Consider the following 57671-nt stretch of genomic DNA (forward strand, 5'->3'; position numbering starts at 1 on the left):
CGTCGATCACGGTCGGCCAGCTCAGCAGGTTGCCGGTGCGGATGTCTTCCGGTGATTTGAAACTGGTCAACAGCATCACCACCAGCGGGATCAGGTAGATCGCCGCGGCCAGCAGCAAGGTGGCGTAAATCGCGATGCGGCTGAAGCTGATCGCCGGTTTGCCGAGTTGATTACTCATGGCGCTTGCCTCGCAATTCGGAGTACAGGTACGGCACCAGAATCGCCAGGATCGCGCCGAGCATCATCATGGCGCTCGCCGAACCAATGCCCATCTGGCCACGGCTGAAGGTGAAGGAATACATGAACATCGCCGGCAGGTCGGACGAGTAGCCGGGGCCGCCCGCGGTCATCGCCGCGACCAGGTCGAAGCTCTTGATCGCGATGTGCGCGAGGATCATGAAGGCGCTGAAGAACACCGGGCGCAGGCTCGGCAGGACGATCTTCAGGTAGATGGTCGGCAGGCTCGCCCCATCGACTTGCGCGGCACGGATGATCGACTGATCGACACCGCGCAGGCCGGCGAGGAACATCGCCATCACAAACCCGGAGGCTTGCCACACGGCGGCGATCACCAGGCAGTAAACGACGCGATCCTGATCCACCAGCCAGTCGAGACGGAAGCCCTCCCAGCCCCAGTCCCGCAGCATCTTGTCCAGGCCCAGGCCCGGGTTGAGCAGCCATTTCCACGCGGTACCTGTGACGATCATCGACAGTGCCATCGGGTACAGGTAGACGGTGCGGATGAAGCCTTCCTTGCGAATGCGCTGGTCCAGCAACACTGCCAGGAACACCCCCAGCACCAGGCTGATGCCGATGAACATGCCACCGAAGAGCGCGAGGTTCTTGCTCGCGACCCACCAGCGATCATTGTCCATCAAGCGGATGTATTGTTGCAGGCCGACCCATTTGTAGCTGGGCATGAAGCTGGAATTGGTGAAGGACAGGACGAATGTCCAGATGATGTAACCGTAGAAGCCAACCAACACGATCAGCATGCTCGGCGCGAGTACCAACTTGGGTAACCAGCGTTGCAGCGCATCGAAGGGTGAGGCTTTGCTGAAAACCGCCACAGAGCTCATCGGCATAATCCAGGTGAAGAGAAATTGAACCGCACGCCGATCCCTTGTGGGAGCGGCGGTGCGACGATTCGACTTGCTCGCGAAGGCGGTGTGTCAGGCGACATCAATGGTGAATGTCAGTCCGCATTCGCGAGCAAGCCCGCTCCCACATTGGGACGAGGTGTGTCAGGGATTACTGGGCGGCTTTGACAGCCGAAGCCAGTTGCGCGCTGGCCTTGGCCGGGTCAGCGTTCTTGTCGTTCATGAAGTTGGTGACCACGTCGAAAATCGCGCCCTGCACGGCCAGGGAAGTGGCCATGTTGTGCGCCATGCTCGGTTGCAGGCCGCCGGTCTTCTCGTCAGCCAGGAAGTCCTTGGCCGCCGCTTGAGCGCAGGAATCGAAGCCCAGGGCGCTCATGTCGTTGAGCATGTCGGTCCGCACCGGGATCGAGCCTTTGTTGATGCTGAAGATCTTCTGGAAGTCTTTGCCCAACGCAACCTTGGCCAGGTCTTGCTGAGCGGCGATATCGCCTTTGCGATCCGCTTTCAACTTGAACACCGCCATGGAGTCGATGTTGTAGGTGAAGGCTTTTTCAGTGCCCGGGAACGGTACGCACTGGTAGTCCTTGCCGGCGACTTTCCCGGCCGCGGTCCATTCGCTCTTGGCCCAGTCGCCCATCATCTGCATGCCGGCCTTGCCGTTGATGACGTCGGCGGCCGCGATGTTCCAGTCACGACCGGCGCGGTTCGGGTCCATGTAGCCGGTGAGTTTTTTCAGCTCGGTGAACGACTGGGTCATCTCAGCCCCCGAGAGGGTTTTCTGATCCAGGTCGACCAGGGCTTTCTTGTAACCGTCGGCGCCCATGACCGAGAGCACCACGTCTTCAAACACGGTGCTGTCCTGCCAAGGCTGACCACCGTGGGCGAGCGCGATGAAGCCGGCGGCTTTCAACTTGTCGCCGGCGGCATAAAATTCTTCGAGGGTGGTCGGCGCTTTGTCGATCCCGGCTTTCTTGAACACTTGCGGGTTGATCCACAGCCAGTTGACGCGGTGGATGTTCACCGGCACGGCGACGTAATCGCCTTTGTATTTCACGGTGTCGGAGACTTTCCTGATCAGCAGGCTGTCCCAGTTCTCCGCTTTGGAAACGTCTTTCAGCGCATCGGTGCTGAGCAGGCCAGTGCTGCCCCACTCCTGGATGTCCGGCCCCTTGATCTGGGCGACGCCCGGCGGGTTACCGGCAACGGCGCGGCTTTTCAGAACGGTCATGGCCGTGGATCCGCCACCACCGGCGACTGCGCCGTCCTTCCAGGTGAAGCCGTCTTTTTCGACTTGAGCCTTCAGAACATCGACCGCTGCCTTTTCACCACCAGAGGTCCACCAGTGAACGACTTCCACAGAACCTTTGGCATCAGCGGCCAGGGCACTCAGCGGGAATGCAGAAAGGGGAAGCAGCGAGGCGAGAGAAACGACAGTAGCGAGGCGAGAAATCGCATTCATCTGGAGGTACCTTTCTTGTTGTTATGCATGCAAGTCTGGTGCTTGCGCTGCATGGATTCTAAACAGGAGTCATGCCTTCGCAGGTAACGAAGGGACGCTCGAATGTCACCACATGGTTACACAGGAACGCTCCGGGACAACTGCGCCAGGGCGGTGGCCATGCTGGGCGCCAGCGGCAGGCGCGGGATTAATACGGCTTGCCAGGCGTGATACAGGTCGGGTTTGCCGGGCCAGATATCGGCACTCGGGCGATTTTGCGGATCGAGTTCGTGATACCAGCTGCCGTCACAGCGGTCGATGAAATGACTGTCACAAAATTCCCAGAACACTCGGTACCAGTGTTCGTACTGTTCATCGCCCGTACGCTTGAGCAAGGCACTGGCAGCAGCGCTGGCCTCGCAATGGGTCCAGTGCAGACGATGACGAACCACGGCGCGATTATCCCAGTCGAGGGTGTAGACGATGCCCGGCGCACCGTCGACGTCCCAGCCGTGCCGGCAATTGTGTTCGAACAGTTTTTGCGCATCGGTGGCAAGCCAGCCCGGTGTCGGCATCCCGGCCTTTACTCGCGCCGCTTCGAGGTGCAGCAACAGCCGTGCCCACTCGAAACCGTGGCCGGGCGTGGTGCCGTAAGGGCGGAAACCGTCGGCCGGATGGTCGTGGTTGTACTCGCGCAGCGGTTGCCAGTCGCAATCGAAATGCTCGACCACCAGGTAGTCGTTGGCAGCGGCGTGACCGTGAATCACCCGTTCGACGATGCGCTGGGCGCGGCCCAACCAGCGATTGTCCTGGGTGACATCAGCCAAGGCTAGGAAGGCCTCGGTGGCGTGCATGTTGCTGTTGGCACCGCGGTAGCGTTCCTCGCAGCTGAAGTCGCGATTGAAGGATTCGCGCATGGCGCCCTCCTCCTCACTCCAGAAATGCGTGTCGATGATGTCGATCGCATTAATGAGCAATGCTCGGGCGCCGGGGCGTTGGGCGACTACCGCAGAACTCGCGGCCAGTGCGACGAAAGCATGCAGGTAGGCGGCTTTGCCGGTGTTGCCGTCGCGGTGTTCCGGGGTAGCGAACCAGCCACCGTGTTCAGCATCGCGTAACGGGCCGCAGAGGGCTCTTACGCCGTGATCCACCAGCTCGGCAAATCCCGGCAGGCCCTGGATGTGGGCCATGGCGAAACTGTGGGTCATGCGCGCGGTGTTCATGGTTTCGGCTTGGGCGTTGGCCGCCAGGCGGCCCTTTTCATCGAGGTTGCCGAAGCCTTCGGGGAGCTTTGAGGCCTTGGCAAATGCGAGCAGGCGCAGGCCTTCGGCGGCGAGCCATTGCTGATGGGCAGGTGCGTTGAGCCAACTGCTGAAGGCGGGTTGGAAGGTGTCCATGGAGGTGCCTTTTTTGTTGTTATGACTGGGGGCAGTCTAAACAACGGGCGGTGGCGGGCTTGTAACGAAGGAGGTGGGGTATGTCACCGTTTTGTGACATTTCTCCTGAGAATGAGTTGATTGATCTGACGCCTTCGCGAGCAAGCCCGCTCCCACATTTGACCCCATTCAATCTGGATGAACGCGGTCAAATGTGGGAGCGGGCTTGCTCGCGAAGAACGATAACGCGGTGTTGCTAATCAACACTGCGAGGCAATTGAAGGGTCACGCGCAACCCACCCTCACGCAGATTCTGCAGGCTGACCTCACCCCCATGGCTATGGGCAATATTGCGCGCAATCCCCAACCCCAACCCATAACCCTGCTGCTGCCCGGCCAGGCGGAAGTGCGGTTCGAACACCTGTTCCATCCGCTGCTCCGGCACCCCGGGTCCTTCATCATCGACATGCAGGACGAACGCGCTCTGGTCGTCATCAATGTGCAAATGCGCGTTCTGCCCATACTTCAAGGCATTGTCGATCAGGTTGCCGATGCAACGCTTGAGCGCCAGCGGCTTACCCGGATAAGGCGCCAGCGCCCGTCCTTGCTGGGTCACCCGGCCATTGCCGCTGGGTGCCAGGTAGGGTTCCACCAGGCAATCGAGCACATGGTTGAGGTCCACCGGTTCGATATTTTCGTGGATGTCGGTGTCTTTCACGCATTGCAGCGCCCCTTTGACCAGCAGCTCCAACTCATCCAGATCGCGACCGAACTTGGCTTGCAGCTGTTCGTCCTCAAGCAGTTCGACCCGCAGCCGCAAGCGGGTAATCGGTGTGCGCAGGTCATGGGAGATCGCGCTGAACAACTGGCTGCGTTCGGTCAGGTAACGGCTGATTCGTTCGCGCATGGCGTTGAAGGCCCGGCCCACTTCGACCACTTCAGTGCCGCCGCCCTCGGCCACCGGTTCGACTTCGGCGCCCAACGACATATCGCGAGCCGCCCGTGCCAGACGCTTGAGCGGCCGGCTCTGCCAGTGCACCAGCAAGCCGATGAACAACAACAGGAAACCACTGGTCAGGACGATGAACCAGACTTGTTGCGCCGGCAGCCCCTGTTCTTCAAGGCTGGTATAGGGCTCGGGCAACAGCGACGCGATGTACAGCCATTCCCCCGGCGCCATCTGGATTTGTGTGACCAGCACCGGCGGATTGACCGGTTCCAGGGTCAGCGCGTAATGCGCCCAGGAGCGAGGCAACTCGTCGAGTTTCAGGCCACCGTTGAAAATCCGCAGGTCTTCGGGGCTGACAAAGGTCACCGAGATATCAGTGTCCTGGCCCAGGGACTGGCGCAGTACTTCATCAACCGCCTTGAGCACTGCCGCTTTGCGCGCAGTGATCGGCAGTACTTCCATACCCAAGGGTTTGTCGTTGAGGGTCACCACGAACCGGGTGCCGCCCATGCTGCGCAACTGATCGAGCACCAGCGGCCGGAACGCCACCGGCAACGAACGCAAGTAACTGACGCTGGCGGTCATCGAATGCGCGAGGCTGCGGGCGCTGGTGACCAGCCCCTCGAGCTGAGTGGCGCGCAGCTGCGAGACCCAGATCACGCTCGACAGCGCCTGGGCGAACAGCACCGCGAGCAAGGTCAGCAGTAACATCCGCCCGAGCAGCGAATGCGGCACGGGCACCTTGGCGGCGAGTGTGCGCAAAAACTCAGTGGCCATTACTGGCAACCACATTGGCGGCCAGTTGGTAGCCGCTGCCGCGCACCGTACGGATCAGCCGCGGCGGTTTTTCGGTGTCGCGCAGACGCTGGCGCAGGCGGCTGACAGCCATGTCGACGATGCGATCCAGTGGCATCAGATCGCGGCCACGGGTGGCATTGCCGATGGTGTCACGGTCGAGAATTTCCTGAGGATGATCGAGGAACAGCTTCAGCAGGGCGAAATCGGCGCCGGACAGAATCACTTCTTCGCCGTCGATGTGGAACAGCCGATGGCTGACCATGTCCAGGCGCCAGTCATCGAAAGCCAGCACTTCACTGCCGGACCGCTCCTGACCGAACTGCGCGCGGCGCAGCAGCGCTTTGATGCGCGCTTGCAATTCACGGGGACTGAAGGGTTTGCCCAGATAGTCGTCGGCGCCCAGCTCCAGGCCGATGACGCGGTCCGCCTCGTCGGAACTGGCAGTGAGCATGATGATGGGCACCTGGGCCTGACGCGGGTGCTGGCGAATCCACCGGCACAGGCTGAAGCCGTCTTCGTCGGGCAGCATCACGTCAAGAATCACCAGATCGCTCGGCGCGTCGTTCATGGCCTGGCGAAAGCCGGCACCGTCGGGGGTGGTTCGGACGTGGAAACCGGCGCGGGTCAGGTAAGTGTCCAGCAACTCGCGTATCTCTTGATCGTCATCGACCAACAAAATCGACTTGTTGACTGAGCTCACAGGAAGGCGTCCTTGTTATTTGAGTTGGGACGGATTATGCCTGATGCACCATTTTTACAAACACCGCGGAAACAATTGTGGGAGCGGGCTTGCTCGCGAATGCGGTTTCACATTCAACGCATTCGTTGATTGACACTCCGCTTTCGCGAGCAAGCCCGCTCCCACATTTTTGATCGTGTTTCAGGCCCGGATGGATTGCTCCAGTGCCACCCCCGCACCCATCAAACCCGAATACGGCGCCGTCACCAGCCACACCGGAATGCCCTTGAAGTAACCGCTCATGCAACCCTTGTCGGCAAAGCACCGGGCGAAACCGCTTTCGATGAAGAAGTCGGCAAACCGCGGAATCACCCCGCCCACGATGTACACGCCACCGCGTGCACCGGTGGTCAGCACGTTGTTGCCGGCCACGCGACCGAGCCAGCAGCAGAACTGCTCAAGCACTTCCAGGGCAATCGGATCACCCGCCAGACCGGCTGCCGTAATCGATTCCGGGGTATCGAGCACCGCCTCGTGGCCGTCTACCGCACAGATCGCCCGATAAACCCGCGGCAAGCCACTGCCACTCAATGCCGTTTCAGCGCTGACATGGCCGATCTCGTTGAAGATGTGTTCCCATAGCTGGGTTTCGCGCAGGCTGCTCAGGGGCAAATCGACGTGACCGCCCTCCCCCGGCAACGCGGCGAATCGGCCTTGACCCAAGTCGAGCAACGTACCGACGCCAAGGCCAGTGCCGGGGCCGATCACCACCGCGGGCCGCAACGGTTCCGGGGCACCTTCGCAGACCACCCGGAATTCGCCCGGCTGCAACCGGGTCATGCCCAACGCCATCGCCGAGAAATCGTTGACCAACAGCAGTTGGTCAACCTGCAAAATCCTGCAGAATTCTTTGCGACTGAGCCGCCAGTGATTGTTGGTGAACTTGAATTCATCGCCGCTCACCGGGCCGGCCACCGACAGGCACACCGAGCCGATCGAACCCGGCGCCAGGCCGAGTCCGCTCAGATAGAGCCCGATCGCATCGATCGGGCTGGCATGGTCTGCCGTCGCCAGCACCTGGATCGATTCCAGCTGCTGGTTTTTCCACAACGCGAAACGTGCGTTGGTCCCACCGATGTCACCGACCAAAGCCAGTTTCAATTAAGCGTCTCCAGGGCAGAAGTAAAGGCGCTGGCGCCCTGCTCCGCCGAGCTGAAGGCCATGCGCATGAAACCGAACAGTTCGCGACCGCTGCCGATGTTATTGCCCAGCAGGCCCTTGGCAGGTTCGCGCGCTGCGAATTCTTCGGCGTCCACCTTAAGCTCCAGAGTGCCTGTGACGCCATCGACCCGGATGATATCGCCATCTTGCACCCGCGCCAAAGCACCGCCCACATACGCTTCGGGGCTGACGTGAATCGCTGCCGGGATTTTCCCCGACGCGCCGGACATACGCCCGTCTGTCACCAGTGCGACTTTGAAGCCGCGATCCTGCAGCACACCGAGGAACGGCGTCATCTTGTGCAGTTCCGGCATGCCGTTGGAACGCGGGCCCTGGAAGCGCATGACGGCGACGAAGTCCTTCTCCAGCAAACCGGCCTTGAACGCATCGGCCAAATCCTGCTGATCCTGGAACACCATGGCCGGTGCTTCGACTACCTGGTTTTCCAAGGCCACCGCCGAGACTTTCATCACACCGCGACCCAGGTTGCCTTCCATCACCCGCAAACCGCCCTCTGGCGAAAACGCGCGAGCGACCGGGCGCAGGATGGTTTCGTCGAGACTGTCGGTCACGCCTTCGCGCCAGACCAGTTCACCGTTATCAAGGAACGGTTCCTGGGTGTAGCGACTCAGGCCATGGCCCATGACGGTGTTGACGTTTTCGTGGAGCAGCCCGGCTTCCAGCAGTTCGCGAATCAGGAACGACATGCCGCCCGCGGCCTGGAAGTGGTTGATGTCGGCTTTGCCGTTCGGGTAGACGTGGCTCAGGGTCGGCACGACCTCGGAGAGATCGGCCATGTCCTGCCAGGTCAACTGGATGCCCGCCGCCATGGCGATGGCCGGCATGTGCAGGGTGTGGTTGGTCGAGCCGCCAGTGGCATTGAGCGCCACGATCGAGTTGACCAGCGAGCGCTCGTCGACGATTTCGCCGATCGGTATGAAGTTGCCGTTCTGCTTGGTCAGACGGGTGACCTGATGCGCCGCTTCACGGGTCAGGGCATCACGCAGCGGGGTGTTCGGGTTGACGAAAGACGAGCCCGGCAAGTGCAGGCCCATGACTTCCATCAACAACTGGTTGGTGTTGGCGGTGCCGTAGAAGGTGCAGGTGCCGGGGCTGTGGTAGGAATTCATTTCCGATTCGAGCAGCTCTTCGCGACTGGCCTTGCCCTCGGCATAACGCTGGCGCACATCGGCTTTCTGCTTGTTGGAAATGCCCGAGACCATCGGCCCGCCTGGCACGAAGATCATCGGCAGGTGACCGAAACGCAACGCGCCCATCATCAGGCCCGGCACGATCTTGTCGCAGATACCCAGCATCAGCGCGCCGTCGAACATGTTGTGGGACAGGGCCACGGCGGTGGACAGCGCTATCACTTCACGGCTGGCCAGGCTCAGCTCCATCCCCGGCTCGCCCTGGGTCACGCCATCGCACATGGCCGGGGTGCCACCGGCGAACTGGCCGACAGAACCGATTTCACGCAAGGCCCTTTTGATCTGCTCAGGGAACACTTCGTACGGCTGATGCGCCGAGAGCATGTCGTTATATGACGAAACAATTGCGATGTTGGCGGCATTCATCATCCGCAGGCTGTGCTTGTCATCGCTGCCGCAGCCGGCGACGCCGTGGGCGAAGTTGGCGCATTGCAGCTTGCCGCGCATCGGCCCGTCGCTGGCGGCACCACGAATCAGTGCTAGGTAGGCTGCACGCGTGGCGCGGCTGCGGGCGATAAGCCGTTCGGTGACCTCAAGGACGCGGGGATGCATGTGTAGAACTCCAGGCTAACGGATGTGGCGACCTGATTGTCTATGCTGAACAAGGGCCGTTGTATTTGGGATGACAGACGGTTTTCTTGATCGGTCGGACCAGTTGATTCAGGTCACTCGTTGTAGATCAAACAAAATATTGCCATTAAAATGGCTTGTTTTCTATTTTTATGCGAATAATCTTGTAATTCCAACAACAAAACGACGGCGGCCCTGTTAAATGACTCTTCGAATCGCAATCAATGGTTTTGGCCGTATTGGCCGTAACGTGCTTCGCGCACTGTATACCCAAGGCTATCGCCAGGACCTGCAGATCGTTGCCATCAATGATTTGGGCGACAGCGAGATGAACGCTCATCTGCTCAAGTACGACACTGTTCATGGCACGTTCGACGCCGATGTCCGGCACGATCGGGAAAGCCTGACCGTCAACGGCGATCGCATTTCGGTCAGCGCCATTCGCAACCCGGCCGAGCTGCCCTGGGCGGCGGAAAAGATTGATGTGGTATTCGAATGCACCGGTCTGTTCACCGACCGGGCCAAGGCCGCCGCGCATATTACGGCCGGCGCGCGCAAAGTGATCATCTCGGCCCCGGCCAAAGGCGCCGACGCGACGGTAGTGTATGGGGTCAACCACGATATCCTGCGTCAGTCGCACCAGATCATTTCCAATGCTTCATGCACCACCAACTGCCTGGCGCCGGTAGCCCAGGTGTTGCATCGCGAGTTCGGTATCGAAAGCGGGCTGATGACCACGATCCACGCCTACACCAACGACCAGAACCTGACCGACGTTTACCACAGCGACCCGTACCGCGCCCGTTCCGCCACCCAGAACATGATCCCGAGCAAGACCGGCGCTGCCGAAGCGGTCGGCCTGGTACTGCCGGAACTGGCGGGCAAACTGACCGGGATGGCCGTGCGTGTACCGGTGATCAACGTATCGCTGGTGGACCTGACCGTGCAGCTCAAGCGCGAAGCGTCGGCGGCTGAAGTGAACGCATTGCTCAAAGAGGCCAGCCGGCACTCGAAGATTCTCGGCTACAACACCCTGCCGCTGGTTTCCAGCGACTTCAATCACAACCCGCTGTCGTCGATTTTCGATGCCAACCACACCAAATCCAGCGGCAGGCTGCTCAAGGTCCTGGCCTGGTACGACAACGAATGGGGCTTCTCCAACCGCATGCTCGATAACTGCCTGGCGCTGTGCAACGCGGAATAACCCATGATCGGTATCAGCTTTACGCAAAAGACCCTGGCGGCGCGCAAGCGAATCGCCCTGGTCGCCCATGACCACTGCAAGGTATTTCTGCTGGACTGGGCCGAGCGCCAGAAAGACAAGCTGGCGCAACACGAACTGGTTGCCACCGGCACCACCGGATTGTTGTTGCAACAGCGCCTGGATTTGCCGGTAGAGAGCATGATCAGCGGCCCCCTGGGCGGCGACCAGCAGCTCGGCGCGCGAATCGCCGAACAACGGGTCGACATGCTGGTGTTCTTCTGGGACCCGTTCGAACCACAGCCCCACGACCCGGACATCAAGGCACTGCTGCGGGTCGCGGCGGTCTGGAACATTCCCGTCGCGTGCAACGAATGCAGCGCCGACTACCTGCTGAGCAGCCCGTTGATGGATCAGGCGCACCCGCACCGGATCCCGGATTACGCCACCTATCTGCTGGGCCGCGCATAAACCTTCACAAATCAGTGCTTGACCTGTCTAGCGGATGATAAGCATTATCATTCGCTCGACATGGATCAGGTCCTCCCGTGAGTCAATCGCGCTTCAATCACGTCTTCATCGCCCAGCGAGTCTCTCTGCTGCGCACCCTGGAGCGGATGGTCAACAATCACAGCACCGCCGAAGACCTCTTGCAGGAGACCTACCTGCGCGTGACGCGGGCGCTCAGCGAACGGGCCATCGATCACCTTGAACCCTTCGTGTTCCAGACCGCCCGCAACCTGGCGCTGGACCATTTGCGTGCGCGTCGCATCCAGTCGCGCACCCTGCTCGACGACGTGCCGCTGGACGTAGTGCAGGCCGTTGCCTGCCCCGTGAGTAGCGCCGAGGACGCCGCCCATGCCGAACAATTGCTGGAGCGTTTGAACGTGAGCCTCAACCGACTCAGCGCCCGCCAGCAGCAGATTTTCATTCTCAGCCGCCTGCACGGTCACAGTTATCTGGAGATTGCCGAGAAGCTCGGCGTGTCGTTGAGCACCGTGCAGAAGGAACTGAAGCTGATCATGGCGATCTGCATCGGTGTCGCGCAAAGGCATGACAGCAGCGGCAAGCTTTAAGCGACAAGCTGCAAGCTAAACGCCGAACCGAACTTGCAGCTTGTGGCTTGAAACTTGAAACTTGAAACTGCCCCTTAACGACCCTGCCGAGGAAACACCGTGACGGACACCCACCGCTCCCCTGCACGGGACCCCGCCAGCGCGATGGACCAGGCGTTGGACTGGCTGATCGTGCTGGGCAGTCCGAGCGAGGAACAGACCCGACAATTCCATGCATGGCTCGCTGCCGATCCCCTGCATGCCGAAGCGTTTGCCAAGGCCCAGGCGATCTGGGACGGCCCGCACGTGCTGCAATGCGCACAAAACCTGGCCGCCCGACCGCCGAAGGTGACGGCCCTGTCGCGCCTGCGGCCACACTGGAAACCCCTGGCCACCGCCGCCGTGCTGATCCTCGGCTTGTTCAGCTTCAGCAACCTGCCAATGCGCCTGCAGGCCGATCACTTGACCGTGGTCGGTGAGCGCCAGCGCCTGCAACTGGAGGACGGTTCGAAAGTCCTGCTCAATACCAATTCGGCGTTCTCCAGCACCATCGACGATCAGCAGCGCGTAGCCCGCCTGTATCAGGGCGAAGCGTTTTTCGAAGTACCGGCCAATCGCGGCCAGCCGCTGCTGATCGACGCCGGCCCGGTCAAGGCCAGCGTGCGCGATACCGCGTTTGCCGTGCGCTACCTCGATGGCGTGGCACAGGTTCGGGTGCAGCGGGGGGACGTCGACCTGCAGGCAACCCGCAGCGATGCGCGGGTTCGTTTGTCTGCCGGAGAAAGCATCCGCATCGGCCCCAACGGTTTCGATCGCCCGGCCAGACTCGATGCCGCCACCGACCTGGCCTGGGTCCAGGGCCGGCTGGTGTTCGAAAACTGCCCGCTGAACCAGGTGCTGGCGGAGTTGAGTCGCTACTATCCCGGCTGGATCATCAACACCAACGAGCAGTTGGCCGACGTCGCGGTGACCGGCAACTACCGGCTCGATCAGCCACTGGATGTAGTGCGTTCACTGGCCCACATTACGTCGGCCCGGCTCCAGGAATTCCCGGCGCTGGTGATCCTCAACTAAATGAGAATTATTTTTACTCGATAGCTGAAGCTCGTACGTCTCGTTATAGCCAATGCAATTGATTCGCATCTCTACATGCCAATCAGCACCTATAAAGATTCGTGCGACCCGGAGCGCTATCGATGTCCTCTCGCCTTACCCGCCAGTCCTCTTCACCGTCCGGCATGCTGTCACTGCTGACCGCCGCCATCCTGATGGCCGGCAGCGCACCGTTCATAGCGGCTGCCGCCGACGGGCAGCCGACCCGCAACATGGCCGATTACTCGTTCGCGATCCCGCAGCAATCCCTGGTCTCGGCCCTCAATGCCTTTACCGCGGTAACCGGATGGCAAGTCGGCTTGCCGGCCGAACTGGGACAAGGCGTGGCATCGCCGGGTGTGCGGGGTTCGCTGCCGCCGGAGAAAGCCCTGGATCGCCTGTTGGTGGGGACCAACCTGAGCTATCGCAAACTGGGCAACACCAACATCGTCCTGGAAAAGCGCAGCGCCAGCGGTGCCATCAACCTGCAACAGATGACCATCAGCGCCACGCGCCAGGAACAGAGCGTGGAAAGCGTGCCGGGCACCGTCACCGTTCATACCCGTGAAGAACTGGACCGCAACAACGTCAACACCATCAAGGATCTGGTGCGCTACGAACCGGGTGTTTCGGTGGGGGGTGCCGGTCAGCGCGGCGGGATCAGCGGCTACAACATTCGTGGCATCGACGGCAATCGAATCCTGACCCAGGTCGACGGCGTCGAAATTCCCAACGGATTCTTCAACGGCCCTTACGCCAAGACTCAACGCAACTACGTCGACCCGGAAATCATCAAGCGCGTGGAAATCCTCCGCGGCCCGGCCTCGGTGCTCTATGGCAGTAACGCCATCGGTGGCGCGGTCAGTTACTTCACCCTCGACCCGGACGACATCATCAAGCCGGGCCAGGACGTCGGGGCACGCCTCAAGACCGGTTACAGTTCCGCCGATGAGAGCTGGCTCAAGTCTGCCACCGTCGCCGGTCGTGCCGATCGGTTCGACGGCTTGCTGCATTACAGCCAGCGCGACGGTCACGAAACCGAATCCTACGGCAGCAACAATGGCACCGGCCTGGCACGCACCGCGGCCAACCCGGAAGACGTGCGCGCCACCAACGTGCTGGCCAAAATCGGCTGGAACTACAACGACGACTCGCGCCTGGGCCTGACCTACGAGAAGTACAAGGACGACCGCGACAGCGATCTGAAAAGCGCTTACGGCGGTCCGTTCTTCAATGGCCAGCCGACCATTCCCGACCGCATCCTGCCGGGCGGGATGTACCAGTGGCGCACCGGTAACGACACGGTTACCCGTGAGCGTTTCGGCCTGGAACACCGCCTCGCCCTCGACAGCCTGCTGGCGGACAACGTCAAGTGGAGCCTGAATCATCAGGTCGCCAAAACCGATCAGAACACCACCGAGTTTTACTACCCGGTCTCCCACCAAGTGCTGCGAACCCGCGAAACGCTCTACAAAGAAAAGCAGTGGATACTGGATGCGCAACTGGATAAGGGCTTCAGCCTCGGCGACACCGAGCACCTGTTGACCTACGGCACCACGATCAAGCAGCAGAAAGTCACCGGCTCGCGCAGCGGCAACGGCACCTGCCTTGCGGTGTCCGGCAGTTGCCAGGTCATCGGTGCGGTCAGCCCGGGCGATGTGCTGAAAAAATCCAGTGACTTCCCGGACCCGACCATCAACACCTACAGCCTGTTTGCCCAGGATCAGATCAGCTGGGACAAATGGACCTTCCTGCCCGGTTTGCGCTACGACTACACGCAACTCAAGCCGCACATCACCCAGGAATTCCTCAACACCGTGGCCGCCGACGGTCGCGGCACCGTGAGCGATGAGAATAAAACCTGGCACAAGGTCTCACCCAAGTTCGGCCTGACCTATGCGCTGACCGATCAATACACCTGGTATGGCCAGTACGCCGAAGGTTTCCGTACGCCGACCGCCAAGGCGTTGTACGGGCGCTTCGAAAACACCACCACCGGCTACAGCGTGGCGCCCAACCCGAACCTGGAACCGGAAAAAAGCAAAAGCTACGAAACCGGCCTGCGCGGCAACTTCGAATCCGGTTCGTTCGATGTGGCGGTGTTCTATAACAAGTACCGTGACTTCATCAACGAAGATGCCATCACACCCGGCGACGACGAGCTGACCTTCCAGAGCCACAACATCAAGCACGCCACCATCAAGGGCGCGGAGATCAAGGGTCGCTTGAACCTCGATGCCTTCGGTGCGCCACAAGGCCTGTACACCCAGGGTTCGCTGGCCTACGCCTACGGTCGCAACAACGACACCGGCGAGCCGATCAACAGCGTCAACCCGATGACCGGGGTGTTCGGTCTCGGTTACGACCAGGACACCTATGGCGGCCTGCTCAGTTGGACCTTGGTGAAGAAGAAGGATCGCGTCGACGACAGCAACTTCAAATCGCCGGATGGCGTCAGCAGCCAATTCAAGTCGCCTGGTTTCGGCGTACTGGACCTGACCGGTTTCTACAAAGTCACCGACGACGTGACCATCAGCGCCGGCCTCTACAACCTGACCGACAAGCAGTACTGGCTGTGGGATGACGTACGCGGTTATGACGGCGTCGGCGAGGCAGCCGTGATCAACCCGGCCAACCTTGATCGCCTGACCCAGCCGGGTCGCAATTTCGCGGTCAATCTGATCTGGGATATCTGACCCTCTGTACCTCGCTGCGCGGTTGTTCAACGTCGCACAGTGAGGATTTTTTTACTCTGCCGCGACTGCTGATTCGTCTAGTTCATTAACGCAAATAATCCAGCACCAACTTTCAAAGGAAAGAACAGCATGGTCTCCCAAACTCCCGCTTCCGATGTCAGTGAGCCAACGGTCCTGCGCTCCCAGCGCATCAGAGAGCTGACTCACGATCTGCACAAACGTCTTGAAGATACCGTCAGCGAATGGGCGCCTACCGAAACGCATGCCGGCTTCACACGGTTCGTCCAAATGCAGTATTTGTTTCAATCGGAGATCCAGGCGCTGTACCACGATGCGCAGCTGATCAAGCTCTTTCCGGACCTGCCAGAGCGCTGTCGGGTGAAAGCGGCCGAAGCCGACCTGGCGGATCTGGGGTCGGCTATCCCTGAAGCCGTTCCGGGCGCAATACAGTCCCCGACCCAGGCTCAGGCACTGGCCTGGATTCGGGTTTCGGAAGGCTCGAAACTGGGCGCTGCCATCCTCTTCAAACACGCTGTCGGCCTCGGCTACAGCCAGACCAGAGGCGCACGTCACCTGGCAGAGCCAGAAGGCGGTCGCGCAAGAGGCTGGAAAGCATTCAATGCCATCTTCGACAATCTGCAGCTGAGCGCCGAAGAAGAAGCCCAGGTGGATCAGGCTTCCAGAGACGCCTTCGCACGCCTTGAACTGCTGCTCAGGACAGTCGGAACACGCGCGACCAATGCTCAGCCGGCTTAAGTAAAAGCCGCCGTAACTGCGGAAAAACCGGTCGTTGAACACGACCGGACACCCCCACGTATTGTTGGTCATGACTCAACTTCCAATCTCTACTTCAAAACTCGCCCGCTTGCTCTTCGGTCTCCTGGCCTACATCAGCCTGGGCATTGGCCTGATCGCGATCGTCGTACCCGGCTTGCCGACCACCGAGTTCATCCTGCTCGCCGCCTGGGCCGCCACCAGGAGTTCGCCGCGCCTGAGCGCCTGGCTGGAAAACCATCGGTTGTTCGGGCCGATCCTGTGCAACTGGCGCAACGGCAAAATCATTGCCCGTCGGGCCAAGGTCAGTGCCACTGTCAGCATGCTGCTGTGCGCAGGCTTGATGCTGGTCATGCTGGAGCATGGCTGGCCGATTTACCTGGCGATCGCGGGCATGAGCCTGGGTAATGTGTGGATCTGGTCGCGGCCGGAAACCCTGCCCCAGCCTTCCTGACAGACCGAGTCGCCAGCCTTCGCGAGCAAGCCCACACATCAGGTCACACAGGAGATTACCTGTAGGAGCGAATCGTCGCACCGCTCGCTCCTACAGAGGGGATTTCATCAGGACGGTCGGTGTTTTGATCTATGATCGGGCTCTCGCTCCGGAGGGCCTTCGATGACTGATCTACTCACGTCCATTCAAGCCGCACTCGGCTTGCCTCACACCCCGATCCCGTTCACCTCGAGTGGCGCCCTGCCCTCGGCGTTTGCCGTGACTGACCTGGCTTGCGCCAGCATTGCCGCCGCCGGCCAGGCCATCAGCGAATTACTCAGCCAGCAAACAGCTCGCCTGCCCAACCTTGAGGTCGACCGGCGCCTGGCCTCCTTCTGGTTTGCCACCTCGATCCGCCCGGTGGGCTGGAGCGTGCCACCGCCATGGGACCCGGTCGCGGGTGACTACGCGACCAGGGACGGCTGGATTCGCTTGCACACCAACGCTCCCCATCACCGAGTCGCCGCCGAAAAAGTCCTCGGCGCCTGTGCCAACCGCGCAGCGATGGCGAGCAAGGTTGCCCAGTGGGCCAAAACCGATCTGGAACAGGCGGTGGTCGACGCCGGGGGCTGCGCCGCCGAGATGCGATCCTGGGCACAGTGGCAGGCACATCCTCAGGGTCAGGCCGTGAACGCCGAACCGCTGATTCAGTTCACCGCCAACAGCAGTCGAAACGCAAAACCCTGGCAAGGTTCGGTGGCGCAACCCCTGGCCGGGATCAAGGTGCTGGATTTGACTCGCGTACTCGCGGGACCTGTCGCCAGCCGTTTTCTCGCAGGGCTCGGCGCCGACGTATTGCGTATCGATCCACCGACCTGGAACGAACCGGGCGTGGTGCCTGAAGTCACTCTGGGCAAACGCTGCGCGCGTCTGGACCTGCATGACAAGGCCGATCGCGAACTGTTCGAAGGCCTGCTCAAAGACGCCGACCTGCTGCTCCACGGCTACCGCGCCGATGCATTGGAACGCCTGGGTTACGGCCTCGCCGAACGCCAGCAATTGGCTCCCGGACTGATCGACGTCGGCCTGAACGCCTATGGCTGGAGCGGCCCGTGGCAGAACCGCCGCGGCTTCGACAGCCTGGTGCAGATGAGTAGCGGTATTGCCGAAGCCGGCATGCAATGCAAGCACGCGGACAAACCGATGCCATTGCCCTTGCAAGCACTCGATCACGCCACCGGGTATTTGATGGCGGCCAGTGCGATCAAGTTGCTGGCGCAACGGTTGAACAGCGCACGGGGTGGCTCGGCGCGGTTGTCGCTGGCGCGGACGGCGAAGTTGTTGATCGAGGGTGGCGCCGGAACGAAGCAGCCGTTGCGGGCGGAGGAGGTAAGCGATCAAGGGTTGTTGGTTGAGCAAACACCCTGGGGGCCGGCGCACCGGTTGCAGGTGCCGCTGAAAATTACCGGGACCCCGTTGCAATGGGCGATTCCGGCTTCTGAATTGGGTTCCCACCGCGCGCAGTGGTGGTGACTGTCCGACCGCTTTCGCGAGCAAGTCCGCTCCCACAGGAGATCGAGTTTACCTGGACGAACGCGGATAAATGTGGGAGCGGGCTTGCTCGCGAAAGCGGCCGAACAGTCAACACAACTATCGGATCAGCTCAATCCACCCGACACAGCAATGTCCACAAAAGCTGCGCGCATAGCCTCGCCAGGGCCGCCAGACCTCGGCTCGCGGCAACAACTGCCGAGCCACTTTCGCCTCACCCTTCAGGCGCTCGCGTCTTTCCGATTTCACCTCGCCCCTGCGCCAAGGCATACTTGCCACCCTCCGCACTCCAGAAGCAAAAACCGCCCCATGCGTATCCACGTCAGCTTTATCGACCGCGTCGGCATTACCCAGGAAGTCCTGGCCTTGCTCGGTGGGCGCAATCTCAACCTGGATGCGGTGGAAATGGTGCCGCCCAACGTCTACATCGACGCCCCGACCCTGAGCCCGGAAGTCCTCGAGGAACTGCGCGATGCCTTGTTCAGTGTCCGTGGCGTGCAAGCGGTGACGGTGGTCGATATCCTTCCCGGGCAGCGTCGGCATTTGCAGCTCGATGCATTGCTCGCGGCCATGACCGACCCGGTGCTGGCGCTGGACAGCGCCGGCAAGGTGCTGCTGGCCAACCCGGCGCTGATCGCCCTTTACGGTCGAGAACCGGCCGGTGAAAGCGTCGCCGACCTGTTCGCCGACGCGGCACTGCTCGATGCCTTGCTGGAAAACGGCTTTCGCTTGCCGCTGCGTGAGATCACCGTCGACGGCCAGACCCTGTTGCTGGACGCCACACCCATCACCGACGCCGGCGCCCTTCTCACCCTGTATCAACCGAACCGCATCGGCGAACGCCTCTCGGCGCTGCACCACGACCATGCCGAGGGTTTCGATGCGTTGCTGGGCGAGTCCACGACGATTCGTACGCTCAAGGCCCGCGCTCAACGGGTCGCGGCGCTCGATGCGCCCTTGTTGATCCAGGGTGAAACCGGCACCGGCAAAGAACTGGTGGCCCGTGCCTGTCACGCCATCAGTGCCCGGCACAGCTCACCGTTTCTGGCGCTGAACTGCGCGGCATTGCCGGAGAACCTCGCCGAAAGCGAGCTGTTCGGCTACGCCCCCGGCGCGTTCACCGGCGCGCAACGGGGCGGGAAACCGGGGCTGATGGAGCTGGCCAACCAGGGCACGGTATTTCTCGATGAGATCGGCGAGATGTCGCCTTACTTGCAGGCGAAATTGTTGCGCTTCCTCAATGACGGCAGCTTCCGCCGTGTGGGGGGGGATCGTGAGGTCAAGGTCAACGTGCGGATCCTCAGCGCGACCCACCGCGACCTGGAAAAAATGGTCAGCGAAGGTTCATTCCGCGAAGACCTGTTCTATCGTCTCAACGTCCTGAATGTCGAAGTCCCGCCACTACGCGAACGCGGCCAGGACATCTTGCTGCTGGCTCGCTATTTCATGCAGCAGGCCTGCGCGCAGATCCAGCGTCCGGTCTGTCGCCTGGCGCCGGGCACCTATCCGGCATTGCTGGGTAACCGCTGGCCGGGCAACGTGCGGCAACTGCAGAATGTGATCTTCCGCGCTGCAGCGATTTGTGAAAGCAGCCTGGTGGACATTGGCGATCTGGACATCGCCGGCACCTCCGTGGCGCGTGAGAGCGACAGCGAAGTCGACAGCCTGGAACAGGCGATGGAAACGTTCGAAAAAACCCTGCTGGAAAAACTCTACGCCAGCTACCCCTCGACCCGTCAGCTGGCCAGCCGCCTGCAAACGTCTCACACCGCCATCGCCCATCGGTTGCGCAAGTACGGGATTCCAAACAAGCCGTAACCTATCGGCTGAAACACAACCCCTCCAACACCACAGATCCCTGTGGGAGCGGGCTTGCTCGCGAAAGCGGTGTGTCAGGCGACATCAATATTGACTGGGCCGCCGCCTTCGCCAGCAAGCCCGCTCCCACAAGGTACTGCACTGCCTTACAGACCGGATTCAAAAGCGACCTCCACCTGTACGGAAAGCGCTACAGTGGAATGATATCGCTACACCCTCCGCTGATCCCCGCTGTGCAAGGCTTTGATCCTCCTAGGCTTTTTTCTTCGTCTCACGCTGTAGCGATTTCGCTACAGCCTGAGGATTTCCTCGCTCTAAGAAATCTCATAACTCATTGATTTATAAGCAATAAACAACATTGGCCGCAAATTTGCTTAGTCATCACTCATAAACCAGGGCATTGCCCCCAGCATTCCCCATCGCGTCCACCAGACGAGTCTGGCCCCCTTAGGAGTTTCCATGAGCGAATTGCGTTTTACTGAAGATCACGAATGGCTGCGCACCGAAGCTGACGGTAGCGTCACAGTCGGCATCACCGCTTTCGCGCAGAATGCCCTGGGCGACGTGGTTTTCGTACAACTGCCTGAGCTGCAGTCCTACGACAAAGGCGCTGAAACCGCCACCGTGGAATCGGTAAAAGCGGCCAGCGGCGTGTACATGCCGCTGGACGGCGAAGTGCTGGAAGTGAACCCGGCGCTGGACAGCAGCCCGGAACTGGTCAACGAAGATCCGCTGGGCGAAGGCTGGTTCTTCCGTTTCCAGCCAACCGACGCCTCGGCGGTCGCCCAACTGCTGGATCAGGACGCCTACGACCGCCTGATCAAAGCCAACGCCGAAGCCTGAGGAGCGCTGACATGACTCAAGTAAGCCTGACCACCGCCAACGAATTCATCGCCCGCCACATCGGCCCGCGCGCCGGCGACGAGCAAGCCATGCTCAACAGCCTCGGCTTCGATTCCCTGGAAGCCTTGAGCGCCAGCGTCATTCCGGACAGCATCAAAGGCACCAGCGTCCTCGGTCTCGAAGACGGCCTGAGCGAAGCCGATGCCCTGGCGTTGATCAAATCCATCGCCGCCAAGAACCAACTGTTCAAGACCTACATCGGCCAGGGTTACTACGGCACCCACACGCCGTCGCCGATCCTGCGCAACCTGCTGGAAAACCCGGCCTGGTACACCGCCTACACCCCGTACCAGCCGGAGATTTCCCAGGGCCGTCTCGAAGCGCTGCTGAACTTCCAGACCCTGATCAGCGACCTCACCGGCCTGCCGATCGCCAACGCCTCGCTGCTGGATGAAGCCACCGCCGCCGCCGAAGCGATGACCTTCTGCAAACGCCTGAGCAAGAACAAAGGCAGCCACGCCTTCTTCGCCTCCGTGCATTGCCACCCGCAAACCCTCGACGTGCTGCGCACCCGGGCCGAGCCGCTGGGCATCGACGTAGTGGTCGGCGACGAGCGCGAACTGACTGACGTCAGCACCTTCTTCGGCGCCCTGCTGCAATACCCGGCCAGCAATGGTGATGTGTTCGATTACCGCGAACTGACCGAACGCTTCCACGCCGCCCACGCATTGGTGGCGGTCGCCGCCGACCTGCTGGCCCTGACCCTGCTGACCCCGCCGGGCGAGTTCGGTGCCGACGTAGCCATCGGCAGCGCGCAACGTTTCGGCGTGCCGCTGGGCTTCGGTGGCCCGCACGCGGCGTACTTCTCCACCAAGGATGCGTTCAAGCGCGACATGCCGGGCCGTCTGGTCGGCGTATCCGTCGACCGTTTCGGCAAGCCGGCCCTGCGCCTGGCGATGCAGACCCGCGAGCAACACATCCGTCGCGAGAAGGCCACCAGCAACATCTGCACCGCGCAGGTGCTGTTGGCCAACATCGCCAGCATGTACGCCGTGTACCACGGCCCGAAAGGCCTTGCCCAGATCGCCCGGCGCGTACATCACCTGACCGCGATCCTGGCCCAAGGCTTGAGCGCACTGGGCCTGAGTGTCGAGCAGGAAAGCTTCTTCGACACGTTGACGATCAAGACCGGCGTCAACACCGCCAAACTGCACGACCAGGCACGTGCGCAACAGATCAACCTGCGCGTGGTCGATGGCGAGCGTCTGGGCCTGTCCCTCGACGAAACCACCAGTCAGGCCGACGTGGAAGCCCTGTGGGCCCTGCTGGCCGACGGCAAAACCCTGCCGGACTTCGCCGCCCTCGCCGCAAGCGTCGAAAGCACGATCCCGGCCGCGCTGGTGCGCCAGTCGCCGATCCTCAGTCACCCGGTGTTCAACCGCTACCACTCGGAAACCGAGCTGATGCGCTACCTGCGCAAGCTCGCCGACAAGGACCTGGCGCTGGATCGCACCATGATCCCGCTGGGCTCCTGCACCATGAAACTCAACGCCGCCAGCGAAATGATCCCGGTGACCTGGGCTGAATTCGGTGCCCTGCACCCGTTCGCCCCGGCCGAGCAAAGCGCTGGCTACCAGCAATTGACTGACGAACTGGAAGCGATGCTCTGCGCCACCACCGGTTACGACGCGATCTCGCTGCAACCGAACGCCGGTTCCCAGGGCGAGTACGCCGGCCTGCTGGCGATTCGTGCTTACCACCAGAGCCGTGGCGAAGACCGTCGCGACATCTGCCTGATCCCCTCGTCCGCCCACGGCACCAACCCGGCCACCGCCAACATGGCTGGCATGCGCGTGGTCGTGACTGCGTGCGACGCACGTGGCAACGTCGACATCGAAGACCTGCGGGCCAAGGCCATCGAGCACCGCGAGCATCTCGCGGCATTGATGATCACCTACCCCTCGACCCACGGCGTGTTCGAAGAAGGCATCCGCGAAATCTGCGGCATCATTCATGACAACGGCGGCCAGGTGTACATCGACGGCGCCAACATGAACGCCATGGTCGGCCTCTGCGCCCCGGGCAAGTTCGGTGGCGACGTGTCCCACCTGAACCTGCACAAGACCTTCTGCATTCCCCACGGCGGTGGCGGCCCGGGCGTCGGCCCGATTGGCGTTAAATCACACCTGACCCCGTTCCTGCCGGGCCACGCCCAGATGGAGCGCAAGCAAGGCGCGGTCTGCGCGGCACCGTTCGGCAGCGCGAGCATTCTGCCGATCACCTGGATGTACATTCGGATGATGGGTGGCGCGGGCCTCAAGCGTGCTTCGCAACTGGCGATCCTCAATGCCAACTACATTTCCCGTCGCCTCGAAGAGCACTACCCGGTGCTGTACACCGGCAGCAATGGTCTGGTGGCGCACGAATGCATCCTCGACCTGCGCCCGCTCAAAGACAGCAGCGGCATCAGCGTCGATGACGTCGCCAAGCGCCTGATCGACTTCGGCTTCCACGCCCCGACCATGTCCTTCCCGGTGGCCGGCACGCTGATGATCGAGCCGACCGAAAGCGAGTCCAAGGAAGAACTGGACCGCTTCTGCGACGCCATGATCCGCATCCGCGAAGAAATTCGCGCGGTGGAAAACGGCACCCTGGACAAGGACGACAACCCGCTGAAAAACGCCCCGCACACCGCTGCGGAGCTGGTGGGTGAATGGACGCATCCGTACAGCCGCGAGCAAGCGGTATACCCGGTCGCGTCGTTGATCGAAGGCAAGTACTGGCCACCGGTCGGCCGGGTCGACAATGTGTTTGGCGATCGCAACCTGGTTTGCGCTTGCCCGTCGATCGAAAGCTACGCTTAAACCTGTGTGGGGCGGTTAATCCGCCCCACACAAGAACACCGCATATCCCCTTGTGGGAGCGGGCTTGCTCGCGAAGGCGGTGAGTCAGACAACATTGATGGTGACTGACCCACCGCTTTCGCGAGCAAGCCCGCTCCCACAGGAATCTGTATCAAGTCCCAGATTCCGCCAATTCCCATAACAAGAAACCGGAGAACAACCATGGCTTTAAGCGTGTTCGACCTGTTCAAGATTGGCATCGGCCCTTCCAGTTCCCACACCGTCGGCCCGATGCGTGCCGCTGCACGTTTCGTCGAAGGTTTGCGCCGTGAAGGGCTGCTGGTCGCGACCACCTGCGTCAAAGTCGAACTCTACGGATCGCTCGGCGCCACGGGCAAAGGCCACGGCAGCGACAAGGCGGTGTTGCTCGGCCTGGAAGGCGAACACCCGGACACGGTAGACACCGAAACCGTCGCTGCTCGTCTACAAGAGATTCGCGGCAACGGGCGCTTGAATCTGCTCGGCGAGCACAGCATTGCATTCAACGAAAAAGAACACCTGGCGATGATCCGCAAACCACTGCCGTATCATCCCAACGGCATGATTTTTCGCGCGTTCGACGCCGCTGGCCTGCAGGTCCGCAGCCGCGAGTACTACTCCGTCGGTGGCGGTTTCGTCGTCGATGAAGACGCCGCCGGCGCCGACCGGATCGTCGAAGATGCAACAAAACTGACCTTCCCGTTCAAAAGTGCCAAGGACCTGCTCGGTCACTGCAGCACGTACGGGTTGTCGATCAGCCAGGTGATGCTGACCAACGAAAGTGCCTGGCGCCCGGAAGCGGAAACCCGCGCCGGTCTGCTGAAAATCTGGCAAGTGATGCAGGACTGCGTCGCTGCCGGTTGCCGCAACGAAGGCATCCTGCCCGGCGGCCTGAAAGTCAAACGCCGGGCGGCGGCGCTGCATCGGCAGTTGTGCAAGAACCCGGAATCGTCCTTGCGCGACCCGCTCTCGGTGCTGGACTGGGTCAACCTGTACGCCCTGGCGGTCAACGAAGAAAACGCCAACGGCGGGCGTGTGGTCACGGCGCCTACCAACGGTGCAGCGGGAATCGTCCCGGCCGTTCTCCATTACTACATGCGCTTTATCCCCGGCGCCACCGAAGACGGCGTCGTACGCTTCCTGCTGACGGCCGCAGCCATCGGCATCCTCTATAAAGAAAACGCCTCGATCTCCGGAGCCGAAGTCGGTTGTCAGGGTGAGGTCGGTGTGGCGTGCTCGATGGCGGCCGGCGCCTTGTGCGAAGTCCTCGGCGGCACCGTGCAGCAAGTGGAGAACGCCGCCGAAATCGGCATGGAACACAACCTCGGCCTGACCTGCGACCCGATCGGCGGCCTGGTCCAGGTGCCCTGCATCGAGCGCAATGCCATGGGCTCGGTCAAGGCTATCAATGCCGTACGCATGGCCCTGCGCGGCGACGGCCAGCACTTTGTGTCCCTCGACAAGGTCATCCGCACCATGCGCCAGACCGGCGCCGACATGAAAAGCAAATACAAGGAAACCGCCCGTGGCGGTTTGGCGGTCAACATTATCGAGTGCTGATGCCCACGCGCATCCGCACACTTTTTCAGGAGCTGAATATGTCCACCGAACCATTGCTGAAAACCCCGCTGCACGCACTGCACATCGAACTCGGCGCGCGCATGGTGCCGTTCGCCGGCTATGACATGCCGGTGCAATATCCGCTGGGCGTGATGAAAGAACACCAGCACACCCGTGAGCAGGCCGGGCTGTTCGATGTCTCGCACATGGGCCAGATCCGACTGACCGGCGCCAATGCCGCCAAGGCTTTGGAAACCCTGGTACCGGTGGACATCATCGACCTGCCAGTGGGCATGCAGCGTTACGCAATGTTCACCAACGAGACCGGGGGCATTCTCGACGACCTGATGGTCGCCAACCTGGGTAACGACGAACTGTTCCTGGTGGTCAACGCGGCCTGCAAGGATCAGGACCTGGCGCATCTGCAAAAGCACATCGGCGACCAGTGCACGATCGAGCCTCTGTTCGAAGAGCGTGCCCTGCTCGCTCTGCAAGGTCCGGCTGCCGTCACCGTGCTCGCACGTCTGGCGCCGGAAGTTGCGAAGATGACCTTCATGCAGTTTGCCCCCGTGCAACTGCTGGGCACGGACTGCTTTGTCAGCCGTTCGGGCTACACCGGTGAAGACGGGTTCGAAATCTCCGTCCCGGCCGCCAGCGCCGAAGCCCTGGCTCGCGCCCTGCTGGCCGAACCCGAAGTGGCGGCCATCGGCCTTGGCGCCCGCGACTCCCTGCGCCTGGAAGCCGGCCTGTGCCTCTACGGCCACGACATGAACACCGAGACTTCCCCGATCGAGGCGAGCCTGCTGTGGGCGATCTCCAAACCTCGGCGTGCCGATGGCGCGCGGGCCGGTGGTTTCCCCGGCGCTGAAAGCGTACTCGCTCAACAGCAAGCCGGTGTCAGCCGTAAGCGCGTCGGTCTGTTGCCCCATGAACGCACCCCGGTGCGTGAAGGTGCAGAGATCGTCAACGAAGCCGGTGACATCATCGGTAGCGTGTGCAGCGGTGGTTTTGGTCCAACCCTGGGTGGCCCACTGGCCATGGGTTACCTTGACAGCGCTTACATCGCCATCGACACCCCGGTTTGGGCGATCGTACGTGGGAAAAAGGTGCCTTTGCTTGTAAGCAAAATGCCATTTGTTCCACAACGCTACTACCGTGGCTGATTGACTGTTCCTATAAGTAACGCGGTTGCGTTAACAGTGCACTAATGTGTAACGCAACCGCCACAAAACAGTGCCTGCCGGCGACTCCAAGCTTCGTTTATGAACCTTGCTTATAACGATTGAAAACAACTGAACACTTGCAACGCATAAGCCGGTACTAGTTGCGGCGTATGCGCGCCACGCCAGCAAATCCGGGCCCTTCGCAGGGCTTGTTTTTTCTCCCATAGTTGGCGTAGAGTTTGTTCACTGTGTTTGCATGGGTCGCTTGGAATCGTGACCTGGGCAGTAGCCTACAAGTTAGCTACATCCCGTTCGACGTCTTCTTACTCTCCTGCAACCAGCCCCAGTACTCTTTCATGAGAAAGAGACTGTCATTAATTTTTTGCGTCAAAGGAAACAAGAAATGTCCCAACGTCAGAGCGGTACCGTCAAGTGGTTTAACGACGAGAAAGGTTTTGGTTTTATCACTCCTGAAAGCGGTCCGGATCTGTTCGTGCATTTCCGCGCCATCCAGGGCAACGGCTTCAAGAGCCTGAAAGAAGGCCAGAAAGTGACTTTCGTCGCTGTGCAAGGCCAGAAAGGCATGCAGGCTGACGAGGTACAGGCAGAAGCCTAACCTTCTGTAACGAAAAAGCCTCTGATGGTGACATCAGGGGCTTTTTTGTGCGCATAAATCCGTAAAATGGCTTCTTTTTTCCGCCGAGAGCCCTGCCATGTCGAAACACCTGCTGAAACCCCAGGGCGAGTTTCCCGCCGCAGGCCTGGGGCGTCGCCTGGCAGCGATATTCTATGATTTCTTGCTGTGTACCGCCCTGCTCATCGTCACCAGCGGCACTTACAAGATCATTCAGATGGCGATCATCGGCGAAGATAAAATGCGCGCCCTGACCGAAGCCGGCGCACTGGACGGTGACCCGTTGCTTTCGACAGTGCTGCTGTTCGTGCTGTTCGGCTTCTTCGCCAAGTTCTGGACCTGGTCCGGCCAGACCCTGGGCATGCAGGTGTGGGGCATCCGCGTGCAGAACGCCGATGGCTCATCCATCAGCCTGTGGCAGGCGCTGTTGCGCTTTGTGGTGTCGATCGCGTCCTGGCTATGCCTTGGGCTGGGATTCTTCTGGTCGCTGTTCGACAAGCGCAAGCGCAGCTGGCATGACATGTACTCCAATACCCAGCTGGTGCGCATTCCAAAGAAGACCAAGTAATTCCGCCATCCGAAAATCACTGTGGGAGCGGGCTTGCTCGCGAAGGCGGTGTATCAGGCAACATCATTGTCGACTGATACTCCGCCTTCGCGAGCAAGCCCGCTCCCACATTTTTTGCGACCTGTCTTATAGATTTCAGGCGTTACCGGCCAACTTCATCCGCGCAGCCTGGGTAAAGTCCAGCATCCGCTTCAACGGCCGAATCGCCTGGGGAATCAATGCCGGATCGACAAAGATCTCATTCGTTCCCTCCTTCAAGCTCTTCAGCGTGCGCTCAAGGGTATTCATCGCCATCCACGGGCAATGTGCGCAACTGCGGCACGCTGCGCCGTTACCGGCCGTTGGCGCTTCGATGAAGACCTTGTCCGGACACAGCTGCTGCATCTTGTAGAAGATGCCGCGGTCGGTGGCGACGATGAGGGTCTTGTTCGGCAAGCGCTGCGCCGCCGCGATCAGCTGACTGGTGGAGCCGACGGCATCCGCCAGTTCGATCACCGCCGTCGGCGATTCCGGATGCACCAGGATCGCGGCATCCGGGTACAGCGCCTTCATGTCTTCGAGCTGCTTGGACTTGAACTCTTCGTGAACGATGCAGGCACCGTCCCATAGCAACATATCCGCACCGGTCTGGCGCTGGATGTAGGTGCCCAAATGCTTGTCCGGCCCCCAGATGATGGTTTCGCCGTTATCCATCAGGCTTTCGACGATCTCCAGCGCGCAGCTGGACGTCACCACCCAGTCCGCCCGCGCCTTGACCGCCGCCGAGGTGTTGGCATACACCACCACCGTGCGTTCCGGGTGCTGATCGCAGAACGCCGAGAACTCGTCCACCGGGCAACCCAGGTCCAGCGAGCAGGTGGCTTCCAGGGTCGGCATCAGCACGCGTTTTTCAGGATTGAGGATTTTGGCCGTCTCGCCCATGAACTTCACACCGGCGACCACCACGGTCTTGGCCGGATGAGCATTGCCGAAGCGGGCCATCTCCAGCGAGTCGGAGACACAGCCACCGGTTTCTTCGGCCAGGGCCTGAATAACCGGATCGCAATAGAAATGCGCAACCAGCACCGCATCCTGAGCCTTGAGCTCAGCAGCAATGGCGGTGCGGTAGTAGTCCTCTTCCTCGGCTGTCAGCGGCTTGGGCTGCTTGGCGTCGAGGTGGGCTTGTACCAGAAGGCGTTCGGAAATCTGCGTCATGTTCGCAAGACCTGCAGGCGCTTTCGCGCGAAAGTCGAGTATACACCCGGCTCCGGACCCTTCAGGGTACCGCCGGGAGAGTGAGTGTCATCAGGCATGGACAACGTTGAAGCTGCGCAAGGCTACAGAATATCCGGTGGATGCAAAAGATGATTCTGACCTGCATCACGGGTTGCAGCCCCGGAACTGGGCGAACTCAAATCGCGGGCAAAAAAAAATCCGGAAATCCTCACTTTCGTGGGCCTTCCAGACTTTTAAAACTGCTACAAAAATGGTGGGTCGTGTGGGATTCGAACCTACGACCAATTGGTTAAAAGCCAACTGCTCTACCAACTGAGCTAACGACCCGCTGTGTGGTGCGCGTATAATACTGATTTTTAAGGACTATTCAACACCCAATTTGAAATAAATCAAAAATAAGCTGTTGGGTCGCTGATTCCGGCCGCCGCGAAGCCTTCTGCACGCAGGCGGCAGCTGTCGCATTTGCCGCATGCACGGCCGTTATCGTCGGCCTGATAGCAGGAAACGGTCAGGCCGTAATCGACGCCTAGCTTCACGCCGGCCTGGACGATCTGTGCCTTGCTCAGGTTCTGCAGGGGCGCCTGGATACGGAAACCGTTCCCTTCCACACCGGCCTTGGTCGCCAGGTTGGCCATGCGCTCGAAGGACTCGATGAACTCGGGACGGCAGTCCGGGTAGCCGGAGTAATCCACGGCGTTCACACCAATAAAGATGTCACGCGCGCCGAGCACTTCAGCCCAACCCAGTGCAAGGGACAGAAACACCGTGTTGCGCGCCGGCACGTACGTTACCGGGATGCCCTCGCCCGCCACTTCCGGCACATCGATGCTGCTATCGGTCAGCGCCGAACCGCCGATACCATTCAGGTTCAGGCCGATCACCTTGTGTTCGACCACACCCAGGTCGCGAGCGACACGTTCGGCGGCATGCAATTCGGCGTGAGACCGCTGACCATAGTCGAAGCTCATGGTGTAGCAGCTGTAGCCTTCGGCACGGGCCATGGCCACGACCGTCGCCGAGTCCAGGCCGCCGGACAGCAGGATGACCGCACGTTTTTCAGCAGTATTAAGATGTTCAGTCATTTCAGCGCCCCGGCTCGTCATTCCAAAGATATTTATGCAACTGCAATTGCAGGCGCACTGGCAGGTTGTCCGCCACCACCCAGTCCGCCAGGTCCCGAGCATTCAGGTCATGATGACTGGGCGAGAACAGGACTTCGCCGGCACGCCGGTCAAGACCGTACTGGATCAGCTTGGACACGGCCCAGTCATAGTCTTCCCGCGAGCAGATGACAAACTTCACCTGATCGTTGGGCGTCAGCAGCTCGATGTTTTCGTAGCGGTTGCGGTGTGCTTCTTTCGAGCCCGGGGTTTTCAGGTCGACGACGCGACTGACCCGAGAATCTACCGCCGAGATGTCGAGGGCACCACTGGTTTCCAGTGACACTTCGTAACCGGCGTCACACAACTGCTTGAGCAATGGGATGGCATTGGGTTGGGCCAACGGTTCGCCACCGGTGACACACACATAACGCGGACGAAAACCGGCCACTTGCTCGAGGATGTCGTCGAGGGTGCGAACGGTGCCGCCACTGAACGCGTAGGCGCTGTCGCAGTATTGGCAACGCAATGGGCAACCGGTCAGCCGCACAAAAACAGTGGGCAGCCCGGCCGTCCGCGTTTCACCCTGCAACGAGTAAAAAACTTCGGTGATTCTCAATGTGTCTTGCATAGTCGCCACGGGCATGACAGCTAAACAGGCTGTCCGCCTCCGTCAGGCACTTCCAGGAACCCCGCCAACGCGCAGATCCCAAAAAGCGTGTTTCATAAAAAGGGCGTGAATTCTAACGAAAAAACCCGCGACAAGCGCGGGTTTCTTCGAAACAGGTCAGCAGCCTTACATTTTCTGCAGATCGCGCTGGGCCAGCTGAGCGGCGGAAGTGCCCGGATATTGGGACACCACCTGTTGCAGAATGCCTTTGACCTTGTCGGGATGACCCAGGCGACGTTCTACATCAGCGAGCTTGTACAGCGAATCAGGCACTTTGTTGTGCTTTGGATACAACTGCGAAACCCTGGCAAATGCCTGGCCTGCGCCTTGCAGATCACCTTTGGCCAGGTTCACTTCGCCCAACCAGTATTGGGCGTTACCCGCGTACTGGCTGTTCGGGTACTTGCGCAGGAATGCGGCAAAAGCCTGGCTGGCCTTGTCGAAATCCTTGGCCTTGATCAGGTCGAAGGCTGCATCGTAGTACAGTTTTTCCTTCGCCGGATCAGCCGGTTCGCTACCCGCGGCGGGTGCTTGAGCGGCTGCAGCCCCTGCTCCTGCACCCGCTGCTGCACCGGGGGCGTTCAAATCGCCACCGGGGGAAGAATTATCAGGAGTCGCGGCTGGTGCAACGCCGGATCCTATGCGCCGATCAAGATCCTGATATCGCTCCAGGCTCTCTTGCTTCATGCGCGCTACATCATTTTGCAGAACTTCGATGACGCCCTGTTGGCGCGAGATCTGCTCCTGCATCGATTGCAGTTGGTTGAACAGCTCGCCCTGTGCCGAGACAGGGGCCGAAACCCCTCCCCCGGCATAGGCGCCGTTCGTACCGTAACCCGCAGGCGGATAACTGCTCCCGCTATTGTTATAGCCGGAGTTGTCCTCGACCACAGGAACCGCAGCCCACACCGCAAATGGTGCGAGGCTGAGAGCCAATACAGTTACAGCACGACGGCACGTTCGCATGACGAATTACTTACGCAGTTCGACGCGACGGTTTTGAGCCCAGGACTGCTCGTCGTTGCCGGTAGCAACTGGACGCTCTTCGCCGTAGGAAACCAGTTCCAGCTGAGCTGGGGAAACACCTTGCAGTACCAGGTAACGCTGAACGGCTTTCGCACGACGCTCGCCCAGTGCCATGTTGTACTCACGAGTACCACGTTCGTCGGTGTTGCCTTCCAGAACAACGCGAGCGCCGTTTGCTTTCAGGTCTTTGGCGTGAACGTCCAGAGCGCGCATGGCTTCTGGCTTCAGGTCCGAACTGTCGTATTCGAAGTAGAAAGTGGTGATGGCGCGCAGAGCAGCTTCTTCGCTCAGGGAACCATCAACGGCACCGGTGTTGGCGCCATAACCAGCGTTTGGATCGACAGCCACTGCACCTTCACCGGCATTGTCGCCGCCTTTGGACGAGCAACCAACTGCTACGGACAGAGCCAGAGCGAGAGCAGCAAACTTACCAAACTTCAGCATTTCCATCGTGAAACTCCTAATGAACCCCAATGTGTTAAGTACAACGTGTAGCGCCGCGTCAGTTCAGGTAAGGGGACCAGGACGGTTCTCTGACTTCGCCTTGTGCGGTAGGAAGCGGGAGCCTCACGCGTCCATTAATGGACACGAGCATCAAGACTCCCCGGCCCTGCTGGCGGGTGGCGTAGATTACCATGGTGCCGTTGGGCGCGACAGTAGGCGACTCGTCCAGAGTGCTATCAGTGAGGATTTTTACACTACCGCGTTGCAAATCCTGGGCCGCTACCTTGAAATTGGTGAAGCCTTCCTGGCGATGGATCATGACCAGGGTCTTTTCATCAGCCGATAGCTTAGGGTTGGCATTGTAGTTACCGATGAAGGTCACACGCTCCGCACCACCGCCACCGGCGCTGGTTTTGTAGATCTGTGGCTTGCCGCCACGGTCGGAGGTGAAGTAGATGGTCGAACCATCCTTGCCCCAGAACGGTTCGGTGTTGATGCCTTGACCGTTGGTGACGCGACTGATCTGGCGCGACCCCAGGTTCATGACATAAATGTCCGGGTTGCCGTCTTTCGACAGTACGAACGCCAGGCGCTGACCATCCGGCGACCAGGCTGGCGCACCGTTCAGGCCTTCGAAGTTGGTGATCTGCTCACGGCGACCGGTGTCGATGTTCTGCATGAAAATGCGCGGACGCTTCTGCTCGAACGACACATACGCAATGCGCTTGCCATCCGGTGCAAAACGCGGCGACAGGATCGGCTCGCGCGATTGCAGCAGAGTCACGGCGCGTGCACCGTCATAGTCCGAACGCTGCAGCGTGTACCGCGTGTTCTTCTCGGAGAAGCGCTCGGCGGTCACGTACAGCAGACGCGTCGAGAACGCACCTTTGATACCGGTGAGTTTTTCGAACGACTGGTCCGCGATGTAGTGCGACATGTCGCGCAGTTGATCGACGCTGCCCGAGACGCTGCCGGTCAGCACTTGCTGCTCGGTGGCGACGTTGAACAGTGCGTATTGAACCTGCAGGCGACCGCCCGCGGGAGCAACGCTGCCGACCATGACGTACTGGGCGCCCAGTGCCTTGAAGTCACGGAAGATGATTTCGCTGGCCTGGCTCGGCTGGCTGATCATGTTCTGCTTCGGAATCGGCGAGTAGTAACCCGAGTTGCGCAGGTCGTTACCGATGATTTCGGCCATGTCGTCCGGCAGCACGCTGCCGCCCTGGTTGCCGAATGGAACGACGGCGATCGGAGTGGCCCGATCACTGCCGCTGGTAACCAGAATGTTTTTTTCATCTGCTGTCGCCATACCTGCCAGGCAGCAGATAACGACAAGCATTCCTCGAAGAAGGTTTCTCACAAGGCTAGATCCTCAGGTGTGAATGTCATCTTGAATGAACGATAGGGAGCGAAATCGCTTGGCTTCATTCCCTGCATTTCTGTCAAACGTCCAATATTCTTGACCGCTGCTACTGCCGAAGCGTCAAACGGACCATCGCCACTGGACCTGGCGACACTGACCGACGCCAATGTACCGTCCGGCAACATGCCGATTTGCAGCACGACCGTCATGCCTTTGCGTGCCGAAGGTGGACGAGCCCAGCCTTCTGCTGCGCGAGCACGAATCAGATCATCGAAACTGCCGGCGACTTCGTCACCCAGCTCATCCGCCAAGGCCTGCTGACGCTGCGGCGTGTCGGAAAGCAAATCTGCCAGGGCCTGAGCCTTTTTGTCTTCGGCAGATTTACGTGCCGCTTCCTGCGACTTCTTCTTCGCAGCATCGGCAGCAGCTTTCTTCTTCGCGTCTTCGGCGACTTTCTTCTTCGCCTCTTCAGCTTCAGACTTTTTCTTGGCGTCTTCCGCGGCTTTCTTCTTCGCGTCTTCGACGATCTTTTTCTTGGCTTCTTCAGCAGCCGCTTTCTTGGCTTCTTCAGCAGCCGCTTTCTTCGCTTCTTCAGCGGCCGCTTTCTTGGCCTCTTCTTCAGCCGCTTTCTTGGCTTGTTCTTCAGATTTCTTCTTGGCTATATCAGCCAATTGTTTCTCTTCGGCCTTTTTGGCTTCGGCGGTCTTCTTCGCTTCATCGGCCTTCTTGGCTTCGGCGGTCTTCTTCGCTTCATCGGCCTTCTTGGCTTCATCGGCTTTCTCGGCTTCATCAGCCTTTTTTGCCTCTTCCGCTTTCTTCGTCTCGTCGGCCTTCTTGGATTCTTCGGCTTTTTGAGCCGCATCTTCCTTCTTTTGTTCCGCGGCCTTGATCGCTTCCTGTTCGATCTTTTTCTGTTCCATCTGTTCGACTTCGGTCTGGCGCGCGGCGGATTTCTTCGCCTCACCCGCAATCTTCTGATTGGTCTGGGTGGTCGCCTGACTTTTCGATTTCAGTTGGTACAGGGTCGCCTGGACAATCGGCTTGGCCGGCGGCAGTTCCGGTGTGAAGGCAAAACTGACGAACAGCATGCCAAAAACCAGCACGTGCAAGACAAGCGCCCAGACACTAGGCCAGAAATAGCTTTCGGAGGCGGACGGCTCTCGCAATTGCTGCATCAGGGTGCCTCGGTAATCAAGCCAACATTACCGACCCCGGCTTTCTGCAACCCGCCCATGGCACCCATGACGGCACCGTAATCGACGGTCTTGTCGCCGCGAATGAACACCTGGGTGCGCTTGCCGCCTTCGGTACCGGCGCGAATGATCTTGGTCACCGCGCTGGTCATCTGCGGCAAGGTCATGGCCTTGTCCTGCTGCTTTTCGGTGTCGACTTCGCTGCCAAGGTTCCAGTAATAGGTCTTGTCAGCCTTGATCGAAATGGTCAGGACCTGGGTGTTGTTGTCCTGCGGCAAGGCTTCGCTGGAAACCTTGGGCAGATCAACTTTCACGCCCTGATTGAGCATCGGCGCGGTCACCATGAAGATGACCAGCAGTACCAGCATCACGTCGATGTAAGGCACTACGTTCATCTCGGCGACCGGCTTGCGCTTTTTGCGAGCTCGAGCGATTAAAGCCATTGGAAATTACCTGCTTATTCTTCGCTGGTGTGCACTTTGCGGTGCAGGATCGCCTGGAATTCATCGGCGAAGGTGTAGTAACGGCCCAGCAGGGTCTCGCTGCGGGCAGCAAAACGGTTGTAAGCGATGACGGCCGGGATCGCGGCAAACAGGCCGATCGCAGTGGCGATCAGTGCTTCGGCAATGCCTGGAGCCACAGTGGCCAGGGTCGCTTGCTGGGCAGTCGCCAGGCCACGGAAGGAGTTCATGATGCCCCAGACCGTACCGAACAGACCGATGTACGGGCTGACGGAGCCGACGGTGGCGAGGAACGGCAGGCTCTGCTCGAGTTTTTCTTCTTCACGGGAAATGGCGACGCGCATGGCACGGGCCACGCCTTCCATGACCGCTTCCGGATCGACGCCAGACTGCTGACGCAGACGGGAGAACTCCTTGAAACCGGCACGAAAGATCTGCTCGACGCCCGAATCCGGGTCAGGGTTGCTGCCCGCCTGGCGGTAGAGCTTGGACAAATCGATGCCCGACCAGAAACGCTCCTCGAAGCTCTCCAGGGCACGTCGACCGGCGCGCAACAAGTTGCTGCGCTGAAAGATCATGATCCATGAGGTCACCGATGCGGCTACCAGGATCAGCATTACCAGTTGCACCACGATACTGGCATTGCTGACCAGGCTCCACATGGAGGAATGGTCGACGACGTTAGCTTCCACGCTTTATCTCCTGCTTTGAGTGTGTACCCGCGCCGCTCACGTCGGCAAAGGCCGTACGTAGAGCTTCGGGAATGGCCCGGGGTTTTAAACTGTCAGTGCGCACACAGGCCACCAGAAACTGCCCTTCGCAGAGCAGCACATTATCCGTAGCCCGCCTGACCTGCTGCTTGAAGCGCAGGCTGGCACGGTTCAATTCGATTACCTCGGCGTTTACCAGCAGTTCGTCGTCCAGTCGCGCCGGCGCGTGGTAACGCGCTTCGCTGGAATGCACGACAAACAACAGGTCCTCACCTGCCAGCGCCGACTGGGCAAAGCCCAGCTCCCGGAGCCGCTCGGTTCGAGCCCGTTCCATAAACTTGAGGTAATTGACGTAATACACGATGCCGCCCGCATCGGTGTCCTCGTAATAAACGCGACAACGAAATGCGAAAGGCTCAAGCCCGTTTTGCGCGCGCATACTCTAGTGCTTACTCCTCAGGTTGCCAATCCGGCCAGGCAACTGTTTTTCATTGTTCTGCGGCTTTCTCGCGAAAGTACGGTCCTAGGACAGCACAATGCCCGAAAATTCAACGCGCAAAAGTTAATTAATCGTCCACGGCATCGAGGAACTCGTCTACCACGGGCATCTCGCCCAATCGTGACGGAATGTTTAAACCGAAATGCAGATACGCATGCCGCGTCACCACCCGCCCCCGCGGTGTGCGCATGATGTAGCCCTGCTGGATCAGGTACGGCTCCAGCACGTCTTCAATGGTGTGGCGCTCTTCGCTGATGGCCGCGGCGAGGCTATCGACCCCGACCGGGCCACCGTCGAACTTCTCGATCAGGGTCAACAGCAGGCGTCGGTCCTGGTGATCGAAGCCACGCTCATCGACATCCAGCAGGTTCAAGGCCAGGTCGGCGATCGGTTTGGTGATGTGGCCCTTGGCGCGTACTTCGGCAAAGTCCCGCACCCGGCGCAGCAGGCGGTTGGCGATGCGCGGGGTGCCTCGGGCACGACGGGCGATTTCGAATGCGCCTTCCGGGTCCAGCGGCAAGCCGAGAATGGTCGCCGAGCGGCTGACAATCGTTGCCAGGTCGGCCGTGTTGTAGAACTCGAGACGCTGGACAATACCGAAACGGTCACGCAGCGGATTGGTCAGCATCCCGGCCCGCGTCGTCGCACCGACCAGGGTGAACGGCGGCAGATCCAGTTTGATCGAACGCGCAGCCGGCCCTTCGCCGATCATGATGTCGAGCTGGAAATCCTCCATCGCCGGATACAGCACTTCTTCGACGATCGGCGAGAGCCGATGGATCTCGTCGATGAACAGCACATCGTGAGGCTCAAGGTTGGTCAGCAGCGCAGCCAGGTCACCCGGGCGCTCAAGGACCGGGCCCGAGGTGCTTTTGATCGATACGCCCATTTCCTGGGCGATGATATTGGCAAGGGTGGTCTTGCCCAGACCTGGCGGGCCGAAGATCAATGTGTGATCCAGGGACTCGTTACGTCCACGGGCAGCCTGGATGAACAACTCCATTTGCTCGCGAACGGTCGGCTGGCCAATGTATTCGGCCAGGCTGACGGGGCGAATCGCCCGGTCCTGGACTTCCTCGCGGTCACGGGGAGCACCCGTGGCGGCGATCAGACGATCAGCTTCAATCACTTAAATCATTCCCTTCAGGGCACGACGAATCATGTCTTCACTGCTCAAACCTTTCTCCTTGATCGCGGAAATCGCCTTGCTGGCTTCCTGCGGCTTGTAGCCCAGGGAAATCAGCGCGCTGACCGCGTCATTTTCGGCGGTGGCGACCGGAGCCACATCTGGCCCGCCCGGCTGGTTTGGCACCAGGGCGAACATCGCCGGTACCGTTTCCCAGGCCTTGAAGCGGTCCTTGAGTTCCACCAGCAAACGCTCGGCCGTCTTCTTGCCCACGCCCGGCACCTTGGTCAGGGCCGAGGTGTCCTGGGACTGCACGCAACGCACCAGCTCATCGACTTCCAGACTCGACATCAAGGCCAGGGCCAGTTTCGGGCCTACACCATTGAGACGGATCAACTCGCGAAAAAAGTCTCGCTCACGCTTGCCGAAGAAGCCATAGAGTAACTGCGCGTCTTCGCGTACGACTAAATGGGTGTGCAAGGTCAGCGGTTCACCGACCGACGGCAAGCGATACAGCGTGGTCATGGGCACTTCCAGCTCATAGCCCAGACCATTTACATCCAGAATCAGGTGCGGCGGCTGTTTCTCAGCCAGGGTGCCGCGCAAGCGTCCAATCACGTTTCAGATCCTTGAGCGTTGGCCAGATCGGTGCTGGCGACTGACAGAACAAGGGGTTTGCGCCGACGACCCAGGCGCAAAACCCCTCACTCCATAAAAAATGATTGCTGATGCTATCAGAGACGCAGGCGCCCGCCACGACTGCGCGCGGAGCCCAAGCCATGAGGTAACAGGCTGGAACGGGTGTGAGCATGGCAAATGGCAATGGCCAGGGCGTCCGAGGCATCGATTTGCGGCTTGCTGGTCAATTTCAGCATGTGCATGACCATCATCTGCACCTGCTCTTTATTGGCCGCGCCGGTGCCGGTCACGGCCTGCTTGACCTGGGTGGCGGTGTATTCGGCGATTTCCAGGTTTTCTTCGGCGCCGGCAACAATGGCTGCACCGCGAGCCTGGCCGAGTTTCAACGCCGAGTCGGCGTTGCGCGCCATGAACACCTTTTCGATGCCCATGGTCACCGGGCCGTAGGTCTGGATGACTTCACGCACGCTGCGATAAACGATTTGCAGGCGCTCGTGCAACTCGCCGGAACCGGTGCGGATGCAGCCCGACGCCACGTACACGCAGCCGCGCCCGGTATCGCATACCACGCCATACCCGGTGATGCGCGAACCGGGGTCGATACCAAGAATTAAAGTCATAACGCCTGCGGGTTCAGAAAAAACACGGTATTCAATACACGAATAACAAATGTGGGAGCGGGCTTGCTCGCGAATACGGTTCCACATTCAGCAACAATGTTGCCTGAAAATCCGCATTCGCGAGCAAGCCCGCTCCCACATTGAATAATAGTTGCCCTTATCCGAGCTGTGCGGCCACTGACTCTGGAATGTCGGCATTGGAATAGACGTTCTGCACATCATCCAGGTCTTCGAGCATGTCGATCAGCTTGAGCACCTTCTCGGCGCCTTCCAGGTCCAGCTCGGCACTGGTGGTCGGCAGCATGACGATTTCCGCGTCATCACCTTTGAAACCGGCGGCTTCCAGGGCGTTACGCACCGAGTAGAAACCGGCGAACGAGGTGAACACGTCGATGGACCCGTCTGCGTGGGCGACAACGTCATCGGCATCGGCTTCCATGGCCGCTTCCATCAGCGCGTCTTCATCGACGCCCGGCGCGAAGGAGATCTGCCCCTTGCGCTCGAACAGATAAGCCACCGAACCGTCGGTCCCGAGGTTGCCGCCGCACTTGCTGAACGCGTGGCGAACAGCGGCTGCGGTGCGGTTACGGTTGTCGGTCATGCACTCGACCATCACCGCCACGCCGCCCGGGCCATAGCCTTCGTAGGTCAGCTCGACCATGTCGTCGGTGTCGGCAGCACCGGCACCACGGGCCACCGCGCGATCGATGATGTCGCGGCTCATGTTTGCACCGAGAGCCTTGTCCAGGGCCAGACGCAAACGCGGGTTGGAGCCCGGATCACCACCACCCTGACGGGCAGCGACAGTCAGCTCACGAATCCACTTGGTGAAAATCTTGCCCTTCTTGGCATCCTGACGTTCTTTGCGGTGCTTGATGTTCGCCCACTTGGAATGACCCGCCATATCTCGCTCCGAATTCTCTTTGAAACATTGCCCGCCACGCCATGACGCGCCAGCCGGCAAACAAAAATCTCGACCTGCCTATAAAGAAAGGGCGCACCCGTAGATGCGCCCACAAGGTCAGCCTTACTCAGCCTTAGGCGTTTCGCGCAGACGAATGTGCAGTTCGCGCAATGCCTTGGCATCGACCACACCCGGTGCCTGAGTCATGACGCACGCCGCGCTCTGGGTTTTCGGGAAGGCGATCACTTCGCGGATCGATTGGGCGCCGGTCATCAGCATCACCAGACGGTCCAGACCGAAGGCCAGGCCACCGTGCGGCGGCGCGCCGTATTTCAGGGCGTCGAGCAGGAAGCCGAATTTCTCTTCCTGTTCCGCTTCGCTGATACCCAGCAGACGGAACACCGACTGTTGCATTTCCTTGCGGTGGATACGGATCGAACCGCCACCCAGTTCGGTGCCGTTCAGCACCATGTCGTAGGCACGGGACAGCGCGGTCGCCGGGTTGGCTTCCAGTTCTTCCGGGGTGCACTTCGGCGCGGTGAACGGGTGGTGCAAGGCGGAGAAGCTGCCGTCGTCGTTCTCTTCGAACATCGGGAAGTCGACGACCCACATCGGCGCCCACTTGCAGGTCAGCAGGTCCAGGTCGTTGCCGACCTTGATCCGCAGCGCGCCCAGGGCTTCGCTGACGATCTTGGCTTTGTCCGCACCGAAGAACACGATGTCGCCGTCAACCGCGCCAACGCGATCGAGGATCACATTGAGGTTGGCTTCAGGGATGTTCTTGACGATAGGCGACTGCAGGCCTTCGACGCCCTTCGCGCGCTCGTTGACCTTGATGTACGCCAGGCCCTTGGCACCGTAGATGCCGACGAACTTGGTGTAGTCGTCGATCTGCTTGCGCGGCATGCTCGCGGCGCCTGGAACGCGCAGGGCGGCAATACGGCATTTCGGGTCGTTGGCCGGGCCGCTGAACACCTTGAAGTCGACTTCTTTAAGCTGGTCGGCAACGTCAACCAGTTCCAGCGGGTTACGCAGGTCTGGCTTGTCGGAACCGTAACGGCGCATGGCTTCTTCGAAGGTCATGTGCGGGAATTCACCGAACTCCAGATCCAGCACTTCCTTGAACAGGTTGCGGATCATTTGCTCGGTGATGCCCATGATCTCTTTTTCATCGAGGAAGCTGGTCTCGATGTCGATCTGGGTGAATTCCGGCTGGCGGTCAGCCCGCAGGTCTTCGTCACGGAAGCACTTGGCGATCTGGTAGTAGCGGTCGAAGCCGGCGACCATCAGCAGTTGCTTGAACAGCTGTGGCGATTGCGGCAAGGCGAAGAAGGAACCGGCGTGGGTACGGCTCGGCACCAGGTAGTCACGAGCGCCTTCCGGGGTGGCACGGGTCAGGATCGGCGTCTCGACGTCGAGGAAGCCGTTCTCGTCCAGGAAGCGACGGATACTGGTGGTCATGCGCGAACGCAGACGCAGCTTCTCGAGCATTTCCGGGCGACGCAGGTCGAGGAAACGATAGCGCAGGCGGGTTTCTTCGCCGACGTCGGAGAACTCGTTGAGCGGGAACGGTGGGGTTTCCGCTTCGTTCAGCACTTCCAGTTCGTAACCCAGCACTTCGATCATGCCCGAGGCCATGTTGGCGTTGGTGGCACCGGCCGGACGCAGGCGCACCTTGCCGGTGACCTTGACCACGTACTCGCTGCGCACGCGGTCGGCGACGGCGAAGGTTTCAGCGCGGTCCGGGTCGAACACCACCTGGGCCAGACCATCACGATCACGGATATCGAGGAAAATCACCCCACCGTGGTCACGGCGACGGTGAACCCAGCCGCAAAGGGTAATTTCCTGGCCTTCCAGGCTTTCGTTCAGTTGGCCGCAATAATGGCTGCGCATCATGGTAGTGGTTCGCTTCTCGTAATTCGAAATTCGGTTGGAGACCTTGCTCATATCCTGCCCTTGTGAAAGGCGCCAGACGATGCAAGAGCTCGCACGTGTCGTTCAATTCAGGTTCCAGACCCTAGTCAGCCTTGTCGCCGCCGGCCAGGTTCTTCTTCGAACCGGTCTTGAAATCGGTTTCGTACCAGCCGGTGCCGCTGAGGCGGAAGCCCGGCATGGACAGCATCTTCCTGAGCTCCGGCGCCTGGCAGGCAGGGCAGTCGACCAGCGGTGCTGCGCTGATCTTTTGAATGGCTTCCAACTGATGACCACAGGAAGCACATTGATAGTCGTACATCGGCATGGGGATTGTCTCGGCGATCAGATTGCTACCGCACACGCTGGGTTTTGCGGCAAAGAGCGGGATTATATCCATTAAATGCAGCCTGTGCAGCCGTAAGACTGCACAGATCGACACTCGACGCATTCCACCGCCACCGCTAGGCCGTAGCCGGGCAATTTCCTTCCTTCTGGCTGTGCACCACACAAACAACCCGTACCAGTGCGCTGAAATTCTTCACCCCGCCGTGCCGCAGATGCACTTCACGGTCCACGTGAGACAGCAGCGCACTGATCGAGCAACGATTGATCCTGGCCATGTCGCCCAAAATATCCCAATAAACCTGTTCGAGCCGCAAACAGGTCGCAAAACCATTCAAACGCACTGACCGGGATAATGGCTGGGCCAGCCCCATATCGAATTCGCTGACAAATGGATCGATCCTTATATCCTTGGGTAGACCACCCCTTGCCTCGCTTTGCCTGCCTTCATTAACCATACCGTTGACACTCCTTTGCCATGCCTGGTTTTTTATAAGAGCCCTGTTGCGATTCTTATAAAAACGCAGACGCAAAGTTATCTCCAGATGACTTTATGACCATCAATGTAGGATAAGCCAACAGCTGAAGACAGATCATGGAGACCGTTCTGGTCAGAACGTTTTCCCACACAAGCTGGTGCCGCTATCGATTGCCATGTGTTTCCCCTAAAGGTGATGAAATTCATCCGACATGTGCAGCACCACTCTAACAAGCCTGTCGCCGCACCGCAGCCCTGGATGCCCCGGCGACCGGCGACAAATCGTCCCCGGCGAACCGCTGGACTCCTTGATTTGAGTAGCCTGCGGCTTTGCTGTTAAATAGGCAGTGTGTCGTCGGCATCTATTTTTCCGGGTGCTGCGCATAGGCTGGTAGCGGGTACGTGTCCAACGCCTCTTATTGTTCTGAAGCGAACCGTGCTCCGTCAGCTCTTCCTTGTGATCCGTCTTAAAGTGAGTTAATCAAAATGTTGAAAATCGTCCACCTGCTAATGGGCGCAGCAGCCCTGCTGCTGTCCTTCATCCCTAGCCTGCAACCCGAAGCTGTTCCTTACCTGCAACAACCCGATGCGCTGTACCTGGCCTTTTTCGGCCTGCTCAACCTCACCCTCGCACCTGTCATTCCCTACTGGAACAAAGGTGCGCGTCATCAATTGCAAAACCTGGTCAGCGTCCTGCTGGTTCTGGCCGTTGTCTTGCAAACGCTGACGCTGATCGCGAAGATGCCTGTCATCGCCGGTCAACCTGCCGTTCTGTTCAGCCTGATCGCTGCCCTGATTGCCGTTTTCCTGCACCTGGCCATCAGCTTCTACAAATCGTCACCGGCCGCCGCGTCGCCAAGCTATGACATGAGCAACCGCGATACGGGCACCGTCAAGTGGTTCAACACTTCCAAAGGCTTCGGCTTTATTTCCCGTGATTCCGGCGATGATATCTTCGTGCATTTCCGGGCTATTCGGGGCGAAGGCCATCGTGTCCTGGTCGAAGGCCAGCGCGTTGAGTTCTCCGTCATGAATCGTGACAAGGGCCTGCAAGCCGAAGATGTGATCGCCGCGTTGCCGCGACGCTGATTCAAGGCTGAAAAAAACCGCGAACAGCCTGGCTGTTCGCGGTTTTTTATTGCGCGCCCATTGAGCCTCGCCGGTTCAATAGTGCGGCGGCGGCGCCTCTTCTTCGAAGGATTCGAACTGGCCGACCATTTCCTCCTGGCGCTTGAGCAATGCCGCCATTTGCAATTGCAGGCGCTCAACCACCCGCTGCTGTGCCGCCAGCACATCATTCAATGCCTGGATGGTGTCATCCTGAAACGCCATTTGGCTCTCCAGATCGGTAACGCGTGCTTCCAGGCTCATGATTCAGCCCTCCAGAAAAAACGTGAAATCATCGGTTAACACCAGGCGCAGCCGTTCACGAATCGCCGCGACCTGCTCTGCACTGTAAGGCAACGCCTGGTGCTTGCCCCAGACCGCGGCTGGCCACGCCGCATCCTCACGCTTGCGCACAATCACATGCATGTGCAACTGACTGACGACGTTACCCAGGGCCGCGACGTTCAATTTGTCCGCGTCGAACGAGTCCTTGAGCGTTTCCGCCAGCACAGTCGTCTCCTGCCACAGCTGCTGTTGATCTGCGACATCCAACTGAAATATCTCGCTGATATCCTCGCGGCGTGGCACCAGGATGAACCAGGGATAGTTCGAATCGTTGGACAACAGCAACCGGCAGAGTGGGAAATCCCCGATCGGTAGCGTGTCTTGTTGAAGCCGTGGATCTAAAGCGAACATCGCGCGCACTCCCGCCTGGTCATTCATTTTTTTCAGCTTAGCGCCCGTCCAGTGAGACGGCGCGCCAAGCGACAGGACGGCAGCATACCCGCGATCGGCGCGTGCTTCACGCCGAACCCCGGTCAAAGCGAGCCAGAGCATGAACAAGCGAGCCAACTTGGGACATTTTCCATTGAGACGCACCAACACAGAACCAGCGCGAACTAAAAAAACACCGAAATGACTGATTTACAAGGATGTGTTCACAGTCTCCAGAGGGCGGCGCTGTGTGAAATCAGCACAGCGATCAAGATTTTTTGCACCAAAACCGCACAGTGCGTCTACGCTTAGTGCGACGGGCATCCGCCGTTTACTCACTGGCGGGGTGAACCGGTAACGTTTCTGGTTGTTACTCAGTCGGCCAAGGTCACGCAACACCATGCCAAGCATGCCGTCAAGCCCCCACAAAACAAGCTTCAACCCCCGTTGTCATGAGGTTTTTACCGCGACTGGCAGGTCTTCGAAAAAAAACAGCGATGGATTTCTGATTTGTGCACGCTTGTTGCATTCACACCCACATCGCCTGTAAAGCGTCCGCTGGAAGCGGAAGCCTTCAAGGCACATAAAAACAGTGGCAGGGTTGCCCGACGGAGATTCAAACGTTTCACCAGGGACTCTTTTTACCGATACTCAAGCCAGGAAAAACGACGCTCAAGTTGTCGTTCCACTTGCGTCGGGACTGGAAATTTGCGACATCTACCCAGCCATTTGCGACAGGGTCGTAAAGAAGCTGAAAGGTGAGGTACGCAAGTATCGCCAACATGGTCGGCGTGATATAAGTTTGCGCCGACACAAAAAGAAAGAGCCGCCCAGATAATAAAACAGGTGGGACGGCAGTACTCTTCTAAAAACCAAAGGAGCAAATCACGATGCGCGTGATGAAGTGGAGCATGATCGCACTGGCAGTTGCAGCAGCAGCCAGCACTCAATTGGCAACGGCCGCACCTTTCGTAGGCGACCAGGCCGAAGCCAAAGGTTTTGTTGAAGACGCAAAATTCGACTTGCTGCTTCGTAACTACTATTTCAACCGTGATAACAAAGACGGCGGCAACGACCAGAAAGACTGGACACAAGGTTTCTGGGGCAACCTGAGCTCCGGTTACACCCAAGGTGTCGTAGGCTTCGGCGTTGATGCGTTCGGTTACCTGGCAATCAAACTGGACGGTGGCGACGGCACGGGCGGCACGGGCAACATGAGCCGCGACGCAGATGGCGAAGTTAACGATAGCCAAGGCAAAGCCGGCGCAGCCGTCAAGGCCCGCATATCCAAAACCGAGCTGAAATTCGGCGATATGCAGCCAAGCACTTCTCCAGTGTTTGCTGTTGGCGGTTCGCGTATCCTTCCTCAAACTGCCACCGGTTTCCAACTGCAGAGCAGCGAAGTCAAAGACCTTGACCTCGAAGCCGGTCACTTCTACTCGTCGACCAGCCAGGACCGAAACTCCCATGAGGGCGGTCTGTGGGCAACCTACGCCGGCGAAGAAGCCAACAAGATCGACTATTTCGGTGGCAAGTACGGCATCACCGACAGCCTGAGCGCATCGCTGTATGGCGCCAAGCTGGAAGACATCTGGAACCAGTACTACGCCAACCTGAACTACACCATCCCGATGGGTGGCGATCAGTCGGTTAACCTGGACGGTAACATTTACCGCACTACTGATACCGGCGACGCCAAAGCGGGTGATATCAGCAACACCACGTTCTCCCTGGCAGCCGCTTTCTCGTTCCTGAAAGCGCACACCATCACCGTCGGCTTCCAGAAAGTCAACGGCGACACTCCGTTCGACTACATCGGCGTGGGCAAGAACAACCGCGGCGGCGACTCGATCTTCCTCGCCAACTCCATCCAGTACTCTGACTTCAACGCCCCTAACGAGAAGTCTGCCCAGGTCCGTTACGACCTGAAAATGGCTGAGTACGGCGTTCCAGGTCTGAGCTTCATGACCCGTTACGTGAAAGGTTGGGACATTGACGGTACCAACGCTCCAGTAGATGGCGCTTACGCCGGCCTGTACGGTGCGGATGGCAAGCACAACGAAACCAACTTCGAAGCCAAGTACGTTGTTCAGACTGGCCCGGCAAAAGATCTTTCCTTCCGCATTCGTCAAGCATGGCACTTCGCTAACGCCGACGAAGGTGAAGGCGACGTGAAAGAGTTCCGCCTGATCGTTGACTACCCGCTGTCGGTCTTGTAATCGAAAGCAGTTAGTTTGCGGCAATAAAAAAAGGCCCATCTTCGGATGGGCCTTTTTTGTTGCTACTGCATTGCGCTTAACGAATCGGGTTGTTGTGAACACCCCTGACCAAAAGATCAAACATGAACTGAACCGTTCATTTACGCTGTTGCGGAGTCCTGAACTACTCGAATGACCCGCTGCGGAAAGGGAATATCGATGCCGGCCGTTTTCAGACGATCGCGGGATTGTTCGTTGAACATGAACATCACATCCCAGTAGTCCGCGGTCTTCACCCACACTCGCAGGGAAACAGTAATCGAACTGTCGCCGAGGGTGGAAATGACGGCCTGCGGTGCCGGATCAGCCAATACCCGCGGGTCCTTCGCCAGTTCCAGCAGTACTTCGCGGGCTTTCTGCAAGTCCGCTTCGTAATCCACACCCACATCAAACACCACCTTGCGGGTCGGCTGACGGTTAGTGTTGGTGATGATGCCGTTCGACAAATTGCCGTTAGGGACGATGATGGTTTTGTTATCGCCGGTGCGCAGTACGGTATGGAAAATCTGGATACTGTCAACGGTACCGGCGACACCCTGGGCTTCGATCCAGTCACCAATGCGGAACGGGCGGAACAACAGAATCAGCACGCCGCCGGCGAAGTTCGCCAGGCTGCCCTGCAAGGCCAGACCGATGGCCAGACCGGCCGCACCGATGGCGGCAACGAACGAAGTAGTTTCCACGCCGATCATCGAGGCCACGCTGACGATCAGCAACACCTTGAGAATAATGTTCGCCAGGCTGCTGATGAAGCCTTGCAGCGCCAGGTCGGCGTTGCGCAGGGCCAGCAGCCCGCCAAGCTTTTGCGTCACTTTGTTGATCAGCCACCAGCCGATGGCCAGGGTGATGATCGCCAGCAGTACACGACTGCCATACTCCATGATCATCGGGATCCAGGCTTGGGATGCCTTGACCAGATTGTCCACTTCAGCATTCAAATCCATCTTGTTTCTCCTGATTCCCGGCTACCCGGCACGCAAAAAAATGAGCGGCAGAAAAGATGCGACCCTTCCGGGCTCGATCTTTTCTGCCGTTGCTTGGGCCTCGGACGCCGAAAACGCCGAGAGGTTCCCTCCCCAAGGGTCAGTCGCGGAAGTTGTTGAACTGCAGCGGCATGTCGAAGGTCTTGGCACGCAGGGCGGCGATGGCTTCCTGCAGGTCGTCACGCTTCTTGCCGGTGATGCGCACCTGCTCGCCCTGAATCGCGGCCTGGACCTTGAGCTTGGCGTCCTTGACGTGGGCGACAATCTTCTTCGCCAGCTCCTTGTCGATGCCTTCCTTGAGGACCGCTTCCTGCTTCATCAATTTGCCTGAAGCATAGGCGTCCTTGACTTCCAGGCACTGCACGTCGATTTTGCGCTTGACCAGGGCCAGCTTGAGGATCTCAATCATCGCTTCAAGCTGGAAATCGGCCTCGGCGGTCAGGTTGACGGTCAGGTCCTTTTCCTTGAACTCGAAGCTGCCTTTGCCTTTCAGGTCATAACGACGATCGAGTTCCTTGACGGCGTTTTCGACCGCGTTGGTGACTTCGTGTTTGTCCAGTTCGGATACCACGTCGAACGACGGCATGTAATCTCTCCAATAAAAGGGCGCGCTTGATCACGATGGAGCACGCCTGGCTTGCGGTTAAAATCCGCGCTGATTATAACGGGTCTTTCCCATCATTCACTGCGAGCCTCCCATGCGCGCCTCAAACAGAGCAAAAAGCTGATGTCCACCACCTGGCATGTCCTGGGCGCCGGCAGCCTTGGCACCTTATGGGCTACACGTCTGGCGCGAGCCGAGGTGCCGGTCCGGCTGATTGTGCGCGACGCCGCGCGCCTGCAGGACTATGACGCGGCAGGCGGGTTGACGCTGGTCGAACACGGTGAAGCACAACGCTATCGCGTACCCGCCGAGACGCCCGACAGCGGTGAGCCGATCAATCGACTGCTGGTGGCCTGCAAAGCCTACGACGCCGAGCAAGCCGTGGCCCGAGTGGCACCGCGCCTGGCCCCTGGCGCAGAGCTGATTCTGTTGCAGAATGGTCTTGGCAGTCAGGATGCCGTCGCGGCACAGGTGCCACAAGCGCGTTGCATTTGCGCTTCAAGCACCGAAGGGGCCTTTCGCGATGGCGACTGGCGTGTGGTATTCGCCGGACACGGCTACACCTGGCTGGGGGACGCCGGTCATCCGGTGGCGCCGATCTGGCTGGATGATCTGCACGCCGCTGGTATTCCCCATGAATGGAGCACCGACATTCTGACCAGGCTGTGGCGAAAACTGGCGCTCAATTGTGCGATCAATCCGTTGACCGTGCTGCACGATTGTCGCAACGGCGGTCTACAGGGACATCATTGCGAAGTCGCCACCCTTTGCGGCGAGCTGACGGAACTGCTCGAGCGTTGCGGACAACCGGCAGCCGCCGAAGACCTGCAATCGGAAGTCGAACGGGTGATCCACGCCACCGCCGCCAATTATTCGTCGATGTACCAGGACGTCAGCCACCGTCGCCGGACCGAAATCAGCTACCTGTTGGGTCATGCCTGCAACGTTGCCTCCCGGCATCAGTTGAACCTGCCGCACCTCAATCAACTTCAGCAACGGTTGACGACCCATCTGCACAGCCTTGGATTGCCCAGCGACTGAGCAGCGGCTACGCTGGCCACTTGTTCCTTCTCAGCGATGAACCTGATGCTATTGCGCCAGCGCCTTGAAAACCTTCCAGTCGGCCAGAAACTGCTGGCCGCCCTGCTGGTGCTGTTGACCACCGTCCTGCTGGTCGCCAACCTGACGTTTATCAGCGCTGCGTACTACATTTCCCAGGAAAGCATGGCCCCCCAGGCCTTGCAGACCATCGGACGACTGGTGGCCAACCCGAGCCTGGTGTCCGACGCCCTGAAGTCGCCGGAAAGCGCCGAACGCTTGCTCAACGAACTCAACAGCTATTCCCCCCTGCGCGCAGCGGCCCTTTATGACGGCAAGGGCGAGCGCCTGGCGCAGCTGCAGCATGGCGACAACCTGAAGCTGCCGAAGCGCTACCGGCACATCGAATCCTGGCAGGTCACCGAGTTTCGCAGCAATCAAGTGATCACCCTGCCCCGCCCAGGCACTGCGCCCGGGCACCTGTTACTGGTGGCCAGCAGCGAATTGCCGATGGCGTTCTACACCGGGACCCTCACCGCCAGCCTCGGGATCCTGATCTTCAGTGTGCTGTTATGGCTGGTGATTGCCCGGCAGATCAAACGGCTGATCACCCGGCCGATCCATCAGCTCGAAGAATTGTCCCGGCAAGTGACCCGGGAGGAGAACTACGCCCTGCGCGCCTCTCGCGGCAACCATGATGAAATCGGCAGCCTGGCCGAGGCGTTCAATACCATGCTCTCGCGCATCGAGGCCAGGGAACAGCAACTCAAACGGGCCCGGGATGATTCCCAGGCCGCTTACGACCAGGCCCAGGGCCTGGCCGAAGAAACCCGTCATACCAATCGCAAGCTGGAGCTGGAAGTTCAGGTACGCAGCAAGATCGAAAAGAAGCTCACCGGGTTCCAGAACTACCTCAACAGCATTATCGACTCCATGCCCTCGGCATTGATTGCCCTCGATGAACAACTCTATGTCACCCAGTGGAATCAGGAGGCCAGCGCCCTGTCCGGCACGCGCCTGGACGAGGCCTTGAACCAGCCGATCTTCCTCGCCTTCGAACCGCTCAAGCCGTTTCTGCCGCAGCTCAAGCAAACCGTCGAACAGCATACGGTAGCCAAGATCGAGCGCGTGACCTGGTTCAAGGACGAAGAACCCAGGCACTACGCCCTGACGTTCTATCCGCTGATGGGCGGCGCCGGGCGTGGCGTGGTGATCCGGATCGATGACATCACCCAGCGCCTGTCCCTGGAAGAAATGATGGTGCAATCGGAAAAAATGCTGTCGGTGGGCGGGCTCGCCGCCGGCATGGCCCATGAGATCAACAACCCGTTGGGGGCGATCCTGCACAACGTGCAAAACATTCGCCGGCGCCTGTCCCCCGACCTGCCAAAAAACCTTGAACAGGCCGAGCAAATCGGTGTTCAACTGGAAACGGTCAACCAGTACCTGCAAACGCGGGAAGTGCCGCAGTTGCTCGATGGCATTCAACAGGCGGGGGCCCGGGCGGCGAAGATCGTCACCCACATGCTCAGCTTCAGCCGCCGCAGCACCCGGCAGATGGCGCCGTGCGATCTGCCGGCGTTGATCGATCAAGCGGTGGAAATTGCCGGAAACGACTTCGACCTGGCGATCGGTTTCGACTTCAAGGGCCAGGCGATCATCCGCCAGTTCGATCCGCAACTCGGCCCGGTACCCGGCACCGCCAACGAACTGGAGCAAGTGCTGCTCAACCTGTTGAAAAACGCCGCCCAAGCGATTCACCAACGCGAAGACGACCGCGAACCGGGGCGGATCATTCTGCGCACCCGGCTGAATCCTCCCTGGGCGGAAATCCAGGTCGAGGACAACGGAATCGGCATGAGCGAGAGCGTGCGCAAGCGTACATTCGAGCCGTTCTTTACCACCAAGGAAATCGGCCAGGGCACCGGCCTTGGCCTGTCGGTTTCGTACTTCATCATCACCAACAACCACAAGGGCCAGATGGAAGTGCAATCGACCCTCGGACAAGGCACCTGCTTCACCTTGCGCCTGCCCCTGGCGGGCACCCCGCTCGTCTCTCAAGAACTTAATCAGCTATCGAGGTAACCATGGGCTTTCGCTTGTCGAAGATTTACACCCGCACCGGCGACAAAGGCGAAACCGGGCTGGGCGACGGTCGCCGCGTGCCCAAGGACCATCCGCGGATCGAGGCCATTGGCGAGGTCGATACGCTGAACAGTCAGGTGGGCGTGCTGTTGGCCGGGCTGGCGGCGGAAAGTGGCGAATATCCGGGTTTGAACGAAGTGATCGAGGTGATGGCGCCTTGCCAGCATCGGTTGTTCGACCTGGGTGGCGAACTGGCGATGCCGGTGTATCAGGCATTGGATCTGGCAGAGATCGAGCGGCTGGAAACAGCGATCGATGTGTGGAATGAAGAGCTCGGGCCGCTGGAGAACTTCATATTGCCCGGTGGCTCGGCGTTGATTGCCCAGGCTCATGTCTGCCGCAGCCTGGCCCGCAGTGCCGAGCGGCGGTGTCAGCAGTTGAATGCGCTTGAGCCGTTGGCTGGCTTTGGGCTGGCCTATATCAATCGGTTGTCGGATTTGTTGTTTGTGGTGGCGAGGTTGATTGCCAAGCGGCAGGGAGTTGCGGAGATTTTGTGGCAGCCGGCGGCGAAGCCTCAAGATTAATCGGCGCCCTTCAGGCCCCCTTCGCGAGCAAGCCCGCTCCCACAGTGAACGTCGGTGGAACACAGAACGGTGTACGACGCTGATCCCTGTGGGAGCGGGCTTGCTCGCGAAGAGGCCCGCCGGCTCACCGTCGAATCAAGCCCCGGGCCAAAACGCCCGAATCCCCGCCACACCCTGCGCCCCTGCCTCCCAGGCTCTCTGCTGCTCCGCCGGGCCAACACCGCCGAGCAAGAACACCGGCTTGCTGAAACCTTCGATCAACGCCGAGGCCTGGTCCCAACCCAACGGCTGAGCGTCGGGATGGGTCTGGGTCGGCTGTACCGGCGACAGGGTCACAAAATCCACGCCCATCTGCTCGGCCAACGCCAGTTCCTCAGCATCATGGCAAGACGCCGCCAACCAGCGCGACGCCGGTAGCGGGCGACCCGCCGCCGCGTACTTGCGCAGTTGCTTTGAGGTGATGTGCCAGCCGGCAGACGGAAAATCTCCCAGCCATTCGAATGGGCCCTTGATCATCAGCTGCGCCTTGCCGGCACACAGCCCCGCTGCGTCCACTGCCAGATCGCGGTACTTCGGATCGTAACCGTTGGGTGCCCGCAACTGGATCAGCTTGATGCCACCGGCAATGGCTTTCTGGATACCGCGCAGCAAGGTCGGGGTATCCAGGTCTTCAGGGGTGATCAGGTACTGCGCCGGGAGTCGTGCTGCCGCAACGATCGGCTGGTTGGCCGCCGGGAACTCGTAGTTCAGCAGGTCACGGTGCGCTACCCACTCCAAAGGTTGGCCCTCGGCGCCGTGAGGCTCGCCGGAAAAGTCCGAGACTTCCCAGACATCCAGCAACACCTGCTTGTCGGGGTAATCGTGCCGGACCTTGATCAGCGGGCGCGCCGCGCTGACCACGATGCCCAGTTCTTCGTGGAGCTCGCGGGCCAGGGCGATTTCAACGGATTCGTCGTCCTCGACCTTGCCACCCGGGAACTCCCACAGTCCGCCCTGGTGCTGGGTATCGGCACGGCGGGCGATGAGGATCTTGCCGCTGCTATCGCGGATGACGGCAGCGGCTACGTGTACTCTTTTCACTGACCGACCTCCTCCAGACCTGCCTTTTGCCAGGCCTTGAAGGCTGGCCATTGGTAGATAGTGTTGACGTAGGCCTCGTCCGCCGCGGGCAGCTTCACCTGATAGGTACGCAGGCGTACGGCGATCGGGGCGAAGAATGCATCGGCCAGGGTGGCGCCGCCGAACAGGAACGGACCGGTTTCGCTCGCGCTGGCGCGGCACTCGGCCCACAACGCCAACATACGTTCAATGTCTGCCTGGACGTCAACCGGAGTCGGCGACAACGGTGCGTCGCGGCTCAGGTCGAACGGCATGTGGTTGCGCATCGCAAAGAATCCGCTGTGCATCTGCGCACACGCCGAACGCGCCTGGGCACGGGCGGCGGTGTCTTTGGGCCAGAGCCCGGCGTCGGGAAACTGTTCGGCCAGGTATTCGGCAATCGCCAGGGAATCGGCGATGGTGCCGTGTTCGGTCTTCAGCAGCGGCACTTTCGCGGTGGGCGAATGCTTGAGCAGGCGTTCGCGGGTGTCTGGCTGGTTGAGCTTGATCAGTTCTTCGGTATAGGGGGCGCCGGTCAGGTCGAGGGCCAGGGCGCCGCGCAGGGACCAGGAGGAGTGCAGTTTGTCGCCGATGATCAGGTGAAGGCTCATGTTCGGGACCTTTTGAAGAGAGTACGGGCCAGATTTTCAGTGTCTGGTCGGCCGTCTTCGCGGGCAAGCCTCGCTCCTACAAGTATCGCAGCGTCCTTGTAGGAGCGAGGCTTGCCCGCGAAAGCGATCTGTCTTAAGTACGGTACTCAGCGTTGATCTTCACGTACTCGTGGGACAAATCAGTGGTCCAGATGGTTTCGCTGCAATCGCCGCGACCCAGTTCGATCCGGATGGTGATTTCTTCCTGCTGCATCACCGCCGCGCCCTGGGCTTCGGTGTAGGTCGATGCGCGGGCGCCACGGCTGGCGATGCACACGTCGCCGAGGAACACGTCGATCTTGCTCACGTCCAGGTCCGGTACGCCGGCACGGCCGACGGCGGCCAGGATGCGTCCCCAGTTCGGGTCGGAGGCGAAAAGCGCGGTCTTGATCAGCGGCGAGTGAGCCACGGTATAACCGACATCCAGGCATTCCTGGTGATTGCCGCCGCCGTTGACTTCAACGGTGACGAACTTGGTCGCGCCTTCGCCGTCGCGCACGATGGCCTGGGCCACGTCCATGCACACTTCGAATACGGCCTGCTTGAGCTTGGCGAACAGTTCACCGCTGGCTTCGGTGATTTCCGGCAGTGCAGCCTGACCGGTGGCAATCAGCATGCAGCAGTCGTTGGTCGAGGTGTCGCCATCGATGGTAATGCGATTGAACGACTTGTTGGCGCCGTCCAGCAGCAGGTTTTGCAGCACCTCCCGCGCGACTTTGGCGTCGGTGGCGATGTAGCCGAGCATGGTCGCCATGTTCGGCCGGATCATGCCTGCGCCTTTGCTGATTCCGGTGACGGTGATGGTTACGCCGTCATGCTGGAACTGGCGACTGGCGCCCTTGGGCAGGGTATCGGTGGTCATGATGCCAGTAGCGGCAGCTTCCCAGTTATTCACCGACAGATCATCAAGAGCAGCCTGCAAGGCGCCTTCGATCTTTTCGACCGGCAGTGGCTCGCCGATCACGCCGGTGGAGTACGGCAGCACCTGGCTGGCATCGACGCCGGTCAGTTCAGCCAGTCTGGCGCAGGTGCGCTCGGCAGCGGCCAGGCCTGGCTCACCGGTGCCGGCGTTGGCATTGCCGGTGTTGGTCAGCAGATAACGCACCGGGCCTTGCACTCGCTGCTTGGCCAGGATTACGGGCGCTGCGCAAAACGCGTTCAGGGTGAATACGCCCGCCACGGTGGAGCCTTCGGCACAGCGCATGACCACGACATCCTTGCGCCCTGGGCGCTTGATGCCGGCCGAGGCAATACCGAGTTCAAAACCGGCGACCGGGTGCAACGTTGGCAAAGGACCAAGACCAACAGCCATGAATGCGCTCCTTAATAAATGATGTCTGCACCGCTTTCAGGATGAACGGTGGTTTAAATGGCAAAACGCCGCGACGGCAGAAGCCGGTCGCGGCGCGGGTATTTCAGCGTACAAACGGGTGTTACTGGATCTGCCCGTGGCAATGCTTGAACTTCTTGCCCGAACCGCAGTAGCACAGTTCGTTGCGGCCCTGCTTCTGTTCGTGGCGTACCGGCGCGGTGGCGAGGGCAACGTCGACCTCTTCACCGAGCATTTGCGGCTGCTCAAGACCCGGTGCTTCATCGTGCTGGAACTGCATGCGCGCCGCCAGTGCTTCGGCTTCCTGACGCAGACGCTGCTCTTCTTCGATCGGGTCTTCGCGGCGAACCTGAACGTGGGACAGCACTCGGATCGAATCGCGCTTGATCGAATCCAGCAGCTCGGAGAACAGCGTGAACGACTCGCGCTTGTATTCCTGCTTCGGGTTCTTCTGGGCGTAGCCACGCAAGTGGATGCCATGACGCAGGTGATCCATGGTCGACAGGTGGTCTTTCCACAGGTCGTCGAGCACACGGAGTACGATCTGCTTCTCGAAGGTGCGCAGCGCCTCGGCACCGGCCTGGTCTTCTTTCTCGTTGTACGCCGCGATCAATTCGTTGAGCAGCTTCTCGCGCAGGGTCTCTTCATACAGGTGATCGTCTTCGTCGAGCCATTTCTGGATCGGCAATGCCACACCGAAGTCGCTCTGCAGCGCCGCTTCCAGACCGGCCACGTCCCACTGCTCAGGCAGCGATTGCGGTGGAATGTGCGCACTGACAGTGGCGTTGAGCACGTCCTGACGGAAATCGGCGATGGTTTCGCCGATGTTGTCCGCGGCCAGCAACGTATTACGCATGTGATAGATCACTTTACGTTGTTCGTTGTTGACGTCGTCGAACTCGAGCAGTTGCTTGCGAATGTCGAAGTTACGGCCTTCAACCTTGCGCTGGGCCTTCTCGATGGCGTTGGTCACCATGCGGTGCTCGATCGCTTCACCGGACTGCATGCCCAGGGCCTTCATGAAATTCTTGACCCGGTCCGAGGCGAAGATACGCATCAGGCTGTCTTCCAGCGACAGGTAGAAACGGCTGGAACCGGCGTCACCCTGACGACCGGCACGACCCCGCAGCTGGTTGTCGATGCGGCGCGATTCGTGACGCTCGGAAGCGATCACCTGCAAGCCGCCCGACTCCAGCACTTGCTGGTGACGTTTCTGCCAGTCGGCCTTGATCTGGGCGATCTGCTCCGGCGTTGGATTCTCAAGGGACGCGACTTCCACTTCCCAGTTACCGCCCAACAGGATGTCGGTACCACGACCGGCCATATTGGTGGCGATGGTCAGTGCGCCTGGGCGACCGGCCTGGGCAATGATCTCGGCTTCCTTTTCGTGGAACTTGGCGTTCAGAACCTTGTGTTCGATGCCTTCCTTGTCGAGCAGCGTGGACATGTGCTCGGAGGTTTCGATGGTGGCAGTACCCACCAGCACCGGACGGCCCTGGGTCATGCATTCCTTGATGTCGTTGATGATCGCCGCGTATTTCTCTTCGGCGGTCAGGAACACCAGGTCGTTGTAGTCTTTACGCGCCAACGGCTTGTTCGGCGGGATCACCATGACCTGCAGGCCGTAGATCTGATGGAACTCGAACGCTTCGGTATCGGCGGTACCGGTCATGCCGGACAGCTTGTTGTACAGGCGGAAGTAGTTCTGAAAGGTGGTCGAGGCCAGGGTCTGGCTTTCGGCCTGGATATTCAGGCCTTCCTTGGCTTCGATGGCCTGGTGCAGGCCTTCGGACAAACGGCGACCCGGCATGGTACGACCGGTGTGTTCGTCCACCAGGACTACCTGGCCGTCCTGCACGATGTATTCGACGTTGCGATTGAACAGCTTGTGCGCGCGCAAACCGGCATACACGTGGGTCAGCAGGCCCAGGTTGTGCGCCGAGTACAGGCTTTCGCCTTCAGCCAGCAGGCCGACGCCGGTGAGCATGTCTTCGATGTACTGGTGCCCGGCTTCGTTGAGTTCGACCTGACGGGTCTTCTCGTCGACGGTGTAGTGGCCGGCCTTGGTGACTTCGCCCTCGACTTCTTCGACGTGCAATTGCAGCTGCGGGATCAGTTTGTTGATCTCGATGTACAGCTTGGAGCTGTCCTCGGCCTGACCGGAAATGATCAGCGGGGTACGGGCTTCGTCGATGAGGATGGAGTCGACTTCGTCGATCACGGCAAAATTGAGTTCGCGCTGGAATTTTTCTTCCATGCTGAACGCCATGTTGTCGCGCAGGTAGTCAAAACCGAATTCGTTGTTGGTGCCGTAGGTGATGTCGGCGGCGTAAGCCAGACGTTTCTCTTCCGGCGGCTGGAACGGCGTCACCACGCCGACCGACATGCCGAGGAATTCGTAGAGCGGACGCATCCAGTTGGCGTCACGGCGGGCCAGGTAGTCGTTCACCGTCACAACGTGCACGCCGTTGCCGGACAGCGCATTGAGGTAAACGCCCAGGGTCGCCACCAGGGTCTTGCCTTCACCGGTACGCATTTCCGCGATCATGCCTTCGTGCAAGGTCATGCCGCCGATCAGCTGGACATCGAAGTGGCGCATACCCATGACGCGCTTGCCGGCTTCGCGGGCGACCGCAAAGGCTTCCGGGAGCAGCTTGTCGAGGGTTTCCCCTTTGGCGATGCGGGCCTTGAACTCGTCAGTCTTGGCACGCAATTGATCGTCCGAAAGGGCCACCATTTGCTCTTCGAAGGCATTGACGAGTTGCACCGTCTTGAGCATGCGTTTGACTTCACGCTCGTTCTTGCTTCCAAAAAGTTTCTTTAACAAAGGCGCAAACATATCGGCAGGATCTTCCACACTAAAGGGATGGAGGGCGGCCCCGTGAGTCGCCCGAGCAGCCC

The 57671-nt window shown here is 60.0% G+C and carries 53 protein-coding genes and 1 tRNA gene (1 of these 54 only partly in view); 20 read left to right on the forward strand and 34 right to left on the reverse strand.

All coding sequences use genetic code 11. The features are described 5' to 3' along the window. From F8N80_RS17375 to edd, 8 genes are all read right to left on the reverse strand, one after another. Positions 1 to 178, reverse strand: partial view of a carbohydrate ABC transporter permease gene (locus F8N80_RS17375; protein ID WP_150745957.1) — the start only. The gene continues 668 nt to the left of window position 1, outside the view; the window shows 178 of its 846 coding nt (coding positions 1-178); it begins with the start codon at positions 176 to 178; its stop codon lies beyond the left edge, outside the window. Continuing rightward, positions 171 to 1079: a carbohydrate ABC transporter permease gene (locus tag F8N80_RS17380; RefSeq protein WP_064679358.1), complete on the reverse strand. Its 909-nt coding sequence runs from the start codon at positions 1077 to 1079 to the stop codon at positions 171 to 173. Before F8N80_RS17380 ends, F8N80_RS17375 begins: the two co-directional genes overlap by 8 nt. 172 nt (positions 1080 to 1251) lie before the next feature. Continuing rightward, a complete protein-coding gene (locus F8N80_RS17385; protein ID WP_150784319.1) occupies positions 1252 to 2559 on the reverse strand; it encodes an ABC transporter substrate-binding protein in 1308 nt (435 codons plus the stop codon). Positions 2560 to 2675: 116 nt separating this feature from the next. After that, on the reverse strand, positions 2676 to 3935 hold the full coding sequence (locus tag F8N80_RS17390; protein WP_150784320.1) for a D-mannose isomerase: 1260 nt from the start codon (positions 3933 to 3935) through the stop codon (positions 2676 to 2678). Positions 3936 to 4170: 235 nt separating this feature from the next. Further along, entirely contained in the window at positions 4171 to 5640 is a 1470-nt protein-coding gene (locus tag F8N80_RS17395; protein ID WP_150784321.1) for an ATP-binding protein, read from the reverse strand. Further along, positions 5630 to 6361 (reverse strand): response regulator, encoded by a 732-nt coding sequence (locus tag F8N80_RS17400; RefSeq protein ID WP_150745953.1) that lies wholly within the window; start codon positions 6359 to 6361, stop codon positions 5630 to 5632. Before F8N80_RS17400 ends, F8N80_RS17395 begins: the two co-directional genes overlap by 11 nt. A 180-nt stretch (positions 6362 to 6541) precedes the next feature. Then, positions 6542 to 7501: a glucokinase gene (locus F8N80_RS17410; RefSeq protein ID WP_150745952.1), complete on the reverse strand. Its 960-nt coding sequence runs from the start codon at positions 7499 to 7501 to the stop codon at positions 6542 to 6544. After that, positions 7498 to 9324, reverse strand: a complete 1827-nt coding sequence (edd, locus tag F8N80_RS17415) for a phosphogluconate dehydratase (protein WP_150745951.1) — start codon at positions 9322 to 9324, stop codon at positions 7498 to 7500. The genes F8N80_RS17410 and edd overlap by 4 nt, the downstream gene beginning before the upstream one ends. A 220-nt stretch (positions 9325 to 9544) precedes the next feature. Here edd and gap point away from each other — a divergent pair, with 220 nt between their 5' ends. The 15 genes from gap to F8N80_RS17505 all read left to right on the forward strand — a co-directional run bounded on the left by gap (position 9545) and on the right by F8N80_RS17505 (position 27612). Continuing rightward, on the forward strand, positions 9545 to 10546 hold the full coding sequence (gene gap, locus F8N80_RS17420) for a type I glyceraldehyde-3-phosphate dehydrogenase (protein ID WP_150745950.1): 1002 nt from the start codon (positions 9545 to 9547) through the stop codon (positions 10544 to 10546). A gap of 3 nt (positions 10547 to 10549) precedes the next feature. Further along, positions 10550 to 11014: a methylglyoxal synthase gene (locus tag F8N80_RS17425; RefSeq protein ID WP_150745949.1), complete on the forward strand. Its 465-nt coding sequence runs from the start codon at positions 10550 to 10552 to the stop codon at positions 11012 to 11014. Positions 11015 to 11091: 77 nt separating this feature from the next. Beyond that, complete coding sequence (locus F8N80_RS17430) at positions 11092 to 11619, forward strand: RNA polymerase sigma factor (protein WP_150784322.1); 528 nt, start codon at positions 11092 to 11094, stop codon at positions 11617 to 11619. A gap of 99 nt (positions 11620 to 11718) precedes the next feature. Beyond that, positions 11719 to 12672: a FecR family protein gene (locus tag F8N80_RS17435; RefSeq protein ID WP_150745947.1), complete on the forward strand. Its 954-nt coding sequence runs from the start codon at positions 11719 to 11721 to the stop codon at positions 12670 to 12672. Between the two features lie 122 nt (positions 12673 to 12794). Then, positions 12795 to 15386, forward strand: coding sequence for a TonB-dependent receptor (locus F8N80_RS17440; RefSeq protein WP_150784323.1), 2592 nt, complete (start codon positions 12795 to 12797; stop codon positions 15384 to 15386). A gap of 129 nt (positions 15387 to 15515) precedes the next feature. Further along, complete coding sequence (locus tag F8N80_RS17445; protein ID WP_150745945.1) at positions 15516 to 16142, forward strand: biliverdin-producing heme oxygenase; 627 nt, start codon at positions 15516 to 15518, stop codon at positions 16140 to 16142. Positions 16143 to 16212: 70 nt separating this feature from the next. Beyond that, on the forward strand, positions 16213 to 16614 hold the full coding sequence (locus F8N80_RS17450; protein WP_150784324.1) for a YbaN family protein: 402 nt from the start codon (positions 16213 to 16215) through the stop codon (positions 16612 to 16614). 162 nt (positions 16615 to 16776) lie between these two features. After that, on the forward strand, positions 16777 to 18126 hold the full coding sequence (locus F8N80_RS17455) for a CoA transferase (protein ID WP_150784325.1): 1350 nt from the start codon (positions 16777 to 16779) through the stop codon (positions 18124 to 18126). A gap of 327 nt (positions 18127 to 18453) precedes the next feature. Continuing rightward, positions 18454 to 19962 (forward strand): sigma-54-dependent transcriptional regulator, encoded by a 1509-nt coding sequence (locus F8N80_RS17465; protein WP_150784326.1) that lies wholly within the window; start codon positions 18454 to 18456, stop codon positions 19960 to 19962. Between the two features lie 459 nt (positions 19963 to 20421). Continuing rightward, complete coding sequence (gcvH, locus tag F8N80_RS17475; protein ID WP_150745940.1) at positions 20422 to 20805, forward strand: glycine cleavage system protein GcvH; 384 nt, start codon at positions 20422 to 20424, stop codon at positions 20803 to 20805. Between the two features lie 11 nt (positions 20806 to 20816). Further along, complete coding sequence (gcvP, locus tag F8N80_RS17480; RefSeq protein ID WP_150784327.1) at positions 20817 to 23669, forward strand: aminomethyl-transferring glycine dehydrogenase; 2853 nt, start codon at positions 20817 to 20819, stop codon at positions 23667 to 23669. 201 nt (positions 23670 to 23870) lie between these two features. Further along, on the forward strand, positions 23871 to 25247 hold the full coding sequence (locus F8N80_RS17490) for an L-serine ammonia-lyase (RefSeq protein ID WP_150784329.1): 1377 nt from the start codon (positions 23871 to 23873) through the stop codon (positions 25245 to 25247). Between the two features lie 38 nt (positions 25248 to 25285). Further along, positions 25286 to 26410 (forward strand): glycine cleavage system aminomethyltransferase GcvT, encoded by a 1125-nt coding sequence (gene gcvT / locus F8N80_RS17495; protein WP_150784330.1) that lies wholly within the window; start codon positions 25286 to 25288, stop codon positions 26408 to 26410. Between the two features lie 403 nt (positions 26411 to 26813). After that, on the forward strand, positions 26814 to 27026 hold the full coding sequence (locus F8N80_RS17500; protein ID WP_003175786.1) for a cold-shock protein: 213 nt from the start codon (positions 26814 to 26816) through the stop codon (positions 27024 to 27026). Positions 27027 to 27123: 97 nt separating this feature from the next. Continuing rightward, on the forward strand, positions 27124 to 27612 hold the full coding sequence (locus F8N80_RS17505; protein ID WP_150784331.1) for an RDD family protein: 489 nt from the start codon (positions 27124 to 27126) through the stop codon (positions 27610 to 27612). A gap of 135 nt (positions 27613 to 27747) precedes the next feature. Here the strand turns inward: F8N80_RS17505 and nadA are convergent, their stop codons facing one another. The 18 genes from nadA to F8N80_RS17600 form a co-directional block, all read right to left on the reverse strand. Then, the gene (gene nadA, locus F8N80_RS17515) at positions 27748 to 28806 is read right to left on the reverse strand and encodes a quinolinate synthase NadA (RefSeq protein WP_150745934.1); all 1059 of its coding nucleotides are present in this window, start codon (positions 28804 to 28806) and stop codon (positions 27748 to 27750) included. Positions 28807 to 29078: 272 nt separating this feature from the next. Further along, positions 29079 to 29154, reverse strand: a tRNA-Lys gene (locus F8N80_RS17520). A 62-nt stretch (positions 29155 to 29216) separates the two neighbouring features. Then, entirely contained in the window at positions 29217 to 29909 is a 693-nt protein-coding gene (gene queC / locus F8N80_RS17525) for a 7-cyano-7-deazaguanine synthase QueC (protein ID WP_150745933.1), read from the reverse strand. Between the two features lies 1 nt (position 29910). Then, positions 29911 to 30558, reverse strand: coding sequence for a 7-carboxy-7-deazaguanine synthase QueE (queE, locus tag F8N80_RS17530; protein WP_128872282.1), 648 nt, complete (start codon positions 30556 to 30558; stop codon positions 29911 to 29913). A 165-nt stretch (positions 30559 to 30723) separates the two neighbouring features. Next, positions 30724 to 31563: a tol-pal system protein YbgF gene (gene ybgF, locus F8N80_RS17535; protein WP_150745932.1), complete on the reverse strand. Its 840-nt coding sequence runs from the start codon at positions 31561 to 31563 to the stop codon at positions 30724 to 30726. A 6-nt stretch (positions 31564 to 31569) separates the two neighbouring features. Then, positions 31570 to 32073 carry a peptidoglycan-associated lipoprotein Pal gene (gene pal, locus F8N80_RS17540; RefSeq protein WP_064679382.1) on the reverse strand — a complete coding sequence of 168 codons (504 nt, stop codon included), beginning with the start codon at positions 32071 to 32073 and terminating at the stop codon, positions 31570 to 31572. A 52-nt stretch (positions 32074 to 32125) separates the two neighbouring features. Then, positions 32126 to 33376: a Tol-Pal system beta propeller repeat protein TolB gene (tolB, locus tag F8N80_RS17545; RefSeq protein WP_412071178.1), complete on the reverse strand. Its 1251-nt coding sequence runs from the start codon at positions 33374 to 33376 to the stop codon at positions 32126 to 32128. Positions 33377 to 33423: 47 nt separating this feature from the next. Further along, positions 33424 to 34605, reverse strand: coding sequence for a cell envelope integrity protein TolA (gene tolA / locus F8N80_RS17550; protein ID WP_150784332.1), 1182 nt, complete (start codon positions 34603 to 34605; stop codon positions 33424 to 33426). Next, positions 34605 to 35057 (reverse strand): protein TolR, encoded by a 453-nt coding sequence (tolR, locus tag F8N80_RS17555; RefSeq protein ID WP_191632943.1) that lies wholly within the window; start codon positions 35055 to 35057, stop codon positions 34605 to 34607. Before tolR ends, tolA begins: the two co-directional genes overlap by 1 nt. A 23-nt stretch (positions 35058 to 35080) precedes the next feature. Further along, entirely contained in the window at positions 35081 to 35776 is a 696-nt protein-coding gene (gene tolQ, locus F8N80_RS17560) for a protein TolQ (RefSeq protein ID WP_007897030.1), read from the reverse strand. After that, positions 35766 to 36233, reverse strand: coding sequence for a tol-pal system-associated acyl-CoA thioesterase (gene ybgC / locus F8N80_RS17565; RefSeq protein WP_150745928.1), 468 nt, complete (start codon positions 36231 to 36233; stop codon positions 35766 to 35768). The genes tolQ and ybgC overlap by 11 nt, the downstream gene beginning before the upstream one ends. Before the next feature lie 127 nt (positions 36234 to 36360). Beyond that, on the reverse strand, positions 36361 to 37422 hold the full coding sequence (gene ruvB, locus F8N80_RS17570) for a Holliday junction branch migration DNA helicase RuvB (protein ID WP_150745927.1): 1062 nt from the start codon (positions 37420 to 37422) through the stop codon (positions 36361 to 36363). Next, positions 37423 to 38037 carry a Holliday junction branch migration protein RuvA gene (gene ruvA / locus F8N80_RS17575; RefSeq protein ID WP_077748709.1) on the reverse strand — a complete coding sequence of 205 codons (615 nt, stop codon included), beginning with the start codon at positions 38035 to 38037 and terminating at the stop codon, positions 37423 to 37425. It abuts the gene before it with no gap. A gap of 116 nt (positions 38038 to 38153) precedes the next feature. Beyond that, entirely contained in the window at positions 38154 to 38678 is a 525-nt protein-coding gene (gene ruvC / locus F8N80_RS17580) for a crossover junction endodeoxyribonuclease RuvC (RefSeq protein ID WP_150745926.1), read from the reverse strand. A 157-nt stretch (positions 38679 to 38835) separates the two neighbouring features. Continuing rightward, positions 38836 to 39582, reverse strand: a complete 747-nt coding sequence (locus tag F8N80_RS17585) for a YebC/PmpR family DNA-binding transcriptional regulator (protein WP_150745925.1) — start codon at positions 39580 to 39582, stop codon at positions 38836 to 38838. Between the two features lie 123 nt (positions 39583 to 39705). After that, positions 39706 to 41481: an aspartate--tRNA ligase gene (gene aspS, locus F8N80_RS17590; protein ID WP_150784333.1), complete on the reverse strand. Its 1776-nt coding sequence runs from the start codon at positions 41479 to 41481 to the stop codon at positions 39706 to 39708. Positions 41482 to 41602: 121 nt separating this feature from the next. Then, on the reverse strand, positions 41603 to 41824 hold the full coding sequence (locus tag F8N80_RS17595; RefSeq protein ID WP_150745974.1) for an FmdB family zinc ribbon protein: 222 nt from the start codon (positions 41822 to 41824) through the stop codon (positions 41603 to 41605). Positions 41825 to 41960: 136 nt separating this feature from the next. After that, positions 41961 to 42299, reverse strand: a complete 339-nt coding sequence (locus F8N80_RS17600) for a ribbon-helix-helix domain-containing protein (protein WP_150745973.1) — start codon at positions 42297 to 42299, stop codon at positions 41961 to 41963. Between the two features lie 506 nt (positions 42300 to 42805). On the opposite strand from F8N80_RS17600, the gene F8N80_RS32000 reads away from it, so the two are divergent. Continuing rightward, positions 42806 to 43408 carry a cold-shock protein gene (locus F8N80_RS32000; protein WP_150745923.1) on the forward strand — a complete coding sequence of 201 codons (603 nt, stop codon included), beginning with the start codon at positions 42806 to 42808 and terminating at the stop codon, positions 43406 to 43408. Between the two features lie 75 nt (positions 43409 to 43483). Here F8N80_RS32000 and F8N80_RS17610 read toward each other — a convergent pair whose 3' ends face one another. Together F8N80_RS17610 and F8N80_RS17615 are read right to left on the reverse strand one after the other, a co-directional pair. Then, on the reverse strand, positions 43484 to 43690 hold the full coding sequence (locus F8N80_RS17610) for a SlyX family protein (RefSeq protein WP_150784334.1): 207 nt from the start codon (positions 43688 to 43690) through the stop codon (positions 43484 to 43486). 3 nt (positions 43691 to 43693) lie between these two features. After that, a complete protein-coding gene (locus tag F8N80_RS17615) occupies positions 43694 to 44122 on the reverse strand; it encodes an HIT family protein (RefSeq protein ID WP_150745972.1) in 429 nt (142 codons plus the stop codon). Positions 44123 to 45030: 908 nt separating this feature from the next. Between F8N80_RS17615 and F8N80_RS17620 the strand changes: the two genes are divergently transcribed. Then, positions 45031 to 46359 carry an OprD family porin gene (locus tag F8N80_RS17620; RefSeq protein ID WP_150745921.1) on the forward strand — a complete coding sequence of 443 codons (1329 nt, stop codon included), beginning with the start codon at positions 45031 to 45033 and terminating at the stop codon, positions 46357 to 46359. A 140-nt stretch (positions 46360 to 46499) separates the two neighbouring features. On the opposite strand, the gene F8N80_RS17625 is transcribed toward F8N80_RS17620, so the two are convergent. Together F8N80_RS17625 and F8N80_RS17630 are read right to left on the reverse strand one after the other, a co-directional pair. After that, the gene (locus tag F8N80_RS17625) at positions 46500 to 47342 is read right to left on the reverse strand and encodes a mechanosensitive ion channel family protein (RefSeq protein WP_150745920.1); all 843 of its coding nucleotides are present in this window, start codon (positions 47340 to 47342) and stop codon (positions 46500 to 46502) included. Positions 47343 to 47481: 139 nt separating this feature from the next. Next, on the reverse strand, positions 47482 to 47967 hold the full coding sequence (locus tag F8N80_RS17630; protein WP_018926510.1) for a YajQ family cyclic di-GMP-binding protein: 486 nt from the start codon (positions 47965 to 47967) through the stop codon (positions 47482 to 47484). Between the two features lie 141 nt (positions 47968 to 48108). On the opposite strand from F8N80_RS17630, the gene F8N80_RS17635 reads away from it, so the two are divergent. The 3 genes from F8N80_RS17635 to F8N80_RS17645 are packed head-to-tail and all read left to right on the forward strand — an operon-like array spanning position 48109 to position 51692. Next, positions 48109 to 49026 carry a putative 2-dehydropantoate 2-reductase gene (locus tag F8N80_RS17635; RefSeq protein WP_150784335.1) on the forward strand — a complete coding sequence of 306 codons (918 nt, stop codon included), beginning with the start codon at positions 48109 to 48111 and terminating at the stop codon, positions 49024 to 49026. 45 nt (positions 49027 to 49071) lie between these two features. Next, a complete protein-coding gene (locus F8N80_RS17640) occupies positions 49072 to 51108 on the forward strand; it encodes a sensor histidine kinase (RefSeq protein ID WP_150784336.1) in 2037 nt (678 codons plus the stop codon). Between the two features lie 2 nt (positions 51109 to 51110). Next, a complete protein-coding gene (locus F8N80_RS17645) occupies positions 51111 to 51692 on the forward strand; it encodes a cob(I)yrinic acid a,c-diamide adenosyltransferase (RefSeq protein ID WP_150784337.1) in 582 nt (193 codons plus the stop codon). Between the two features lie 135 nt (positions 51693 to 51827). On the opposite strand, the gene F8N80_RS17650 is transcribed toward F8N80_RS17645, so the two are convergent. From F8N80_RS17650 to secA, 4 genes are all read right to left on the reverse strand, one after another. Then, on the reverse strand, positions 51828 to 52772 hold the full coding sequence (locus F8N80_RS17650) for a Nudix family hydrolase (protein ID WP_150784338.1): 945 nt from the start codon (positions 52770 to 52772) through the stop codon (positions 51828 to 51830). Then, positions 52769 to 53401 (reverse strand): glutathione S-transferase family protein, encoded by a 633-nt coding sequence (locus F8N80_RS17655; protein WP_150745915.1) that lies wholly within the window; start codon positions 53399 to 53401, stop codon positions 52769 to 52771. The genes F8N80_RS17650 and F8N80_RS17655 overlap by 4 nt, the downstream gene beginning before the upstream one ends. Before the next feature lie 133 nt (positions 53402 to 53534). Beyond that, positions 53535 to 54752: a bifunctional glutamate N-acetyltransferase/amino-acid acetyltransferase ArgJ gene (gene argJ / locus F8N80_RS17660; RefSeq protein ID WP_150745914.1), complete on the reverse strand. Its 1218-nt coding sequence runs from the start codon at positions 54750 to 54752 to the stop codon at positions 53535 to 53537. A gap of 121 nt (positions 54753 to 54873) precedes the next feature. After that, the gene (gene secA / locus F8N80_RS17665; RefSeq protein WP_150745913.1) at positions 54874 to 57609 is read right to left on the reverse strand and encodes a preprotein translocase subunit SecA; all 2736 of its coding nucleotides are present in this window, start codon (positions 57607 to 57609) and stop codon (positions 54874 to 54876) included. Positions 57610 to 57671: the final 62 nt, after the last annotated feature.

This window comes from Pseudomonas fluorescens (assembly GCF_902497995.1).
In the GTDB taxonomy this organism is placed as follows: Bacteria; Pseudomonadota; Gammaproteobacteria; order Pseudomonadales; family Pseudomonadaceae; genus Aquipseudomonas; species Aquipseudomonas fluorescens_BK.

What these genes read in the sequence shown, in the direction of transcription:
- F8N80_RS17425 (WP_150745949.1), top strand. Translation starts at nt 10,550, where the DNA reads ATGATCGGTATCAGCTTTACGCAAAAGACCCTGGCGGCGCGCAAGCGA.
- F8N80_RS17505 (WP_150784331.1), top strand. Translation starts at nt 27,124, where the DNA reads ATGTCGAAACACCTGCTGAAACCCCAGGGCGAGTTTCCCGCCGCAGGC.
- pal (WP_064679382.1), bottom strand. Translation starts at nt 32,073, where the DNA reads ATGGAAATGCTGAAGTTTGGTAAGTTTGCTGCTCTCGCTCTGGCTCTG.
- F8N80_RS17615 (WP_150745972.1), bottom strand. Translation starts at nt 44,122, where the DNA reads ATGTTCGCTTTAGATCCACGGCTTCAACAAGACACGCTACCGATCGGG.
- queE (WP_128872282.1), bottom strand. Translation starts at nt 30,558, where the DNA reads ATGCAAGACACATTGAGAATCACCGAAGTTTTTTACTCGTTGCAGGGT.
- gap (WP_150745950.1), top strand. Translation starts at nt 9,545, where the DNA reads ATGACTCTTCGAATCGCAATCAATGGTTTTGGCCGTATTGGCCGTAAC.
- F8N80_RS17490 (WP_150784329.1), top strand. Translation starts at nt 23,871, where the DNA reads ATGGCTTTAAGCGTGTTCGACCTGTTCAAGATTGGCATCGGCCCTTCC.
- F8N80_RS17595 (WP_150745974.1), bottom strand. Translation starts at nt 41,824, where the DNA reads ATGCCGATGTACGACTATCAATGTGCTTCCTGTGGTCATCAGTTGGAA.
- F8N80_RS17465 (WP_150784326.1), top strand. Translation starts at nt 18,454, where the DNA reads ATGCGTATCCACGTCAGCTTTATCGACCGCGTCGGCATTACCCAGGAA.
- ybgF (WP_150745932.1), bottom strand. Translation starts at nt 31,563, where the DNA reads ATGCGAACGTGCCGTCGTGCTGTAACTGTATTGGCTCTCAGCCTCGCA.
- secA (WP_150745913.1), bottom strand. Translation starts at nt 57,609, where the DNA reads ATGTTTGCGCCTTTGTTAAAGAAACTTTTTGGAAGCAAGAACGAGCGT.
- F8N80_RS17445 (WP_150745945.1), top strand. Translation starts at nt 15,516, where the DNA reads ATGGTCTCCCAAACTCCCGCTTCCGATGTCAGTGAGCCAACGGTCCTG.
- argJ (WP_150745914.1), bottom strand. Translation starts at nt 54,752, where the DNA reads ATGGCTGTTGGTCTTGGTCCTTTGCCAACGTTGCACCCGGTCGCCGGT.
- F8N80_RS17395 (WP_150784321.1), bottom strand. Translation starts at nt 5,640, where the DNA reads ATGGCCACTGAGTTTTTGCGCACACTCGCCGCCAAGGTGCCCGTGCCG.
- F8N80_RS17450 (WP_150784324.1), top strand. Translation starts at nt 16,213, where the DNA reads ATGACTCAACTTCCAATCTCTACTTCAAAACTCGCCCGCTTGCTCTTC.
- F8N80_RS17655 (WP_150745915.1), bottom strand. Translation starts at nt 53,401, where the DNA reads ATGAGCCTTCACCTGATCATCGGCGACAAACTGCACTCCTCCTGGTCC.
- gcvT (WP_150784330.1), top strand. Translation starts at nt 25,286, where the DNA reads ATGTCCACCGAACCATTGCTGAAAACCCCGCTGCACGCACTGCACATC.
- F8N80_RS17385 (WP_150784319.1), bottom strand. Translation starts at nt 2,559, where the DNA reads ATGAATGCGATTTCTCGCCTCGCTACTGTCGTTTCTCTCGCCTCGCTG.
- F8N80_RS17630 (WP_018926510.1), bottom strand. Translation starts at nt 47,967, where the DNA reads ATGCCGTCGTTCGACGTGGTATCCGAACTGGACAAACACGAAGTCACC.
- aspS (WP_150784333.1), bottom strand. Translation starts at nt 41,481, where the DNA reads ATGATGCGCAGCCATTATTGCGGCCAACTGAACGAAAGCCTGGAAGGC.
- F8N80_RS17620 (WP_150745921.1), top strand. Translation starts at nt 45,031, where the DNA reads ATGCGCGTGATGAAGTGGAGCATGATCGCACTGGCAGTTGCAGCAGCA.
- F8N80_RS17625 (WP_150745920.1), bottom strand. Translation starts at nt 47,342, where the DNA reads ATGGATTTGAATGCTGAAGTGGACAATCTGGTCAAGGCATCCCAAGCC.
- F8N80_RS17455 (WP_150784325.1), top strand. Translation starts at nt 16,777, where the DNA reads ATGACTGATCTACTCACGTCCATTCAAGCCGCACTCGGCTTGCCTCAC.
- F8N80_RS17640 (WP_150784336.1), top strand. Translation starts at nt 49,072, where the DNA reads ATGCTATTGCGCCAGCGCCTTGAAAACCTTCCAGTCGGCCAGAAACTG.
- F8N80_RS17585 (WP_150745925.1), bottom strand. Translation starts at nt 39,582, where the DNA reads ATGGCGGGTCATTCCAAGTGGGCGAACATCAAGCACCGCAAAGAACGT.
- tolA (WP_150784332.1), bottom strand. Translation starts at nt 34,605, where the DNA reads ATGCAGCAATTGCGAGAGCCGTCCGCCTCCGAAAGCTATTTCTGGCCT.
- F8N80_RS17390 (WP_150784320.1), bottom strand. Translation starts at nt 3,935, where the DNA reads ATGGACACCTTCCAACCCGCCTTCAGCAGTTGGCTCAACGCACCTGCC.
- tolB (WP_412071178.1), bottom strand. Translation starts at nt 33,376, where the DNA reads ATGGCGACAGCAGATGAAAAAAACATTCTGGTTACCAGCGGCAGTGAT.
- F8N80_RS17380 (WP_064679358.1), bottom strand. Translation starts at nt 1,079, where the DNA reads ATGAGCTCTGTGGCGGTTTTCAGCAAAGCCTCACCCTTCGATGCGCTG.
- F8N80_RS17610 (WP_150784334.1), bottom strand. Translation starts at nt 43,690, where the DNA reads ATGAGCCTGGAAGCACGCGTTACCGATCTGGAGAGCCAAATGGCGTTT.
- queC (WP_150745933.1), bottom strand. Translation starts at nt 29,909, where the DNA reads ATGACTGAACATCTTAATACTGCTGAAAAACGTGCGGTCATCCTGCTG.
- F8N80_RS17600 (WP_150745973.1), bottom strand. Translation starts at nt 42,299, where the DNA reads ATGGTTAATGAAGGCAGGCAAAGCGAGGCAAGGGGTGGTCTACCCAAG.
- F8N80_RS17645 (WP_150784337.1), top strand. Translation starts at nt 51,111, where the DNA reads ATGGGCTTTCGCTTGTCGAAGATTTACACCCGCACCGGCGACAAAGGC.
- F8N80_RS17635 (WP_150784335.1), top strand. Translation starts at nt 48,109, where the DNA reads ATGTCCACCACCTGGCATGTCCTGGGCGCCGGCAGCCTTGGCACCTTA.
- ybgC (WP_150745928.1), bottom strand. Translation starts at nt 36,233, where the DNA reads ATGCGCGCGCAAAACGGGCTTGAGCCTTTCGCATTTCGTTGTCGCGTT.
- nadA (WP_150745934.1), bottom strand. Translation starts at nt 28,806, where the DNA reads ATGACGCAGATTTCCGAACGCCTTCTGGTACAAGCCCACCTCGACGCC.
- ruvC (WP_150745926.1), bottom strand. Translation starts at nt 38,678, where the DNA reads ATGACTTTAATTCTTGGTATCGACCCCGGTTCGCGCATCACCGGGTAT.
- gcvH (WP_150745940.1), top strand. Translation starts at nt 20,422, where the DNA reads ATGAGCGAATTGCGTTTTACTGAAGATCACGAATGGCTGCGCACCGAA.
- edd (WP_150745951.1), bottom strand. Translation starts at nt 9,324, where the DNA reads ATGCATCCCCGCGTCCTTGAGGTCACCGAACGGCTTATCGCCCGCAGC.
- gcvP (WP_150784327.1), top strand. Translation starts at nt 20,817, where the DNA reads ATGACTCAAGTAAGCCTGACCACCGCCAACGAATTCATCGCCCGCCAC.
- F8N80_RS17500 (WP_003175786.1), top strand. Translation starts at nt 26,814, where the DNA reads ATGTCCCAACGTCAGAGCGGTACCGTCAAGTGGTTTAACGACGAGAAA.
- F8N80_RS32000 (WP_150745923.1), top strand. Translation starts at nt 42,806, where the DNA reads ATGTTGAAAATCGTCCACCTGCTAATGGGCGCAGCAGCCCTGCTGCTG.
- F8N80_RS17440 (WP_150784323.1), top strand. Translation starts at nt 12,795, where the DNA reads ATGTCCTCTCGCCTTACCCGCCAGTCCTCTTCACCGTCCGGCATGCTG.